Genomic DNA, 57671 nt, shown 5'->3' on the forward strand with positions numbered 1-57671 from the left:
TAGATAACGATTTGCGAGATGCGCTTGCCGATAATCAGTTGCAGTTGCACTATCAGCCCATTATCGAATTGGCAAGCGGAGTAATTTATAAGGCGGAGGCGCTGATCCGCTGGCGACATCCGCAGCAGGGATGGCTTAATCCGACGGATTTTATTGCGGTTGCCGAGAAAACAGGATTAATCGTTGAAATTAGCGATTGGGTATTTAAAGAAGCGGCACGACAAGTGAAGCTCTGGCGAAGATATTTTGATAAACGTTTTCAGATCAGCATCAACGGCTCTCCAATGTTATTCCATTACGGCAGCGAACATCAAAATAGTTGGTTCGAGCATTTGCAACAAAATGGACTTACGGTTGACAGTATTGGAGTCGAAATAGGCGAAGGTCTTCTATTGGACACTTCACATGCTATTTCAAGCACTTTGTCTTCGTTCTGTGAAATTGGCATGCCGATCAGTATCGACGATTTTGGCACCGGTTGCTCATCATTGTCCTGCTTGCAAAAATTTCATATTGCATATCTAAAAATAGATCGGTCGTTTGTCAGCCAGTTGCTGAATCAATCGAATAAAATAATGCTTTGTGAAGCGATGATTGCTATGGCGCACAAACTCAAGATAAAGGTGATCGCGGAAGGGGTGGAAACCCATGAACAGCGAGAGCAACTCGAAAAAATGGGCTGTGATTTTGCTCAAGGTTACCTACTTTCAAAACCCCTATCCGCCGAAGCCTTTGATACGTTGCTACAGAAACGCGAATGAACGGTCGACTGAAAAACAGGTTTGAGTCTTTTCTGAAATCATCACTACTTTTACCCTACCCGGACAAGCCGGAACCGAAAAGGACTGCCCAAAAATGCATAAGTTTCTGTTTGTATTGAAAATAGGGGGGGTCCTGTCAGAAAATGTTAAGACTTGGTCGATAAGTAGCTAATCAGTGTTTTAAAAAACCAGATATTGACGCAATTCGAGCGATCGTTGAGATCTCTTTGCTTGTAAAGAATATAGTGGACCCCAAAATCCAGACAATAGTTTAAGATGGTGTCTATCATAAAAAAGGTAGGCGAGAATGAGTGAAAAAAAGCGCACGTTGATGACCAGTACACAAAAGGCTAAAGTGGCACTGGAGGCTGTAAAAGGGAGTAAAACGGTTAATGAAATAGCACAAGACTATAGTGTTCATCCGACCCAAGTAGGTCTATGGAAGAAGGCTTTATTGGAAAATGCCAGTCAATTGTTTGACGTAAAGCGTGGCCCCAAGGCCATTGATCCGCAAAGCGATCCAGAGCGCTTGTACGCCAAGATTGGCCAGCTCAACATGGAGCTGGAATGGCTTAAAAAAAAGTCCGGGATCAACCTTTAAGCCTGCGTCAGGGCTGGATTAATTCAAGTGCTGGACTGTCGGTAGCCGCACAGTGCCGACTGGCTGGCATCGCACGATCGACAGTGTATACGGACAAGCACGAAGTAGATGAAGTCGAACTGATGTTGCTACGCTTACTGGATGAAGAATATACTCGGCATCCCTTTTATGGCAGCCGGAAAATGACGGTTTGGCTACGCATGCAAGGTCATGCCGTGAACCGAAAGCGTGTGCAACGCTTGATGCGGATATTGGGCCTGATTGCGATGGTTCCAGGCCCGAATACTAGCAAAAAACATCCTGAACATACGGTTTATCCGTATTTGCTCAGAGGGCTCAGTGTGATTCGCCCGAATCAGGTCTGGAGTACGGACATCACCTACATCCGGCTCGCACATGGTTTTGTATACCTGGTGGCGATTATGGATTGGTACAGCCACAAAATCTTGGCTTGGCGGGTGTCGAACACGATGGATGTTGGGTTTTGTGTGGACTGTTTAACGGCTGCTCTCAAGCAATACGGAGCACCGGAGATTTTCAACACCGACCAGGGTTCGCAATTCACCAGTGACAAATGGGTCGCTGTGTTACAAGAAAACAGCATCAAAATCAGCATGGATGGACGGGGGCGAGCATTGGACAATATCTTTGTTGAACGTCTCTGGCGGAGTGTTAAGTACGAGGATATTTATCCGAAAAACTATGTTTATATGCCTGAGCTATTGTTGGGGTTGACCGAGTATTTTGCCTTCTACAACGGTGAGCGATATCACCAGGCATTAGGCTATAAAACACCTGATCAAATCTATCAGACAGCGGAAGGCGGTGGGGCAATGATTGTGGATAAATTTAACGAACGGACAGATAAAGAGACTACCGGCGGACTCCATGTGGACAAAGCGTGAATTTCCTTCGGAACGTGTGGATAAGCTGATAGAAAACTGCTTAGGCAGTTTACCACGAGCTTACCCACACTAATTCACCCTTTGACCACATTCCGCCGCAGCAAGCATGATGGAATATCAAAATGCCTGCGGCGCAATAATAACAATTTAATAAAATGAAAAAGGAAATGACTTAATTTTTGAGTCATTGGTTTAGACAATAGAGAAGAATTGGGGCAGCGCCAGTCAGCTGTAACAAAGACAACACCCTCTTAAACTCGGTGATAAATTGTCTGGACAATGGGGTCCACTATAGAATGAGAGCTTATTGACAGTAGATGAGAGAAAGAATATCAATTTGTTAGGCAAACACAATTTATGTAGCTCGACCCAAAATTGACACTCGTCAATAAACATTGAATATCAGAGCCGATGACCGACGCGCGATGTAAAATCCAAACAATTTTCTTTGATTTAGGCGATCAACCTGCCGTGTTGCGATACGGACTGGCGGTACTGGTCGTCGTCGCCACGACATTCGCGACCATTTATTTTCCAGTGATAGGTGATCGCGCTGCATTTTTGTTATTTGCTTTCGGGATTAATCTGGTCTCTTTCTGGTTAGGGAAGAACCCCGGCTTTCTTGCGGCGGCATTATCCTTGATCGCAGTCAATGCACTGATATTGTTTCCGGCCGAGACCGAATTCGACGACCTATTGATATTAAACGCAGCCTTTTGCTTTGTCTCAGTGGTTATGGTCGCGACAACCAGCTTTCATAGGCGAATCACCCATGCGTTATGGGAAAGTCGACAGGATTTGGATCGTGCGCAAACGGTCGGGCAAATCGGTAGCTGGCGGCTGGATATCAAGCGTGACGAATTAATTTGGTCCGACGAGAATCACCGTATTTTCGGTATTCCGATAGGCACGCCGAAGACCTATCAGACTTTTCTAGCCATCGTGCATCCGGAAGACCGGGACTATGTCGACCGGATGTGGCGAGCGGGTCTGCGCGGCGAGCCCTATGATATCGAGCACCGTTTGTTGGTAGATGGCGCAGTGAAATGGGTTCGAGAAAAGGCTTGGCTGGAATACGATAAAAAGGGCAACTTGCTAGGCGGGTTCGGGACCACGCAAGATATTACCGATCACAAACGCAACGAATTGGAGCTGCGGGACAGTCGGCAGCGCTATGCTGACATAGTCGAGTCGGCTAGCGATGCGATTATTACTATCGACGTCGATCAACGTATTTTGCTATTCAACTCAGCAGCGGAAAAAATGTTCGGTTGCAGTACGGATGAAGCCATCGGCGGGACTATCGAACGTTTTATGCCCGAGCGGTTCCGCGCTGCACATGGCTCATCTATTCGTGGATTCGATGATGCAGGAGTTGCTCATCGAATAAAAAATGGACTGTCGTCCATTAGGGGAATACGAGCCGATGGCGAAGAGTTCCCGATCGAGGCGTCCATTTCCAAGTGCGAGATAAACGGCGAGAAAACCTTTACCGTGATCATGCGCGACGTGACCGACCGCACGAATGCGGAATTGGCCATGAAGGAGCAGATAAGATTACAGGACCAATTAACCAAGGTTGCCGCAACAGTGCCTGGGGTCATTTGTTCGTTCCGATTACGCCCTGACGGCACGGCATGCATGCCTTATGCCAGTCCGCTGTTCGAATCGGTATATGGGTTCAGCCCCGAGCTTGTGGTCGAGGATTTTAGCCCTGTTTTCGCTCGCACCCATCCCGACGATCTCGTTCATATCCATGCAACCATTGCCGAATCGGCTCGTACCCTCCAGGCTTGGCGAGATGCGTTCCGCTACAATCATCCGACCAAAGGCGAGATTTGGATCGAAGGTCATTCGATGCCGCGGAGCGAGACGGATGGCGGCATTCTCTGGCATGGTTATATCCAAGACATTACCGACCGTAAGCTGGCCGAATTGACATTACGCGACCGGGAAAACGAATTACGTTTGATCATGGACGCGACGCCCGCGCTGATCTCTTATTTGGATACCGAGTTTAAGTATTTGCGAGTCAATGCGACCTATGAAAAATGGTTCGGTATCACAGCGGATCGGATCCTTGGTCGAAAAGCACCGGAAATCATCGGTCAAGAAGCCTGGCGTACCGTTAAACCCTATTTCGAACGTGCCCTTGCAGGGGAGCAGGTAAATTTTGATCAACAAATACCCTACGGGCATGGAGAGCCTCGCTGGGTCCAGGCCACTTATATTCCTAATACGGATACGACCGGAAAGATCAAGGGTGTCGTCGTGCATGTCGTCGATGTTACGGATAGAAAGCTGACCGAGAAAAAAATTGATTTACTAAACCGGAGCTTGGAGCGCAGAGTAGAAGAGATGCAAGTCATTTTCAATACTGCACCGATCGGACTGTGCATTGCCGATGGCTCGGACGTCTACGATATTCGCGGTAATCCGGCGCTTGAGGTGATGCTCGGCATACCGATGAGGGTCGGTCTTTCCAACCGTAGTGAAGTTATGAACGCCATTCGTGTCATGCAAAACGGGCTCGAGCTGGCAAATGAGGATTTACCGATGCGGCGCGCCGTTCGCGGAGAAGTAGTCAAAAACCAAGTCATCGATATTATTCGTCCCGACAGCCAACAGATAACAATACTCGGCAATGCTTCGCCCTTATTTAACGAACAAGGCGAGCCGCGTGGTGCCGTGGGGGCTTTTCTAGATATCACGGCGCTCAAACAGGCCGAGCAAGAGCTGCGCAACTCCGAAGCTCGACTCGCCCTGGTCGTCGAAGAAGTCAATGCCGGATATTGGGACTGGGATTTGATTACCCGTCAGTTATTTTTATCGCCCGAATTAAAACGGCAAATCGGCCTTGACGATAGCGAATCACTTAACCGGAGCGAGGATTGGGAAAGCCGCTTGCATTCGGACGATCGAGCATATGTCATGGCGACGATAGAAAACTTCATTGCCGATCACAAGCCGAATTTTGAATTGGAGTTTCGCTTGCGCCACAAAGACGGGTCTTACCGTTGGATTCATTCACGCGGTGTTTTGTTGAGCGATCAAAATAATCGAGCCTACCGTATCCTGGGCATCAATTTAGACATTACCGACTACATGAAGCAAAAGAAGCTCAACGAGCGGCGCGACAAAATGGAACAGTCGTCCCGATTATATGTTGCGGTCCAGACGGCCGCTGCGTTTGCCCACGAATTGAACCAGCCGCTGTCGGCTATCTCCTCTTATGCCGATGTGGCGCTGCATTTGTGTCAAACGGATAATCCTAATCCGCAAAAACTTTGTCAAGTCATGGAAAAATGTTCACAGCAAGCGCAACGCGCCGGCGAAGTGATACGGCAATTAGTGAGCCTATTGCAAAAAGGGGAAACCGTTAGCGAACCGGTAGATATCAATGCCGCGATCCATGAAGTGTTCGATTTAATGAAAACCGATGGGCTCTCTGATGAATTTAAAATTGAGCTGGATCTTGCCGTTGACTTGCCTCCGGTTAAGGCCAATGCTCTGCAGATACAGAAGGTATTGATCAATCTGCTACGTAATGGCCTGGAGTCTATGTTGGAACAGAGAGAAAAAGCCGAAGCGATCATCGTGACAACGCAACGCGATGAGGCCGATCCAACCATGATTCGGGTGACAGTGCGCGATAGCGGAATAGGTGTCGAGAATCCTGCTGCGCTTAGAAATATCTTTCAACCTTTTCATAGCACTAAACCGGCCGGTTTAGGAATGGGTCTTGCGATAAGCCGTTCTTTGATTGCGGCCCACGGCGGAAAAATGTGGGCCGAGCCAAATGCGGGCAACGGCCTTAGCATCCACTTTACCTTGCCATGCGCGATATAAGCACTCAAACCTTCTACGTCTTCATCGTCGATGACGATGATGCGGTGCGTGACGGCCTCGGGCAGGTTATGGAAGTTGCCGGCTTTAATTATCAAGCTTTCGAGAGTGCCGAGCATTTTCTGCAAGCTTATTGTCCGGGTAAGAGAGGATGCTTGGTTCTCGATCTCAACATGCCGGATATGACCGGCGACGAGTTGCAAACCGAATTGACCCGCCGGGATATTCATTTGCCTATCATTTTCCTGACCGGTTATGGAGACATACCCACGACCGTTCGCGTGATCAAAGCCGGAGCGGTTGATTTTCTGACGAAGCCCGTTTCCAGTAAGTTATTGATCGAACGGATTCGGGGAGTCCTAGAGCAAGAAGCCCGGAGGTACGAAGACTCGCTACTGGCAGAGCAAGCGCTCTGTAGGCGTTTAAACGGTCTTACCACCCGCGAATCGGAAGTGATGTCGCTGGTGGTGGCGGGCCATGCCAATAAGGAAATCGCAAGACAGCTCGGCATCAGCCACCGTACCGTCGAGGTGCACCGTGCTCGAGTCATGGAAAAAACGGGTGCAACCAGCCTTCTGGAATTAGCCCGTTTGTGTGAAACTTGTCGACTGCCGCCGGAGGCATCTTCTTCTGAATCGGAATAAATTGATATCGGTATAAGTTTTAACCGAGCCCTCCTTATCAACAATCTGTTCGATATTGAAAAAAGGGACGTTCCTGCTCATTCCTAAGATGTGTAACTGTTTATGTTCGCGTTAACCTATACCCATCGCACTTCAAATTTCGGCATTGACGCATGGAGGTGCCGGGGTGCTAGGTCGATTTTTGCTCCTGCAAAATCGACATTCACGCCATCCATGGCGCTCGCAAAGGCTTTGCCAGCATGGAGCTGGCATAGAGCCTACACGGACGTATTTACGGTGTCCTTTGACGGGCACCCCGAGGCCGAATTTTCATCTACGATGAGTATAAACAAATAACAAGCCCAGCTTTAACATTTTGTGGTCTTTAGGTCATGATGGGCGCTTAACTTGTTAGGGCTGGGCAAGTCATTGAACTAACTTATTATTCTTCATGATGAAATGCTTTTTCCAGGTTTATCTTTCCAATATCTCGGGAGATGGCTGAAAGTCTTTGTTGTTGTGTTGAGGGCAAGCATAAAATCTGTATTTTTTGCCGTCGATCGTTCTTTCTATGACTTTTAAACCTGTTGAGCGTCGGCAGCGTTTACCTCTAGAGGTCGTAGCATGGCATTGCTCGCCGTTAACGGTAAGGTCGATAATTTTATCGCTTGGCGCTGTTTTAACTTCAGGTTCTTTTTTGACCGACGCGGACGGTTTGCTTGCTTTCTTTTCGGCGGGTTTGTCAGGCTGGGCTTGCTTGCTAACAGGCACTGTCTCTGGCTGTTTTGCTTGGGTCTCGACGGGTTTCGCTACAGCTTTCGTTTCTTTTGCAGCAGGTTTAGCCGGTGCCGCTACCGTTTTAGCAGATGTATTTTCTATCCGACTCGACAAATAGCGCTCGACTCGAGTCGGTGCGACTTCTTTCGGTGTGTTGTTTACGGGTGTTTGGTTTAGGGGTGCTACTGTTTTGCCTTCCAGTCTGGCGAGATAGCGTTCGACTCCACTCATGTTGGCCAAAGCAGCAGCTTCAGCCTCGGCTTTTTCTCGCGCTTCTTGTTCCAGTTTTGCTACATATCTTGCGACACCGGATAATTGTGCCGTTTTAGGTCCGCCTTTGGCTGATTGCGCTTCCTGAGCGGTTTGCGGTTGCTGCTTCGCCATGTATTTAGCAACCCCGGTTAATGTTGAAGTTGCTTGTTCCTTTTGCGATGTTTTATTTATTCGTGCAGGTTCCGCATTAGCGGTCGAAGGTTTGGTCGCAGCAGGTTTGATATCTTCTTGTATATACACGGATGGATCATAACGTTCTTTAGCTTCAGGCAATTTAAGCCCTGCTAGGTTAAGTAGTTGATCCAAAAAATTCATTGCCATCTCGAGAACCTCTGTTTTTATTTTAGTTGTTATAGCAAAAGACCAATATATTTATAGTCTTTCGCTCCGGAAACTTATGATTACCGGTTGCTAAGGATAACCTAGTCGCTTTGGGTGAGCAATTAGGACTTGGTAGTGTTTTTATATTTATACATCCGAAATCAGCGATGCTTGTCTATATTGAGTATCCAAATTGGTAATGGATAGTTAAACTCTCACCTTATTAACAAGATGTTTCAGCTTGCCGAAGCAAGTGTCCCAGCAGGGGCCAGCGGAATGTGTCAATGACATTGAGACACCAAGTTGTTTTAATTAGTGTCTAATTGTTGTGTATTTATGAGTCGAGGTTCTCCTTTGTGTTAATAGGCGGATTAATCCAAACGGCGTTAGGCAAGCTGGGTGGCAAAGGGCACTTTCCTTTGAATCGCTTTGGATTGGCGAGGAAGGCAATCTCCAGGGTTTTTGCGCGTGCTTGGTATACCGTAGCCGCTTGGTCGAAATGGACGGTGGCCGGGGTCATGTAACCGATGCCCGAGTGGCAATGGGACTGGTTGTACCACGGGAAGAAGCGTTGGCAATGGCTGCGGGCATCCTCAATGCAGCCGAAGCGGACGGGGAAATCAGGCCGATATTTCAGGGTTTTGAACTGGGCCTCGGAATAGGGATTGTCATCCGAGACATAAGGCCGGCTATGAGTCTTGGCGACATCCAGATCGACCAGTAAGGCAGCCACGGGCTTGCTGCGCATGCTGGAACCGCGATCGGCATGCAGCGTCAGGGTATGCGGCGGGATGTTGTGCTTGGTCACCGTCTCGGCGATCAGCTGCTCGGCCAGTTCGGCGGTTTCCCGCGGGGCGACCATCCAGCCAACGACATAGCGACTGAAAATATCCAGGATCACATAGAGGTGGAAACAGGTCCATTTAGCCGGGCCTTTGAGTTTCGTAATATCCCAGCTCCAGACTTGATTGGGCGCGGTGGCCAGGAGTTCAGGCTTGGTATAGACCGGGTGCATCCGTTGGCGCCTGCGCTCCGCTGACTGGCCGTCCGCTTCCAGAGCACGGTACAGGGTGCGCACCGAGCCGATGTAGCGCCCCTCGTCCAGCAGAGTGACATAGACAAAATACGGCGAGCAGTCGGCGAAGCGTTCGCTGTTAAGCACCGCCAGCATTTGCTGCCGCTCATTAGTCGAGAAAGCCAGCGGGGCGGATGGACGAGGCACCCGCGTTACCGGCACAGGCGTCAGGAGGCGCCGACGGGCATCCTCGCGATAGACCGAACTGCGGTTCAAATTCAGGGCTGCACAAGCCGGAGCCAGGCCGACCTCCGGGGCCAGCTGGTTAAGGGCTTGCATCAGTTGGACTCGCTCGGCGTCTCGTCCGCCGGCAGTCCGAACAAGACGCAAAGTTTTTTTTGGACATCAATAATGGCATTGGCCTGAGCGAGTCTGCGACGCAGGCGCTCATTTTCCTGGGTAAGTTGGCGCACACGACGGTCCTCGGCCTGAGCCGAGTCGGCCTTGCGCCCGCGCTTTTGCGGCGCCAGCGCGGCACGCTGATCGGCAGCACGCTGTTTGCGCCAAGTGGCTAATTGGGAGGAGTAAATCCCTTCTTTGCGTAATAGGGCGCCAATCTCACCCGGCTGAGTACAGCGATCAGCGGCATCCAGGATGCGGCGCTTGTCGCTGCTGGTAAATTGTCGGCGCTGGGCGGTGGCAACCACCTCCGGATCGGGCCGCGCGCCGGAGGTCGCGTTTCCAGCCGCCCTACGGGCGTCTTCCAACGCGACCTCCGGCGCAGTTAATTGTGGTGATTCCATGGTCTCTGCTTTTGATTTGCTCATGATTCTGGCCTACCTTTATACTCTAATTTCCGAGGGGTAAGTGTCTCAGGTCATATTGGCACAGGGGGCAGTCGTAGTCGCAAAAACTAAAATATGCTGTTACCCAAGCTCCAGCTTGGGTAACCTGTTCAGGAAGCTCTAGCTTCCCGACAATCAAGAAAGAGTGAACGAGCGAGTCGGGGGTGACTGAGAATGTGCGGAGGTTGCGTCGGTCTCAGGAAGCTGGAGCTTCCGGGGTGTCTTTCCCAAGCTGGAGCTTGGGAAAGAGCGTGATGTGGGTTGGCCGTTTTTAGCTTGACGCGCATGGCTTACGAACCCGTCCTGCTAGGGATATGCTGATCTTTGGGCTTTAGCTGAAGAAACTTGCAAATCAGGAACTCCCACGCTCCCATTCCGCTTTAGACCTCAAGGATATTTCGATATTTTCGGTTTGGTAGAGAGGCACATGATTCAATCAAGTCGAATCTTGAAGCGAGATTAACCAGGGGGTGCGGGAGGGAGGATCGACATGGAAGGCCAATGCTTCCGGTTTGTGTAATAGGCCTTGTTCGCCTGACGCATTCGGATTGAGTTGCCGTTTATCGATAAAATCGATCATTCGCCGGCAGTTGTAAATGACTAATACTCGGTGATCGTGAAGTCTATTGTGAATTAAGTAAGCGACATTTTGCTCGTTGTACTCGGGATTTCGATCGATCATTCGCCTGAGGGTTGTTTTGTCGTTGCGTGCTAAATTTTTTAGTAACGAATCGTCATTGGTTTTACTCAGTGAGATGAGAGATTTAGCGAGCGAACCCGATAGTTGATGAGTTTTGAGTAATTTGACTTCGCGGTCGGGTAAATTGAAGCTTTCGGCGATCAAGTAATGCATGCCCGGTTCGCTGTCGTTAGCAAATAGAGAAATTTTATCCAGAGCCGGGTCTTCTAAAGCATCGAGAAACGACTCAGGGGAGCGAATGTGTTTATAAACCGTAATGACCCAGGGTAAGGCCCTGCCGGTTTTGTTGAAGCGTTGTTTGACGCTATCTATCACGGTGGAACGGATCAGCTCATGCTCGCGATTGCCGGGTTTGACGATAAAGGCATCGACAGCGGTGATTTGTGTATAAAATCCCGCTTGTTTGAATTCATCGATAATGCCTGAGTAGCGAGGCGAATAAGGAATTCCGGTGCCGTCGTAGAGTATATTTATCCGCTCGAGTTTGGCGCGATGGGCTACCGCGTCGCGCAATCGGTTAGCGAATGGTTCCACGTATACATAATCGTCGCTATGGTGGTTGGCAGCGGTCAGTACTTTATAAAGATCGCTTTGCTTTCTGAATTCATCGAGCGAGGCAATTACGAAATTGTCCCCGCAATGATTTGTCGCAATTTCCTCGACGACGCTTTTTCCGGAACCAGCCCCGCCCATCGACATAAATAGCCGCGGTTCTGCAACCGGCGTTTTTCCGAAGAAAATATCGTCTTCGGCGTGCTTGAGAATGCGCACGATTTTGGCTAGTCTGACATAGGCAATTTCAACGCTTCGTTGTAAACGTTCGTCGCCGTTCGCGGCAACTAGTAATTGTAGTTTTAGCGTTTCGTTACCGGCCAGATTAAAAATGCTTGCTTGATTGCCTGCGCACTGCTTGACCAATTCCAATAATTCGGCATGGCTGGGCGAGCGCAAGCCGGTCAACATGTTGACGTCAAGGCAAAATAGCGGCGCCTCTCCTTGTTTGCCGACGGTTATGCCGTCGATTTCGGTTTTTTCCGTTGTACGCAAGGGTTCGGTGCCGGGCAGGTAGCCGACAATGTTATCCGGTGAGCATAAGGGATAATCGGCAATGTGTTTGCCGGCGGTAAAGAGTTCTTCTTGTATGCTGTCCAACGGTACCAATCCGCCGTTGACCGATACCAGGCATTGGATGCCGTTATCGGTGACATAGGATAAGAAAGGGATCCCCGAGACGAAGGTTTTATTCTCGGGCCAAATTCCGTAGCCGTTGGCTTGGTTGATTAATGGCTGGTTGCGTAACGGGTCGAGAGCATGACGGAAGGCGCGCGTTAGCGCTTCAATATCGCTAGACGTATCGTGCAGCGCGATGGCGTCACTTTGATCGATACGGCGAAAATCGATGCCGTGTTCATAAACCGCTTTAAAGGCCGGCAGTCTGCCCAGGATGGTCATGAAAAAATCGAGTGTGATGCGATTACCGTAATCAAAAGGTCTAACGATACGCATTTTTAAGTAAAAATCGGCCAATCTTTCATCAATGTTGTCGGCGTTGATGACAAAGCCGTTATTGTCGAAAATAGCCGTATCTCTATTGGCTTCTTCGTCTAGTACCAAACGCCCGATGGTTTTACGAAATTTCAGGCGCTTATCGGCATCGGTCATCGTGCCGGGACGGTGCCGAATCGTGGCTTGGTCTTTCCAGTCTTGAAACAGTTCTCGATGAATCCTTGAGAACAGATTAGTCAGGTAAGTGACCCGTTTGGTTTGGTCATGCGAGATAGTTCCTTCGGCTTCGCGCTTTAAATCGGTAAGTAGGACGGTGCCTCTGGCTGTTGCTAATGCAGTGCGTAATTTTTTGAGGCGGTGATAACCGGAAAGCCGGACTTTGGTGTCATTCATCGTATACCTTTCGTTGGTCAAGTGTCGGTCCGGAAAAGGCTGGTGGCAGTCTTTTCAAGACGACATCCATTAGGGCATTTACAAGCTCAGGATTTTACAAGAACAAGAAAGGCATGGCCGACTTATTTCCAGCAATTCCCAATTTGAGAATAAAAAAGGGTGCGGAGTGTGCTTGGCTAGGATGTCGGCGGCAGGGAGCCGCCGCCAAGCCCCCATGGATGGGTTTACGGCGTTCCTCGACGGCATACCCCGCACCCTGAACACGAAGAAATTTCTCAAACTGGGAATTGCTGATTTATTTCAAAAGTGAAGGCTCGTCGCTGCCGTAACCTTGAACATAATCGATGCCCAAATCCAAAAGGATTTTCATTACCGAATCGTTTTCGACGAATTTGGCGATGGTTTTTTTATTCATGACATGGGCGATATCGTTAATCGACCTGACCATCGCTAGCGCCACCGAATCGGTTTCGATATCGCGGACGAAAACACCGTCGATTTTGAGAAAGTCGACCGGAAGATTTTTAAGATAAGCAAACGAAGACAGGCCGCTACCGAAATTATCCAGCGAAAATCGGCAGCCGAGTTCCTTGAGCGAAGTAATGAATTGTGTTGCGGCAGTCAAATTGGCGATGGTTGCCGTTTCGGTGATTTCGAAACAGAATTTTTCGGCAGGAAGCGCAGTTTGCTTGAATCGGTCGATAATAAATTCGATTAGTCCTTTGTCATTCAAGCCTGCTGTGGAAAGGTTAATCGAGCACATCGTTAGTGAACTTAACCGATCGGGATGTTCAAGCATCCAGTTGAACACTTTTTGAATAACCCATCGATCGATTGAAGCGGCCAATTGATAGCGTTCCGCCGCCGGTAAAAATGCGTTTGGCGCAATAATTTTGCCGGAGTCTTCATGCAGGCGCAACAGCACTTCGTAATGATCCCCTTCGATGCTTTTCAGTGCGACGATTCGCTGCCGATAAAGTCGGAAGCGGTTATGCGACAAGGCTTGTTCGATTTTTTCGGGCCACGCGGCTTCGTTGCGGTAATCAATGCAAGCCTGGTCGGATTCGGTGAAGACATGGGAGCGATTTCGGCCGTCTTGCTTGGCTATATAGCAAGCGATGTCGGCGCGTTTTAATAATTCATCGAAACCGCCGTTTTCGGCATTGATCATGACCATGCCGATACTGACGCCGATTCGGAAGCTTTTGTCTTCCCAGCGGAATTGGTAGCGTTCGATGTGTTGCCGAATGCGTTCGGCTGTTGCTTGGGCTTGTTCCAGCGTACAGTGCTCCATTAGTATCGCGAATTCATCGCCGCCGAGTCGGGCCAGGGAATCGCGATTGCGGATCAATGTCGATAATTGTCGGCTGATTTGGCGAAGCAATTCGTCGCCAGCCGTATGACTGCAGGTGTCGTTGACGATTTTGAAGTTATCGAGATCCAGATAGCACAAAACATGTCCGGAGCCATTGGTTTTAGCTGTGCTGATAATCCGTTTCAAACGGCGGTCGAACTCGGTGCGGTTAATCAAGTCGGTCAATGGGTCGTGAGTCGCTTGATAGGTAATCATATCGCGCTGAGCGAGCGTTTCGGTCACGTCCTCTTGAATAGCAACATAATTCGTTACCCGGTTGTCCGAATCCAGCATCGGTGCGATCGATTGTTGGGCCCAATACAGTTGCCCGGTTTTTTTTCGGTTTTTGAGAATGCCGCGCCAAATTTTGCCGGAGGAGATGGTGCTCCAAAGCTCTTGATATTCGTGCGGCGGTGTTTCTCCGGAACTAAAAATATGCGGTGTTTTGCCGATGATTTCTTCGGCGGTGTAACCGGAGATTTCAAAAATTTTCGGATTGGCATATTCGATCGTGCCTTTACTGTCGGTGATATAGATCAAATTAGGACTGTTTTCGACCGCTAAATTGAGTTTGCGCAAGGTGTTTTCGGATAGTTTGCGGTCGTTGATATCGCGGATGACGCCATAGGTGCCGACAAATTCCTTATTTTCTTTTTTCTTCTTATAAACGCCTTTGGAACTCAGTACGATTGTAATGGAATTGGTTTCGACATATTTCGGCTGATCGCTGTTTTTACACCGTAAACGAAGTTCGATGGCCTTGGTGGAGCGATCGCCGGTCCTGCGTTCATTAAAAGCGTATTTCGCTTTGTTGAGATCGGCTTGGTAAACCAACGAGGAATAATGTTTTCCGATAATTTCGCTCTTATCGTAGCCTAGGATGGTAGCGATGGCATTGTTCAGAAACACGAATTCGCCTCGCTCGTTCAGCATGTAAATGATGTCGGGCGAACTGTCGACGAAAAAGCGGTGTAATTGTTCGGATTTCGATAATTGCGCCTGAACTTTATTATTGATTTCTTTCAGGCGGATTTTTTCGGAGGCAATTTTAACCGAATGCAGCAAGGCTTCGACCGCATAGGGTTTTTTAATGAATTCATGGACAAAGTTAAAACGCAATGAGCGTGCGGCCTGGGCGAAAGTCGCTTCGCCGCTGATGATCAGGACTTGCGTGTCGATATCGTGATGGGCTAAATAGTCCAAAAAATGATGACCGTTCAGAACAGGCATATTCAGGTCGAGCAAAATCAAAGGAAAATTTTGCTCGTTGATCAATTCGATGGCCGATTCGACGTTTTCCGCCATAGCGACGCGATAGCCGGACAATTTGAGAATATCGTGTAAACTTGCGCGTGCCTTGGGTTCATCATCAATAATCAGTATCTCGATGTCTGAATTAGAATGTAAGCTAGCTATGGCGCCCATGATTAATACCGTGATCCTAAGTTTTAATTATAGGCAGGGTTATAGTGTTCTGGGTAAAAAAATTTGAAAGGTCGTTCCTTCGTCCGGCGTCGAGTTGCAGCCGATAGTGCCGGCTAGTTCGTCGACCAGGTTTTTGACAATAGTGAGCCCGAGTCCGGAGTGGCCTTCGCCTTTCGTGCTGGTAACCGGTCGGAATAGCTGTTCGCTGATCGTATCGGGTAAACCTGGACCGTCATCGTGGATTTGAATTTCCACGTAACAGTGATTGCCTAAATAAACGCGGTCGCGGGTTGATATCGTGACATGACCGCCGTCAGGCAATGCTTCGGCGGCGTTTTTGATTAAATTAGTTAGGATCTGTTTCAGCTTGGATTTGCTGATGGCGATTTTCGGGAGCCGATCATCGAGTTTCAAGCAGGCCTCTATTCGACGAGGGGCGAAGAGTCCGCCCTCGAAAAGCGCGATCAAATCGCTTAGGGTTTGGTTGATATCGATCGGGCCGGAATCGCCGCCGGCACTCTCTTGTGTCGACGTGTCGGAAAGGCGCAGGATGATCTCGCCGACCCGGTTGATTTCCTCTTGAATGAGCCCGATTTCTTGCGGGCTGTCGCTACCGAGTTTAAGGTTGAGCAAATAAAGGTAGTTATTGATGATGCTCAGCGGATTGTTGGCTTCATGAATTATTTTTTTTACCTGTAATTGAAAGTCCGATTGCATCGTGTCGATGTTTTCTCTGATGCGCTCGCCTGCTACACGATGATTAGAGAGGATACGGGTTGCTTCGCCGGCAAATAACGAGATCAAACCCCGTTTAGCCTTGATTTGGAGTAGGTCGGTCGGCGCCAATCCAGCAACGATGACTCCCCAATGTCGATTATTCGCGCTAAGAGGAATCGCGATCATGCCTTCGCTTTCGAGCAACCGGCAAATTTGCCGGTCGATAACCGGAATGGGATCGGGCAGGGTGGTTTGATAAGAATCTAGCAAGCGTTGGTTCAATAACGCATTCGCGACCAGACTGCGATTAGGTTTGAGTTCGATCGACAAATTCGATAATAGGTTGGCGTTGTTTTGCTCGGGTAATGGATAACCTTCGAGGATGGGCTTTTCGGGATTTACTAGAAACACGGCTGTCGAACGTAACCCGAATAATATATTCAAGTTTCGAAGTAGCACCGATAGGATTTTATCGAATTGCTCGGATAAATCGTTGTTGCGTGCAATGGCGCCGAGGAAAGCCAAGTCCTTGGCGTGCTTGCCGAGACGCTTCTGAATCGCGTTACGTTCTTCGAGTTTTGCTCTGATGATCGTCGTGCCGTCTTCAGGCTTCGCAACGGCAATTCCAAGGCTTCCTGCGGTTTGTTCGACCTGTTTTTTTACATCGATCGCTATTTCGTCGAGAATCGCTTGTCCGAGACCGAATAGCGCATGGGCTTGGGCATAAACAACGGCGCTGTTTTGTCTGTCGAATCGGCTTAATCGCGCTGCCAAGTTGATCAGTTTGACCAAGGCGGGGCTATCGAGAATTGCGGATGAAGCACTGTTTTGATACAAAACGGCGTCGGCGAGGAAACCGGGAATATTCCAGGTGTCAATGATATAAGCGCCGATTTCGGGATGGGATATCCCCAGTGTTTTTTTTTCGAACGATTCGGGGAGGTCTTCGGAATGATCGTTTAGCAATGTGCCGTATTCTTTAGGGAAGCATTGCAAAAGAGCTAGTTGTCCGATGCGATGCAGTAGGCCGGTCAAGTAAGCCTGGTCGGGCGACTCAAAACCGATGAGTTTCGCCAAACGTCTTGCAAAATGAGCGCATGCTAAGGACCTGAACCAAATGACTTCGAGATAATTCTGTTGAGACGGCGAGATTTGGTTAAAAAATTGTTGAGCCACGCTGGTCATTGTGATGGTCTTTAACGGCTCGAGACCTAGGATAATCAACACACGATTTAAGTTTTTTAATTCTCCGAATTGCTGATAGAAAGGCGAATTTGCCGCGGACAATATTTTCGAACTGAGCCCGGCGTCTTGCGAGATGATTCGAGTCAAATCCTCGAACCCGGTATCTTGATTTTGAAAGGCTTCGATCAGATTCAATAAGACTTTAGGAATAGCCGGCAATTGCTGCGGGTCTATTTCTGAGAGAATTTTTGACATGGCGGTTTCCATGAGCTTTACCGATCGGCGAATTTATAGTATCGATAACATTATCATAATCGATAATTCGGTGTTTGGCGTCCGTTTCTTGTTAGACTCATAAGCGTTGATTCATCGGAACGGTTCGAGCTTGTGAGCTCGTGCTGAATCTATACCTATCGCACTTCAAATTTCGGCATTAGCGTATGGAGGCGCCAGGGTGTTCGGCAAAGGCTTTGGCAGCATGGATGCTGTCATAGAGTCTACATGGACGTATTCACGGCGTCCTTTGACGGGCACCACGACGCCGAAATTTGACGAGCAAAGGGCATAACAATCATGCACAACAACATATTGACTAAAGCTTATTCGGATGCCGGCATTTGATATGAAAAAAATTTACATTGCGATCTGTTTGCTGGGGTTATTGAACCTAGCATTATCAGGATGTGCCGGTGTTGACCTGGCGCATTCGGAAGATGCTCGTATTAACAATGTCATTTTAGTGATCGGCGACGGCATGGGGCCGCAGCAGGTCGGGTTGTTATTGTCTTATGCTAGGCAAGCGCCAAGCAGTGTGATCGAATCGCGCAAAACCGCTTTCGACCGCATGATTGAACAAGGCGATTCCAAAATAACTATTTCGACGACGCACGCGGCCGGCACGTTAGTCACCGATTCCGCAGCTTCGGCGTCTCAATTGGCGACCGGATATTTTGCCGGTTCGGAAATGCTCGGATTGGATAAAGACGGCAACCGCCGCGAAACGATTGTCGAAAAAGCCAAGCGTATCGGTAAGGCTACAGGGCTGGTATCCGATACGCGCATCACGCATGCGACGCCGGCGGCATTTGCCGCGCATCAGACACATCGAAGTCTCGAAAATGAAATTGCCGAAGATTTGCTGGCAATCGGTCCGGATGTGATGTTGTCGGCGGGATGGAGTTATTGGTTGCCCGAAACCGTCAACGACAAACAATCGCAAGATTACCGATCGGCAGCGCAATTACTGGGCCGGGCCGACTCGATCGCTTCGAAACGGAACGATCGAAAAAATCTGTTGGCACAAGCACGGCAACAGGGCTATGAGTTGGTTTTCGATAAATCGCAATTGCAGCAAGCCCGAGACAAAACCTTAGGGTTGTTTGCCGCGTCCGAATTACCGAATGGCATTGCCGAGACCCTAGCCAAACAAGACCCGGCACGCACCGTTCCGACATTGAAGGAAATGTCGCGGCAGGCGCTGGACATCTTGTCGAAAAACGAACAAGGTTTTTTTCTGATGATCGAGGCCGGGCAGATCGATTGGGCTTCGCACGGCAACGATACCGGCACCTTATTGCACGAAATGCTTCGGATGAATGAAACGCTCGAAGCAGTGCTTGACTGGATGCAGGGGCGAGACGATACCTTATTGATCGTCACGGCCGATCATGAAACCGGCGGCTTCGGCTTTAGTTATTCGGCGGCCGATTTACCCGAGCCCCGCTCGCTTCCTGGCGCGTATTTTCAAGAAGACAGACAGTTTCAACCGTCCTTCAACTACGGCAATCCTGAAGTGTTGGACAGGCTGTATGCGCAGCAGTTGAGTTACTATGAGCTGTTCAAGCGCTTCGAGTCCTTGCCGAAGGCGCAACAGACGCCGGCTAGGTTGGTCGAGATGGTTAATCTTTATACCGAATTCAAAATCGATGAAAGACAAGCCGAGCGTATTTTGGCGACTGAAAAAAACCGCTATTACCGGCCAAACCACAAATCATTGAGTTTGAAGCGCGTGCCTATGATGGGCTTTAACAGCGCGTTTTTTGCTTATCCGGCAGGCAATCGTCAAAATCTGCTTGCGCGAGAAGTTGCCGAACATCAGCACGCGGTCTGGGCCACCGGCACGCACACCTCGACTCCGGTGTATGTATTTATGCAAGGGCCTAGGCAGGTTTTACAACCTTTTGAAAAAATTCTGCATCATACTGAGATAGGCCGCCTTGCCGCCGATGCTTTACAATAAACGGCTTTAATTCATTTCTAAGGCCGATAATGTCTATTTCTACAAGCGATCTTGAGCGGGTTATCCGCGAAGCCGGCGTCATTGCATTGGATTATTTCAAAGCTTTGAAGCATATAGAAATTACTAAAAAAGCGCCCCGCGATTTCGTTACCGAAGCCGATGTCGCGGTCGAAGCGTTTTTGAAGAAGGAGTTGACCGGGCGCTATCCGCAATTCGGTTTTTGGGGCGAGGAAAGCGGTAAGACCGAAAACCAAAGCAGTCGCTGGGTTGTCGATCCGATCGACGGAACGCATTCGTTTTCGAAAGGCCAGTATTTTTGGTCGCTCAGCGTGGCGCTCGAAATTGAGGGTGAAATGGAATTCGGCGCGGTCTATGCGCCGGCGTTCGACGATTATTATTGGGCGCAAAAAGGGCAAGGCGCATACAAGAATGGCGAGCGTATTCATGTGTCTTCGGAAACCAACTTGGCCGATGCGATGGTCAGCACGGGTTTTGCGTGTTTGCGAAGTTATTTGACAGACAATAACTTGGCGCGCTTTTGCCGGATAGCGCAAGTGACGGCCGGGCAGCGTCGACTGGGCTCGGCGGCGCTGGATTTGTGTTTGGTTGCGGATGCTCAGGTCGATGCGTTCTGGGAGCAAGAATTGAACCTTTATGATGTGGCGGCGGGGGCATTGATCGCGAAGGAAGCGGGCGCAACCGTGACCGACTTCAAGGGTAATCCCGGTATTTTTCCGAAACAGATTTTGGTCACGAACGGCAAGGTTTTGGATCAGATTTTGCCGTTGATGTAAGGTATCGGCAATTCCCCTGGTTAGGACTGTCGGGGGCGATATACCCGTCGTAGATCAAAATTCGGCGCCGGGGTGTCCGCCAAAGGACGCCGTGAATACATTTTTGCGGGACAGGTTATTTAACCCGTCCCCAACGTTTCGGTTTGACCTAAACATTTCGGCTTACTTCGGCCAAAGTCGAAATGTTTAGGACGGGGTTGCAAACCCCGTCCTGCTAGGGCATAGGTATCTACACAAGTTTTCAGCTTTATAAAACAATTGGTTAAGTTGATTTTTCTGTAATCTAGGATAAAAAAGTAGCCTAAAAAATCCAATTTTTAGTCCCTATCTTCATAAAAAACCAGAAGAAACTTTATAACAGCATGATTTTAAAAGATAAAGATGTGTAGATACTTATGCCTGCTAGGGGCAGGCAAAGCCGGACACCCCTGCGCCTCCTCGTGCACTGCCGAAATTTGAAGTGCGAAAGATATAATCAAGCATCGAGCTGCGGCTTGGTTTCGCGTTTAAGACAATGTCTGTTCGCTTATTTCTAAAGTATAATAACCGGCCTGCATCGTTGCGTTCCGGTATTCCGTTTGGTTGCACGAGCAATCGAGTCGAATGGTGGAGCAATCCTGTTGATAATCCCGAAAGTATTTGCCAGGTCTTTTTTGCTGAATCTGGTGCTGACATTTCGTGTTGTTGCCGAAGATTTTACGGCAGCGCTCGACGAAAAAATATTGTTTGAAGACATTCCTTCGGTCTATAGCGCATCGCGATACGAGCAGCCGGTCACGCAGGCGCCTTCGTCTGTCAGTATCGTGACATCAGAGGATATCAAAAAATTCGGTTATCGCAATCTAGGCGATATTGTCGGCAGCATGCGCGGCATGTATACCAGCAATGATCGGATTTATCAGCGTATCGGTATTCGCGGTTTCAATCGGAGCGGCGATTACAATACCCGTGTTTTGGTATTGATCGACGGTCATCGCAGCAACGACAACCTGGTCGATTTTAGCGCGATCGGATCCGAGTTCATGGTCGATGTCGACGATATCAGTCGCGTCGAGCTGGTTCGCGGGCCGGCATCTTCTCTCTATGGCAGCAATGCTTTTCTCGGCATACTCAATATCATTACCAAGCGCGGCCGCGATCTTGAAGGTCCGTCCGTGACCGGTGTATTCGGCAGTCAGGAGACCTATAAGGGGAAATTCACTTACGGGCAACGCTTCGACAACGGATCGGAGCTCTATTTGTCCGGTTCGCATTTTCAGAGCGAGGGCGAGGATAATTTGTCCGTGGCCGGTCTCGGGACCGCTCGCGATGTGGATAAGGACCGTTCCGAGCGCGGTTTTGCCAAATACACGATGGGCGATTTTACCTTGAGCGGCGCTTACGTCAGCCGCAGCAAGCGGCCGCCGGTGCCGATTGTCGACACGATTTTCAACGACTCCCGTAATAGTCTGGATGACGATCGCGCTTATGCCGATTTGCTCTACGAACATTATTTCGATAACGGTCTCGAAGTCATGGCGCGTACCTATTACGACTTCAATGCTTTCGACGGTTATTATGCCTTCGTGCCGGACGATTTAAGCCGCGACGTGTTTCGCGGTCAGTTATGGGGTAACGAGCTGAAATTGTCGAAATCATTCGGCGACCATCACGTCATTGTCGGCGGCGAATACCGGTATAATTTTCAGCAGGCGATGCGCAGTTTCGAGCGGGGATCCGGCGAACAATTTGCGGATGTGGCTATCAAACGCACGATTTGGGGTGTTTATATTCAGGACGATTACCGTATTTTAGATAATCTCACCTTGAATGCCGGCGTGCGGTATGACCGTTATGAAGGTATCGCCGATGCAGTAAATCCCCGGGCTGCGCTCATTTACCAACCGTTTACCGATACGACCTTAAAGCTGTTATACGGCCAGTCGTTTCGCGTGCCGAGCGCTTTCGAGGAAAATTACCGTTTCGGCAATATTTGGGTCGGGAGTTCGGATTTAGAGCCTGAGACGATGCGCTCTTATGAAGTGAATCTCATTCAGCGTATTCAACGCAATTATCTGCTTACGCTCGCGCCTTATTTCAACCAGGAATTCGATATGATTCGCTTGACCGGAGGCGGGACGGTTGAGAATCCTTATATTTATAAAAACGTCAATTCGATCGAAACTTACGGCATCGAAACCGAGCTGCAAGGGCAGTGGGAAAACGGTTGGCGCGCGGCTTTCAGTTATGCCTACCAGCAATCGAAGGTACAGGGCGACCCCAGAAAACCCGAAAACTCGCCCGAACACCTAACCAAACTCAATATTACCGGTCCTTTGTGGCAAGATCTTGTCTTTGCCGGTTTTAACTTGAGTTATACCAGCCGGCGCAACACATTTTCATCAAACGTGCCCGGCTATTTTCTGGCTAATATGACCGTTTTTTCCAGCAATTTGATTCCGGGGCTGGAGCTGAGCGGCAGTATTTATAATCTCTTCGATAGTCGTTATCACGATCCTTCTACGACCGACTTGCGCGCCGAAACCATCGAACAAAACGGGCGTTTGTTTTTGGTTAAGTTCAATTATGAGTTTTAACCGATGAGCCGATTGATCGTAATCGGCTGCTGGTTGTCAAGCCTGCTGATTTGCGTGCCCCAGTGTCTCGCCGATACGCAGAGTATTACGATTACCGCGATTTTGAGTCGGGATGCGGAACCTTATCAGGAGGTTCTAGAGGGTGTTCGACAAGCTTTTTCGGTCAGCGGGTTCCGTATTGAGCTCGATGTGCATGTTTATAAAGACGCCAGCAATAATGCCCCGATTAAAGCAGCCGTTTCGGCCAGTCGGTCCCGAGCCGTTTTATCGCTGGGTAGTCAGGCGACTGCATTTGCCGTATCTGAGTTTAGCGAATTGCCCATATGCGCGGGGCTGATCGTTGACGAAAAAGCCTTGGGCGATAGCGAGAATGTCACTGGGTTAGTGCTGAAGTTTCCGTTGGAAATCGAACTGCAATGGCTCAAGATGTTTATCGGTTCCGATAAGTCGATTGCCGTGTTGTATCATGAAGAAAAAAGCGGTGCCGAATTAGGTAGGGCTCAGCAACTTGCCGAGCAAATCGGGCTCAGGCTTCATGCGCAAGCCGTCAACGATCACTCGGATTTGCCGTCCGTATTGAAACGTTTGCCGCAGAATACCGGAGCGTTATGGAGTTTCGCCGAATCCGGTATTTTAAATGCGCAAACCGCCAAGCATGTGTTGCTTTATTCGTTTCGAAACCGAATTCCTTTGGTCGGTTTGTCGAATCAGTGGACCAAGGCAGGGGCGCTTTATTCGCTCGATCGAGACTATTTCGATATTGGAGTTCAGTGCGGCGAAAAAATCGTGAAAATTTTGAACGGCATTCCTCCCGAACAAATTCCGGTGGAGCCGCCCCGGAAAGTGTTTTACTCGATCAATATGAAAACGCTACGGCATATGAAGTTGGAATTGCCGGAAAGTTTGATTCAAGATGCCCATGAAGTTTTTTAACGTAAAGTCGCAAAGGAGCCTGACTCAGGAGTTCAATGCGTTCGTGATTTTGCTGATTCTCAGTACGTCGCTGATTATTACGGGCGTCAATGCCTATCAGTCTATTGCCGATAATTACAGCCGTCTGCTGACCCATGCCCGGGTTTTGGTTGAAATGATTGCGATCAACAGCGAATATGCGCTCTATACCCGTAATGTCCGCGAATTGCATGAGATTGCACGTAAACTGGATCAAATAGGCGAGATCGCTTATATCCGTTTTTACGATGCCGATAACCAGCTGATGTATCGGCATAGCACTATCTCCGGCGATTATGAGCCTATGCCCCCAATTGAGCAAGCGCGACCCCGGTTGTTGACGTTATTGATGCATAGAAGCCGTTATGCAAGCTTGGCATTCGGCAAAGAGATTTATGGCTACAGTCAGGCGCCCGACGATTCCATGTTGCTGGAATTGAACGATAGCTCTCAAACGCCCGAATATATCGGGCGCATTGAATACGGTTTGTTATTGGGGCCTTTTTTTCGGACGGCAGGAATCGCGATCGTTAATGCGCTATTGGTGAGCTTGGCGATTTCGATAGTCGCGATTTTGTTGACGGTCAGGATGACGAGGAAAATTACTTTGCCCGCCCGGCGTTTGGCCGATGCGGCGATCGATATTTCCAACGGGCACTTCGATCAGCAGTTAAAAATCAAGGGCGGCAGGGAAATTAATGAGTTGACCGAAGCGTTCAATAAGATGCTCAGAAGATTGAGCATTTACCGTTCCCGCATCATGGCTCAGCGTGAAGATTTGCGTGAAAAGGTTCGGCAGCGCACCAAAGATTTGGAAGTCGCTACCGATAAAGCCGTCATGCTGGCCGAAGAAGCGCAAGCCGCAAATCGGGCTAAATCGCAATTTTTGGCCAACATGAGCCATGAAATCAGGACGCCGATGAATGCGATCATCGGCTTTAGCGAATTATTGCTGAAAGAAAGCTTGAATAAACAAGAGCGGCATTATGTGCAATTGATCGCCAATTCATCGCAGTCGTTATTATCGTTAATCAACGATATTCTGGATTTTTCAAAGATCGAAGCCGGTAAATTTGATTTACATTCGGATAATTTCGATCTTTATGTCACCTTGAATCAAATCGCCGATTTATTTTCGGCGCAAGCGGCGGCTAAAAATGTCGATTTGTGTTTCGACGTGATGCCGGGATTATCGACATGGGTCTGCGGCGATCAGGCGCATTTGCATCAAGTTTTGGTGAATTTGGTCGGTAACGCACTTAAATTCACGCATCGAGGCCAAGTGATTATTAGGGTGCGGGTGCTGGATGAAAATGCTTTGTCGGTTCGCTATCGCATCGAAATCCAAGATACCGGTATCGGCATCGAGCCGGACAAGCTCAAATTCATTTTCGAGCCCTTCACTCAGGCCGATGAGTCGTCGAGCCGCTTATACGGCGGTTCCGGACTAGGTTTGAGTATTACTCGGCAATTGGTCGAATTAATGGGAGGCTCTATCGATTGCAGCAGCGAACCGGGTGTGGGATCGCAATTTACCGTGGAGTTGTCGCTGGAGAAGCCGGCGCCGATGCACAGTGAGCCTGCGATGTCTTTGCAAGGTTGCAAGGTTTTAATTGCGGCTCAGCCGGGTGCACAGGTTGATATTATGGCGAGACAGATACAGGCATGGTCGGGGGGCGCGGTAACTTCGGCAACAACGTATGAGGCATTAGCGAAGATGCGCGAGGCTGCCGATAACGCGGAGGCGTTCGATACGATTGTGATTGATGATTGTTTGTCGGGACTCGGCGCCTTGTTGACGGAAATCGGCAAGACGTCAGGATTAACCGGGTTACGGACAGTGCTGTGGGGTAATGCGGAGTTGTCCGAACAGGCGGATGCCTATTTGAATCAACCCTATCATCTACTCGATTTGCAAAAATGCATCAAGCCTTCCGTTCTTGCCACGGATAATTGTCCCGGGGCTGGTGAGAATTCTTCTCGATGCGATTTAGTTAAACTTCCGGAAGCGGCTATTTTAGTGGTTGAAGATAACCTTGTTAATCAAGAGCTCGCGAAGGCCATTCTTGCAGGCCTCGAATGCCGCACGACTCTTTGCGCCGATGGTGCCGAAGCCGTCGAGCAATTTACCGAGCATGATTTCGATTTGATCTTGATGGATTGCCAGATGCCGGTCATGGATGGTTATACGGCCACCGAAAAAATTCGTGCGCTCGAATGCGAACAGCAGCGAATTAAAACGCCCATCATTGCGTTGACGGCTGCAACAATTTCCGGCGATCGGGAGCGTTGCGCGACAGTTGGTATGGACGATTTTTTGAGTAAGCCTTTTATCGTCGAAGACTTAATCGATAAGCTGAAGCATTGGTTGCCGCATAAAGTTCAAAGCGTTTCAATAAGATCAATTGAAAGTTCCGATCATTCGGTGTTGGATATGGATGCACTCGCCAGAATTCGAGACTTAGATCCCGGTGGTTCGACCGCTATTTTAGCGAAAATCATAACGATTTATTTAGAGACATCGCCGGAACAAATTCGAACAATCAAGCAGGCTTACGCGCAAGAGAATAGGGATGTCGTGAGAAAAGCCGCGCACAGCTTAAAATCGTCTAGCGCCAATCTCGGTGCCGATACCTTATCCGCAGTTTGTAAACGTTTAGAGATCCAGGCGATCGATGCACAGTGGCAAGATCTATCGGATTTAATAACCACTATTGAAAATGAATTCGATTGCGTCGCCGATGCCTTGCGCGCGCAACTCGATTCTTTATCGTGAACGCTACTATGTCGCCAACAGACCGAACAGCCGAACAACCGCTTTTGTTAATCATCGATGACGATCCCGCGATTCGGATCTTGGTTAGCGAGGCATTGGCACCCCATGGGTTTACCGTTGAATCGGCGGAAAGCGGAGAGCGCGGCCTGGTTGTTTATGAGCAAGTTCATCCCGATATTATTTTGCTCGATATCAATATGCCCGGAATCGACGGCATCGAAGTTTGCCGGATAATCAGAGCATTACCCCAAGGGCAGCATGTCCCGATTCTGATCTTGACGGGCTCCGACGACACTCGGTCGATTGAAGAGGCATATCAGGCTGGAGCCAGCGATTTTATTACGAAACCGATCAATTGGCCGGTGCTGATCCACCATGTTCGTTATATGTTGCGCGCCGCACAAGCGCTTAGCGATCAATATAACGACATTCGCTTGCAGGCCTTGTTGTCATCGTTGATGGCATTGAAGTGCGGAACGTTCGATTCGCTCGAAGAAATGGCAAGGCAAACCCTAAATTTGATTGCGCCGGAGCCTTTAGTTCAGTCGTTCAGCCGTTCCTGTGCGCTTTATCTAATGAATGATGAAGGATTGAAGTTCGTTGGTCAAACCGATCCCGGATTAACGCATTATCCTGAGCGAATCGAGGGGTTGTCGACGCAATCATTAGTTGCCGGTAACGGCTTTCCGCCGTGGCAAGCATTGTCATTGATCGAAGCGGACCGGTTATTGGGCGTTTTACTCTATACGCCGGCGACTGATAATGGCGCCGGAGCCCGTATTTTTAAAAGTATTGCGGAAAAATTGACTCACTTGTTGGTACGCATACGGTCGGAGTTGGAAGTTCGGCTAACCGCCTCCGTATTCGCGAATACGTTGGACGGTATTGCAATTACCGATGCTCGTGGCGTGCTGTTGCGAGTCAATAGCGCTTTTGAAGCGATTACCGGATATGCGGCGAAGGATGTGCTTGGCAAAAATATCGGCATTCTTAAATCCGGAAAGCAAGATAAGCTGTTTTATCGCTCGTTATGGAATGGCTTGCAAAAAACCGGGAAGTGGCAAGGCGAGATATGGAATCGGCGTAAAAATGGTGAGATTTATCCGGAGTGGTTGAGTATCACCGCTATTGCCGATGCTCAAGGGAACGTCGCCCAATACATTGCTGTATTTGCCGATATTTCCAACCAAAAGGCACAGGAACAAGAAATCCGCAAGTTAGCCTATTTTGACGATTTGACGGGGCTCGCAAATAGAACCTTATTGAGCGATCGACTGCGGATAGCCTTGGCTCAGTCCGAACGAACGGATGACAGCGTGGCATTATTGTTCATCGATTTGGATCGCTTTAAAAATATCAACGATACATTGGGGCATTCGGTCGGCGATCAGTTATTGATGACGATTGCCGAAAGGCTAAAAGACATGTTCAGAGAAGCCGATACCGTGGCCAGACAAGGCGGCGATGAATTTATTGTTTTGTTGACCAACTTGGGAGGTGATAAGTCCGTTGCCGAACTGCATACGGCCCAGGTAGCAGAGCAGGTGCGTAAGGTATTGGCGTTCCCAATCCATTTGGCGCATCATGAATTGACGGTGACGGGAAGTATCGGTATCGCGTTTTATCCGCACGATGCCGCAACCGGTAACGACCTAATCAAGCATGCCGATACCGCGATGTATGTCGCGAAGGAAAAAGGCCGTAATCGCTTTAAATTATTTCACCCCAGTATGGCGGAAAGAGAGCGGCAACGCTTTACATTGGAAACGCTGTTGAAGAAAGCGATCGAAAACGCCGAGTTCGAGCTTCATTATCAACCGCAAGTCGACATCAGTCTGAAATCGGTCATCGGCGCCGAGTGTTTGATTCGTTGGAACAACGACCAATTAGGATGGGTTTCACCGATGGATTTTATCCCATTGGCAGAGGAAACCGGGTTGATACATGATATTGGTGATTGGGTGTTGGCGACAGCCTGCGAGCGGCTCAGGCACTGGGAGGAAACTCAGGCGCCTTTCAATAAAACCTGCAGCTATTTGGCTGTGAATGTTTCGCCGCGTCAATTTGCTAAAAAAGACTTCGCGCAACGTTTACGGCATATTATTTTGTCTAGTGGGCTTCAGGATTTGTCGATGTTGGAATTGGAATTAACCGAGGGATGCTTGATGCACCATTCTTACGAATCGATCAAAACGCTGGCCCAGTTGCGGAATATCGGGGTTCGAATATCAATCGATGATTTCGGTACCGGTTATTCCAATTTGAGCTATCTCAGAAACTTCCCATTGGATACGCTGAAGGTTGACCAGTCTTTTGTCCGGGACTGTATTGCCGATAGTAAAAGCCGAGCGATTGTTAAAGCCATTATTTCGATGGCCGATGGTCTTGGGTTAAGTACCATCGCGGAAGGTGTTGAAAACCATGAACAGCTAACATTTTTACAAAATCTGGGGTGTCGGGTTTTTCAAGGCTATTTGTTTTCAAAGCCAGTGGCGATCGATGAATTTGAAGCTTTTTTGAACGAGTCAATTTCGGTATTGGCGAATGAGTAGTCAGGTTTTTACCGTGATCGCCGCGGCTATCTTTTAAAGCGAAAGTGCTTGGTTAGGGGCAAGGATATTGCCCCGGTTAGGGTTTAGAATTACAGAAAGAAAAATGCTTGTTTGTTGACTGCCACGAGCGCAATATAAATAAAGCACAGTAAGGCGCCCGCAAATGCCAGCCAGCGTTGATTGCCTTGACTGCGCATCGCCACGATACCTAGGCCGATATAACCAAGCAATGCCACGATTTTGGCAAGGATCCAGCCGAAATCGGCCGAAAGCCAGCCGCCGATAAAAACCAATGAAATTCCGCTAATTAGCAGCACCGTATCGATGACATGCGGGGCAATTTTTAACCATTTTTGCGACAGTAATGCAGAGTGGGTTTCCGACAAGAATATGCGCCCGGTAAAGCTGATGATGGAGAGCGCGACAAAAAGCATGTGGATATGTTTGATCATAGTGATTTTAATTTTCTAGAAAAGGTGATGGCCAAATAGGATGAATGTTCTGCGTATTACTTGAAATCAGGGCATTGTGCACGGAAAGCATGGTAGACACAAAACTAATGACTCTCTAGAGGTGCGGTTTGACTTCTCCTCATTCATTGATCAACAACCAATGTGTTATTTCGTCGAATAATTGTGTTTATTAGCTATACCTTTCGCACTTGAAATTTCGGCATTGCCTAAGGAGGCGCCGGGGTGTCCGACGAAGGCTTTGCCAGCATGGAGCTGGCATAGAGCCTACATGGACGTATTCACGGCGTCCTTTGATGGCACCCCGGTGCCGAATTTTGATCTACGATGGGTATATTTTAGTGGACCCAATGCTTATTCTAGGGTTAGCCGTTGTTTTTTGGCGCCGGTTTACCTGTTTATAACCGCGCGTTAATTTATAACATGCTATGCATTAACGCGCTACTCTCAAGAAAACAGCAGCAATTCCTAGTTTGAGCAGTTTCGCCGATTTTAGGGTATGGGGTATGCCTGTCGAGGAACGCCGTAAACCCATCCATGGGGGCTTGGCGGCAGCTAAGCGCCAAGGATGGTGTGAATGCAGATTTTGCATTACGCCAAGGATGGCGTGTAGTAGGGCAATGCAGGAGCAATTGCCGAGGAGCAAAAATCGACCGAACACCCCGGTACCTCCATACGCTAATGCCGAAATTTGAAGTGAGGTAAGTGTACAGTCATGTTTACCAATTCAAGCCCAGGAGTAAAAATAATACGATAATGGCCGGTGCGACGATATTCGGTAGCCGGCCTTCGTTCCATGGGAAGGTTTGGTTTTCGCCCATCAGATCTTTGATACGGTCATGGACTTGATCCTGCATGTGATAACGTGGGGTCATGATTTTTCTCCGGTTAAGTGGCGGGATGGGTTTTTGTGCCGATAACTGCGCATTTGCCCGATCAATACGCCTTGAATTTCAACTTGATGAGGTTTATAGCGCATTGGTTTTAAACCCGGATTCGCCGAAATCAGTACCGTTTCATGCGGGTACTGTTCGATGATTTTGAGCGTGACTTCCATCTTGTCGATCAATGCTACGACGATTTCGCCGTTAAGGGCGTGGCTGCGTTGTTCGATGACGACCCAGTCGCCGTCGAAAATGCCCTCGTCGATCATCGATTCGCCTTTAACCTGTAAGATATAGCAAGGCTTTTCGGATTTTAGTTGATCTGGGACGTGCATGTAGTTGATATTTTCAATGGCTTCGATCGGTTTGCCGGCGGCGATTGCGCCGACTAACGGTAGCGTATTGCGTTGATCGTTAGCCGAAGGTTCTTTCAGTGCCAAGGCGTGGGCTGTTAAACGGATGCCTCGTTGTTTACGGTTAGGAGCTTCAACTAGGCCGGCACTAATGAGTCCTTGAATATGTTTGTGCAGCGAGCCTCTCGATTTTAGTCCGATAGCGGCGCATAATTCGTCGAGTGTCGGTGGATGTGTAAAGTCTTGTTGATCGAGTAAAAAATCAAACACTTCTTGTTGTTTACGGGTTAAGTTGAAAGGATGCATAGTTTGTTCTCTATCTGTTTTGAAAAATAGTATACAAAGAACAAATAGAAAACAATATCTATTTTTATTATGTTTTTCGAATGGCTATGACGACAGAAAAAAAATTATCGGAATGGCATGAGCCGATGCGGCAGTGGCGGCGGCATTTGCATCAATTTCCTGAAACCGCATTCGAGGAAAACGAAACGGCGCGTTTTATTGCCGCAAGATTAAGGGAGTTCGGGCTTGATGTGCATGAAGGATTGGGGGAAACCGGTGTTGTGGCGAGTTTGGAAGCTGGCACGAGCTCTCGAAAAATTGCGCTAAGAGCGGACATGGATGCGTTGTTTATTCAAGAGCAAAATACGTTTGCGCATCGTTCGAAGCATGATGGAAAAATGCATGCATGCGGGCACGATGGTCATAGTGCGATGCTACTCGGTGCGGCAGGATATTTAAGTCGGCATCCTCAATTCGATGGAACCGTATATTTTATTTTTCAACCGGCCGAAGAAGGCAGGGCCGGTGCGAAACGGATGATCGATGACGGTTTGTTTAAGTTGTTTCCAGTCGATTTCGTGTTCGGTATGCATAATTATCACGATATTCCGGAAGGACAATTTGCCGTCAAATCCGGCCCGATGATGGCTTCGTTCGATTGTTTCGAGATTGTTGTCACAGGGCGTGCCACACATGCCGCAATGCCGCATTTAGGCAACGATGCTATTGTCGCCGCGGCGCAAGTGATCGGTGCTTTACAAACCATTGTTAGCCGTACGGTCGACCCGCTCAATTCGGCGGTAGTCAGCATTACGCAGATTCATGGGGGTGATACTTGGAATGCCTTACCCGAGTCGGTCGTGTTGCGCGGTACGTTTCGATGCTTTACACCAGCGGTGCAGGAATTGATTGTCGATAAGATTAGAAAGACGGTCGAAGGAATTTGTGCGGGATTGGGCGTTAGCGGGTCGATTGCGTTCAATCCCGAGAATCCGGGGTATCCGGTGTTGGTCAACGCGCCGAATGCGACCGAATTGGCATTGCTGGCGGCAGCAAAGGTAGCGGGAAGCGAAGGAGTCGATTTGTGCCCGGTACCGAGCATGGGCTCGGAGGACTTTGCTTTTATGCTGCAGCAGGTGCCTGGGTGTTATGTATGGATCGGTAATGGCCCCTCGGAAGGCAGTTGTTTATTGCATAATCCGCATTACGATTTTAACGATGCAATTTTACCGATGGGAGCCGCCTATTGGGTTAGCTTGGTGGAAACGGTTTTGCCGGCGGAAGTTTAACGGGACGATTAGTTTTTGTCTTCATTCGGCAGGGTTAACAAGTGACTCATTTTTTCGACTTTGGTGGTCAAGTAAGCGCGGTTGTCGTTATGGAAAACCGATTCGATCGGGATGCGATCCTCGACTTTGATGCCGAGTTGAGTCAATGCATCGATTTTTCTCGGGTTATTGGTAATCAATTGGATCGAATCGACGCCTAAGTCTTGTAGCATTAACGCGGCGAAAGTATAGTCGCGCTCGTCGTCCAAATGACCTAAATGAATGTTGGCATCGACCGTATCCATGCCTTGGTCTTGTAAGTTATAAGCCTGCAGTTTTTTCAATAACCCGATACCGCGCCCCTCTTGGCGTAAATAAATCAACACGCCTTGCCCCGCGTTGCTGATAATCTGCAGTGCCTTGTCGAGCTGTTCGCCGCAGTCGCAACGTCGCGAACCGAGAACGTCGCCGGTAAAGCATTCGGAATGGATGCGAACCGGAATTCGGCTTTGGTTTGCGATTGAGCCCTTTACGAAGGCTACATGCTCCTTAGTGTCGATGTTGTTGCTGTAGTAATGTAGAACAAATTCGCCGTAACGGGTTGGAATGCGGGTTTGAACAAGATTTTTTATCTGAGGCTTCACGTCGTTTAATCGAAATAATGTAATGGGCTGTATTTTAACAGCAATTCCCAGTTTGAGCAGTTTCGCCGATTTTAGGGTGTGGGGTATGCCTGTCGAGGAACGCCGTAAACCCATCCATGGGGGCTTGGCGGCAGCTCCCTGCTGCCGACATCCTCGCCAAGCATACCCCACACCCTTTTTGATCTCCAAATTGGGAATTGCGGGTATTTTAACTAATTCGTCCAGTTCGTAGCGAAAAACTTTAGAATTTTTCAGCAATTCTCGGTTTATGCATTTTCGGCGGTTTAGGGTGTTTGTGATGATTATGATATTCTTTTATTGAAGTCGGACTTTGCGCGGATGTGGCGGCAAGTTTAGATATACTCATCGTAGATCAAAATTCGGCACCGGGGCCCGTCAAAGGACGCCGTGAATACATCCATGCTGGCAAAGCCTTTGCCGAGCACCCCGGCGGCGCTTTAGGGACTGCCAAAATTTGAAGTGCGAAAGGTTTATAAGAGCTGCTTGGCTTGAAGAGACGGGTTATGAAAGAAGCAAAATATTTTTTAGGGCAGATCGTTCATCATAAATTGTTTAATTACCGTGGGGTTATCTACGATGTCGATTTCGAGTTTCGCGGCGGCGAAGAATGGTACGAAAAAGTCGCGCGCAGTCGACCCGCAAAGAATCAACCTTGGTATCATGTCTTGGTCGATAATGCCAGTCACCAAACCTATGTCGCGGAATGCAATTTGATGGTCAGTCAGAACAAGCAGCGCATTCATAATCCGATGGTAGATTACTATTTTGACGATTTTGACAACGGGGTTTATTCGTTGCATGTCATGAAGAACTGATCGGGCAAACGAGAGTTGTTCGTCGATCGAGTTTATTTTCGCGCTTGTATTAGTTTAATAATGTCGCCGCTGCTTGAGTCGACATGAATCGAACTGAAGCCGGAGGCTTGTACGTTTTTGATCGTTTGCCGATTGATGTTTGCGCCGAGCAATGAAACCGTCAACGGGTTCAATAGATTCATCAAGCGAGCAAGCAAAGGTCTTGAGCTTAAAACGTGTTCGAGCAGCACGATTTGTCCGCCCGGTTTTAAGACTCGATGCAATTCTTTGAGCCCTTTTCTGGGCGAGGGTACCGAGCAAAATACGAAAGAGGCAATCACGGTATCGAAACAATTGTCGGCAAATTCAAGCGATTCGACATCCATTACATGAAGATCGACATCGATCTGTTTTCGGTTTTTTTTGTGTCTTGCGATATCTAGCATTTTGCCGCTGAAGTCGATTGCGGTTATCCGAGCGCCATGCGGATAATAATCGAAGTTTTTACCGGTGCCGACGCCAATTTCAAGAATATGCTCGCCTTCGGCTTTGGCCCATAAGCGTTTGCGCCATTTTTTGAAAAATAAGCCTTCCATGACGGCTTCAAGGCTGTCGAAATAAGGCGCTAGTCGGTCATAGCGTTTTTTGATCGAGAGGCTGTCCGGTTTCATATCATCTCCTTGTCATCGCGCATTAAAGAACTCGAATTGGTTGATCCTAATTAAAGCATTTCACCATGAAGGTGATGAAGAATAGCTTCTTACCCGTTTGTGTAAAACTTTCGTTCACCCGAAAAATTAGTGGGGTGCTAAAGCAACCTATTGAATTTAACTAATATACTGCATGTGCTTTATGGTTAAACTACCGACTTTACTGTGAAAGTTCGTAGATTCGGACTCCTTATCTAATTTTTCGATATACAAAACTCCGTTCTGGCAATGCCGGTTCCTGAGAGGGTGCGGTTGCTCGACCGACAGGCGTCGGCGGCAAGGCAGATTTTTGCTCCTCGGCAATTGCTCCTGCATTGCCCTAATACACGCCATCCATGGCGTAATGCAAAATCTGCATTCATGCCATCCCTGGCAATCTGACAGCCGCCGTCGAGCCTACATGGACGTATTTACGGCGTACTGTCGGGCGAGTGATCGCACCCTCCACCAACGCCACGCGCTTTCATTTGCCGGGCCTTCATGAACGTTAGGTTTATAGTACACACGCATCAAGTTTCAGCTTTTTATCTCCCTCATCCTAACCTTCTCCCAAAGGGAGAAGGTATTGACGTGCCGAAATTTGATCTACGATGAACGATGGGCTTAATCCGCGTGTTTATAAAGTCTTGAACACTTTTGCCGCGATATCCAGCGTTTCATCGATGATCTCGTCACTATGCGCGGCTGAAACGAAACCGGCTTCGAAGGCCGACGGAGCCAGATAAACACCATTGTCGAGCATTGAGTGGAAAAAGCGTTTGAAACGGTCTTGATCGCATTGAGCGACTTGTGCAAACGAAGTGATTTGCTTGTCTTCGCTGAAAAACAAGCCGAACATGCCTCCGACGACATTGCTTGAAAGGGGTATTCCTGCTTGGCTGGCGCGGTCTTTCATGCCATTGACGAAACGGGTCGTTTTCTCGGTTAAAATTTCGTAGAAGTCCGGTTTCGCAATCAGCTCGAGTGTTTTCAGTCCCGCGGCCATGGCGACCGGGTTGCCCGAGAGTGTACCGGCTTGGTAAACCGGACCGATCGGTGCGAGATATTCCATGACTTGTCGTTTGCCGCCAAAAGCGCCGACCGGCATGCCACCGCCGATGACTTTACCGAGCGTGGTCAGGTCGGGCGTGATGTTGTAAACCCCTTGTGCGCCATGCAATCCTACACGGAATCCGGTCATTACTTCATCGAAAATCAATAGCGCGCCGGATTCGTCGCAGACTTGGCGTAGCGTTTCGAGAAAACCGGAAACCGGCGGGATGCAATTCATATTGCCGGCGACCGGTTCGACGATGATGCAAGCGATGCTGTCGCCGATTTTTTTGAATAACTCGACGACAGATTCGTTATCGTTGTAGGTTAACGTGATCGTATTTTCCGCCAGGGCCGCAGGAACGCCCGGCGAACTCGGTACTCCGAATGTTAGTGCTCCCGAGCCGGCCTTGACCAAGAGCGAGTCGGAATGGCCGTGATAACAACCTTCGAATTTAACGATTTTGTCGCGTCCGGTGAAGCCGCGGGCTAAGCGAATCGCGCTCATTGTCGCTTCGGTGCCGGAGCTAACCATTCTAACCAACTCGATCGACGGCATCAGTTCGCAAACGGCTTGAGCAATGCGGGTTTCAATTTCGGTCGGCGCACCGAAGCTAAGACCTTTTTGGGCGGTTTCAGTGACGGCAGCGATCACTTCAGGATGGGCGTGTCCTAGAATCAGTGGTCCCCAGGAGCCGACATAATCGATGTAACGCTTGTTTTCGCTATCGAAAATATAAGGGCCGGAAGCATGGTCGATGAAAACCGGTGTGCCGCCGACGCCGCCGAATGATCTAACCGGCGAATTGACGCCGCCGGGAATGACTTGTTTTGCTGCGGAGAATAGATCGTTTGAATGGGTCATGATTTTTTTTGAATTAGAGCGGGTCAAAGTATAACCATCGTAGATGAAAATTCGGCCTTGGGGTACCCGTCAAAGGACGCCGTAAATACTTCCATGTAGGCTCTATGCCAGCTCCATGCTGGCAAAGCCTTTACCTAGCACCCCAAGGCCTCCTCCGACAATGCCGAAATTTGAAGTGCGAAATATATACTTGTAAAGGACTGATGGTTTCGACTCCTATTGTACTAGGGTATACAAAGACATGAAATCATCATATTATTGTTTCGTTTGGCCTTAAGTATCTAAACTTTAAAACTATTATCAAAACAATGCATTATATAAAAAATATTAGTCTAGTGTGGGGCGTCTTGTTGACGGGCTTTTTTTTGATCGCCGGATGCTCGGACGATAAGTCTTCTTCGAGGCCTTCGGAGCCCGTCAAAACCAAAGCTCATGTCAAGTTTGATCACGCGCATGGGAGCGAAGTCAGCGATTTGGTCAAGCATCAATTCGAACACCAATTTGCCGATCAATGTGTGGAAAGGGAAGTTAAGAATTCAGTCAATAAAGAACTCGACAGAAAACGTTTTGCCGAACCTTGCATGTGTATCGCGACTTATCTGCTCAAGGATTTGACGGCTAAGGAAGCCGAGCTATTCGTCAAAGAAAATAAAAATACGCAGTCTCTTAGGATTAAATTCGAAAGCGCCGCATACCATTGTCTGCAAAAAAAAGCCCAACCGAAAAGTCCTAATCTATTCGGTAAGCGCTAACTAGTTCTAGCGCTTACGTTTAAAATTCGGCGCTTGGCGGTGAAGGTTCATGCAACATCCGCCGGCGCTGAATTCTGATTTAAAGCAAGTTAAAAACCTCAGGCAAAAAAAACTCGTTTACCAGTAGCGGTTTTTGGCGGATGGCGTATACGGTTCTTCTTGCCCAAAGCGGTTGTTCGATATGGGCTTCGTTGACGGCAAAGGGCGTCCAAAGCGGGGGGGCGATAAGCGCGAAATCCATTTCCAGTCTGGCTAACTTAGGATAAGAAAAAATCACTTCTCCCAATGGTTTAGTGCCAAGGTGGGCTAGGTTCCGCCGAGCGGCTTTGATTGTTTTTTCTGGAATCAGCGTACGAGCTAAGACTAGCGGCCTGCCGTCGGCATGTAATAACACCTCGCGGGTTAAGGTGTAACGTCCCGGATTGAGATTGAGCCGTTCGCGCTCGCTCAAAAAAGGCAGGCGCCGGCAATTGAGTAGTATTTTTACTTTGACGGCATCGCCGTAGTAGCTGCGCAATCGTTGCGTGATCGATCCGGGCTCGTAGATCCAGGATTGCGCTGACAGCGGAATCGTATGGTGCTCTCCGGGGCGACTGACGATCCAGTTCGGTTCTTGTGTTAATAAAAGGCTTTTAATCGGCAAGCGTATCATACCTCGGCATAATTGACGGTTTCTCCGAGCCAGCGTTTGATTAACGGTTGAACGGCATCGGGGGAATGGTGTAGCAGCGATTCGGCAATCGTTGGGATATTATCCAGTAGATCCGTGTCTCGATCCAAATCGGCGATTTTAAATTGCATTTGCCCGGTTTGCCGGGTGCCCATGACTTCGCCCGGTCCGCGTAGTTCCAGGTCTTTTTCGGCAATCATAAAGCCGTCGTTTGTGTCTCTTAGAATACCGAGCCGATGTCTCGCCGTGTCGGAGAGAGGGGATTGATAGAGTAGCAAACAATAACTATCGTCTTTGCCCCGGCCGACCCGTCCTCGTAGCTGGTGAAGTTGAGATAGGCCCAAGCGTTCCGGATTTTCGATGATCATGAGTCCGGCGTTAGGAACATCCACGCCAACTTCGATGACGGTGGTCGCGACTAAAAGATCGATTCGGTGGCTCTTAAAGTCTTGCATCACGGCATCCTTGTCGGCGGCTTTCATGCGTCCGTGTACTAGTCCAATGCGAATGTCCGGTAATACTTGGGTGAGTAGTTCAGCGGTTTTTTCGGCGGCTTCGCATTGTAAGGCCTCGGATTCTTCGATCAAGGTGCAGACCCAGTAGGCTTGCCGTTTGTGAGCGACCCAGTGGCCGATACGGGCGATGACCTCTTCGCGGCGTTCGGAGGGGATGACGCTGGTGACGATGGGCTTTCTGCCGGGCGGTAATTCGTCGATGATCGAGATATCGAGGTCCGAGTATTGTAGCATAGCCAAGGTTCGCGGGATCGGCGTGGCGGTCATGACCAGCTGATGCGGACGAATGCCGGCGTTACGCCCCTTGTCTCTGAGCGCCATACGTTGATGCACGCCGAAGCGGTGCTGTTCGTCGATGACGATCAGTCCCAGCTTTTTAAAGGTGACGGATTCTTGAAACAGTGCGTGTGTGCCTATCACGATGCCGGCAGAGCCATCTTCGAGCGTTTCGAGCGTGGTCTTTCGGGTATTGCCTTTGATTTGCCCGGTCAAGAAGATGATTTGAGTCTGAAATCGCTCGAACCAGGCGCTAAAATTTCGAAAATGTTGTTCGGCCAACAATTCGGTCGGTGCCATGACCGCGACTTGATATCCCGCTGCCAACGCGAGTAAGGCGGCGTATGCCGAAACGACGGTTTTACCGGAGCCGACATCGCCTTGTACCAGGCGTAACATGGGTTGTTGTCGACTACAATCGGCTTCGATTTCAGTGATGACGCGTTGTTGCGCACCGGTCAATTGGAATGGCAGCGATTTCAGAAAATGCCGCCGGGTCGTCTCGTCAATAGAAAAAGGAGGAGCGAGTTGTTCGCGGGCTTGTTCACGGACGACTCTCAAGCTGAGGTGATGACTGAGAAGTTCTTCAAAGGCTAAGCGTTTTCGCGCCGGATTATCGTTTTGGAGTAATGTCTCGGCGGTCGTCTGTTCGCTTGGGGCATGCAGGAAGTTGATTGCCTCGATCAGCGTAGGATAATTGAAACGCTGTAAAAGCGATTCCGGTAACCAATCGGTCAAGTTTTTAAGGTGCAGGTTTAGCGCTTGTTTGATTGCTTTCCTAAGTAAGGATTGGCTTAAACCTTCGGTCAGCGGATAAACCGGCCTCAAGGTGTCTTCGGTGACGGATTGTTTCGGGTTGCTAAGGATTTTATAGTCGGGATGGATCATTTCCAAGCCCGCATAGCCGTGCCGGACTTCCGCGAAACAACTGATGCAGGTTCCCGGGCTCAACTGTGTCAGTTGTGCGGCGCTAAAATGAAAAAAACGCAGATTAATGAAGCCTGTACCGTCGCCGATTCGGCAAATCAGACTTTTACGGCCGCGCAGCAGCGTGTCGGTTAATTCAATCTTGCCTTTGATCAAGGCGGTCACCCCCGGTTTTAGGGCGCCAATTGCTTGGATTCGAGTTCTATCCTCATAGCGGTGGGGGAGGTGGAAGATAAGATCCTGACAGGTTCGGATGCCCAGCTTTTCTAGCTTGCTTGCCGTTTGCTTGCCGATGCCGCCCAATGAAGCGACCGATTGATCAAGCGGATCGGTACGGTCCATCGTAGAGTGTCGGTTTTATGCCGGATAGAGTTCGTTACGTAAATGCATGACCGCGTCAATTTCTACGCCAACACCTTTCGGTAATGCAGCGACTCCGATCGCGGCACGGGCCGGGTAGGGTTCGCTGATGAATTCGCCCATGACTTCGTTGACAATTGGGAAATTGGAGAGGTCGGTTAAATAAACATTCAATTTGACGATATCCGTTAAATCGCCGCCAGCCGCTAATGCGACCGCTTTCAAGTTATGGAACACTTGGGTGATTTGGTTACGAATGTCTTCCGAGACAACGTCCATGGTTTTAGGGTTCAAGGGGATTTGACCGGATAAGTAAACGGTATTGTCGACCTTAACGGCCTGTGAATAAGTGCCGATGGCTTGTGGCGCGTCCTGGGTATGGATGATTTTTTTGTTCATGAGTAGGATTTTAGTTTGAGTTTTTATCTAGGCCTTGACTCGCGTAATCTTTAGAACGATCGTCAATTTTTTCAGGCGCCTCATAATATTGGCTAAATGAACTCGATCTTTAACGGTGAGTGTGATCAAATCGACCGAGACTCGGTCGTCCTGATCGACTACCGTGACGTTTTCGATATTCGAATCCATTTCTGAAATGGTTGCAGCGATAGTCGCGAGCGTTCCTCGTTGATTGAGTATCTCGATGCGAATTTCAGCCGGAAATTCTCCACTGGTATCCTTGCTCCATTCGACATCCAGCCAACCGGTTTGTTTTTTTCTTGAATCGCTGCTGTTTCTGCATTCATGATGATGAACGACGATGCCGCGTCCGGGGTTGAAAAAACCGACGATCGAATCGCCCGGTATCGGGCGACAACATTTGGCCAGTGTGACGACCATGCCTTCTGTGCCTTTGATAATTAGCGGGCTGTTGACGCCTTGTTCGTTATCGTCGAGTCTAACCGCCGACGAGATGTCGTCTTGACTCAAGCGTTTGGCGACCAAAAACGGCATTTTATTACCGAGTCCAATGTCTTCGAGTAAGGCGTCCATCGAGTTGACCGACAACACCTCCAAAAGTTTGTTCACGCGTTCCGATGGAATGGTGTCCAATTGTAAGTTCATGCCTTGTAATTCCTTTTCCAGGAGGCGGCGTCCGAGGTTGATCGCTTCTTGTTGTTTAAAGTTCTTCAGATAGGCGCGGATGCTGCTGCGAGCCTTCGCGGTGACGACATAGTTTAACCAGAGCGGATTGGGGCGAGCCCAAGATGTGGTGATGACTTCGACGGTTAAGCCGTTTTCGAGTTGCGTTTGCAACGGCACCAGTTGTTTATCGACCCGAGCCGAGACGCAGGAATTGCCGATATCGGTATGTACCGCATAAGCGAAGTCGACGATCGTTGCTCCGCGTGGCAATTTGATAATACCGCCTTGAGGCGTGAATACGAAGACTTCTTGGGGGTAAAGATCGATTTTGAGATTGTCGATAAACTCCATGGAGTTACCGGCCGACTTGTGAATCTCCAGTAATTCGCGCAGCCATTCATTAGCTCGGGCTTGGGCATGCTCGGTTTTTTCGCTATCCGCTTTATCGCTATCGGATTTATAAAGCCAATGCGCGGCAATGCCCGATTCCGACATTCGGTGCATTTCATGAGTTCTGATTTGAATTTCAATAGGGACGCCGTAAGGGCCGATCAATATGGTATGCAGAGACTGGTAGCCATTGGCCTTGGATAGTGCGATATAATCCTTGAATCGTCCGGGGACCGGATTATACAGATTATGTACGATGCCCAGTGCGCGATAGCAGGTGTCGGGCTGATCGCAAAGAATTCTAAAGGCATAAACGTCGAACACGTCGGCAAAGGATATTTTTTTGTTCAGCATTTTTTGATAAATGCTATAAAGATTCTTTTCACGCCCTTCGACTTCGCATTCCAAGCCGGCTTCGCGTAGGCGGTTTTTAATCGAATTCTGGATGATTTCGACGATTTCTCTTCGATTCCCTCGAGCTTTTTTGACGGCATTTTTTAAGACCGCATGTCGACCGGGGTATAAGGCTTTAAATCCGAGGGATTCCAGTTGATGGCGGATATGATTCATGCCCAGCCGGTTAGCGATGGGGGCATAAATATCGAGTGTTTCGCGCGCGATGCGGCGTTTTTTTTCGGGTGGCATCGAGCCTAAGGTTTGCATGTTATGCAGACGGTCGGCTAGTTTGACCATGATGACACGCAAATCTTTAGTCATGGCCAAAAACATTTTTCGGACATTTTCCGCTTGAGCTTCAGCGCGCGATTTACTGTCGATTTTGCTCAGCTTTGTAACGCCGTCTACCAGTTCGGCCACTTCCATGCTAAACAAGCGGCCGAGGTCTTCCTTGCTGACGTGCGTGTCTTCGATGACATCATGCAGTAGCGCTGCCATGATACCTTTCGCATCCATGCGCATTTCCGCCAGGCTAATGGCCACGGCGATAGGGTGGCAAATGTAAGCTTCTCCGCTCTTTCGGAATTGGCCGGCATGCGCCTCCGCGCCATACTGATAGGCCCTACAGATATCGTTGATTTGGGCTTGATCCATATAGCTTTCCAGAGTCGAGCATAAACGCCGGATCAGTTTATCCTGAGGGCGTTCGAGTTCGAGACTGTCAGCTAGTTGTAACATGGCTTTATTTAGAATGTTAAATCGGCTTCGGTGTCGTCACCGGTACGATGCAGCAGATTGATGTTGTCGGCATTGACATGACCTGCAGCAATTTCGCGTAAAGCAAGTACTGTGTCTTTGTCCTTGCCGCGCGGGACAAATTCTTCCGCATTCTTGCTTAATTGGCGGGCGCGTTTACTTGCTAACAACACCAGTTTAAAACGGTTTTCGACGTGCTCAAGACAGTCTTCGATAGTGACTCTGGCCATAGTGATCCTGTGAAACAATAAATATCGGCCCTTTGGGCCGGATGAAAAGGGCATCCATTATAAAAGGAAACGCTGATTAAATCAGCGTTTCAATAAAAGACTCTAATAACTCTTTTGCAGTTCAAATTACGAACGGTTTGTAACAGTCGCGAGTGCCTGAGGCAATGGTGTTAAGCTTAAGCGGGCGGTAATTCCGAAGATGCGATAAGCTTTTTACCGGGCTCGTTGCCTCGTAGTGTTATCGGATGATACGGATTTTCTCAGGCGCGTTGTTTTAAAACGGCTACGGCCGGTAATTCTTTGCCCTCCAAAAATTCAAGAAAAGCGCCGCCGCCGGTCGAAGCATAGGATACTTTTTCTTCGATGCCATATTTGTCGATTGCCGCTAGCGTATCACCACCGCCGGCAATTGAAAAGCCACTGCTGTCGGCAATGGCTTTGGATAGGGCTTCGGTGCCGCCACCGAATTGATCGAATTCGAAAACCCCGACCGGACCGTTCCACACGATTGTGCCGGCCGATTTTAAAATGTCGGCATAAAGCGCGGCAGTTTCAGGGCCGATATCCATAATCAAATCGTCGTCTTGAACATCGGCGACTTTTTTGACTGTTGCGGCGGCGTTTTCCGAAAACTCTTTTGCGCAAACCACATCGACCGGCACCGGGATTTCAGCTCCGTTACGTTTGGCTTGATCCATCAATCGGTTTGCTTCATCGATTAAATCGGCTTCATAAAGGGATTTTCCTACCGGAAATCCGGCGGCAGCAATAAAGGTATTGGCAATACCGCCACCGACGATGAGTCGGTCGACTTTTTGCGATAGGGATTCGAGTACGGTGAGCTTGGTCGAAACCTTCGAGCCGCCTACGATTGCGACCAGAGGCCGGTCTGGGCTTTCCAATGCTTTGCCTAAGGCGTCCAATTCTTTAGCTAATAAGGGGCCGGCGCAAGCGATCGGTGCAAATTGCGCAACGCTGTGCGTGGACGCTTGGGCTCGATGTGCGGTGCCGAATGCGTCCATTACAAAAATATCGCATAGGGCAGCCATTTTTTTGCCAAGCTCTTCGCTGTTTTTCCCTTCGCCTTTATTGAAGCGTACGTTTTCGCATAAAACCACTTCACCCGGCTGTATTTCGATACCGTCGATCCAGTCTTTTTCTAGGCGTACGGGGCTGCCAAGTAAGCCTTGCAAATGTTCGGCAACCGGTTTCATCGAGGCTTCTTCGCTGTAAACGCCTTCTTCGGGACGGCCTAAGTGCGACATCAGAATGACTGCGGCACCGGCTGATAAGGCGTGTTTAATAGTGGGCAGGCTGGCTTGTATGCGGATGTCGCTAGCCACTTTCCCGTTTTTGATGGGGACATTTAAGTCTTCACGAATCAATACGCGTTTACTTGATAAGTCCAGATCGACCATTTTTTTTATCGACATATGTTTGGCTCCTGATGCTGAGTTGAGATAGGGTTTAAAATGTAGCTAAGGAACGAGCATGAAATAACTTAGACAACTGTTGGAGGGGGTTTGGTGGCTCGATTGACAGGTGTCGGCGGCAGGGATAGCCGCCGTCAAGCCTACATGGACGTATTCACGGCGCCCTGTCAAGCGAGTCACCAAACCGCCACAAAGCCTACTACTTGTATAAGTTACTTTGTGCATATTCCTAATCAAATTTATGCGCTGTAAGCTCGTCAAAGGACGCCGAGGCCTTCGCGCCTAAATTATGGATGATTTCGATTCATAGCTAATGACCTATGGAGTTTAGTTGCAAGGTGAATGCGGATATTGCACGGAGCAAAAATCCACACTGCTCCGAGATGAATATGGCAAATTAGTCGCGTGATCTAAAGTTGTATTATTGTAGCAAAATAGCAGCGCCTATCATTGCCGCGCCGATCAAAATCGTAGTCAATGTGGTATTTTGGTTACGTTCGATTTGTTTGCGTAATAAATGCAATTCGCGGTTTTGTTGATCCATTTGCGCGCGGGCATGACCTGCGTCGTTCAATGCCTTGATAACCAGTGCCGGGATTTCCGGGAATTGCTCTGCGAGTTCGGGAAACTGTTGCAAGGCTTTTTGTATTTTGGCTTTCGGGCCTAGACGTTCGTGAAACCATTTTTCCAGAAATGGTTTCGCGGTTTGCCATAAATCTAGTTCAGGATAAAGTTGGCGGCCGAGTCCTTCAATATTAAGCAGGGTTTTTTGCAGTAGCACCAGTTGTGGTTGAACATGCATGTCGAAGCGCCGGGCGGTTTGAAACAAACGCAGCAATAAGTGTCCGAAAGAGATATCCTTGAGCGGTTTTTCGAAAATCGGTTCGCAAACACTTCGGATTGCCGATTCAAAGTCTTCGACACGCGTCGTTCCGGGAACCCAGCCTGATTCGACATGCATTTGCGCAACGCGGCGGTAATCCCGATTGAAAAAGGCTAGAAAGTTTTCAGCCAAGTAGCGCTGATCGGATTCCGACAGCGTGCCGACGATGCCGAAATCGACAGCGAGATATTTGGCAGGGAGTTCGACGAAAATATTGCCGGGATGCATGTCGGCATGAAAAAAATTATCGCGAAAGACTTGCGTGAAAAAAATTTCGACGCCGCGTTCGGCAAGCAGTTTGAAGTCGGCATTGCCGGCTCGCAATTGTTCGATGTTGCCGACCGGTATGCCTTTGATGCGTTCCATGACCATGACTTTTTGGCGAGTCAACGGCCAATGTACTTCCGGCACATAAATCATTTCCGAGTGTTCGAAATTACGGCGCAGCTTAGCGGCGTTGGCGGCTTCTCTGACTAAGTCGAGTTCATCTAGTGTCGATTTCTCGAATTCCATAACAACTTCCCGAGGCCTTAATCGTCGGGCATCGCTCCAAAAGCGTTCGGCAAAGCGAGCTAATTCGTATAGCAAGCCGACATCGGACCGGATGCGCTGTTCGATGTCGGGTCGTAATACCTTGACGATGACCTGTTCACCGTTATTTAACACGGCAGTATGCACTTGTGCGACCGAGGCCGACGCTAGCGGTTCGTCGTCGAATTCGGCGAAAGCCTCGCTGATCGGTATTCCCAATTCTTTTTCGATAATTGCACGGGCAATACTACTGGAAAACGGAGGAACCTTGTCTTGCAACTTGACCAGTTCATCCGCGATATCTTCAGGGAGTAGGTCCTTACGGGTGGATAAGGCTTGTCCGAATTTTACATAGATGGGGCCTAAATCTTCGAGTGCACGACGAATTCTGACGCCGCGTGATTCTGTTCCGCGCCGTAGCCAAAAGGTAGGCGATAAAAAGACTAAATACCGAATTGGCCGGAATAAATGCGTTTTTAGGACAATTTCATCAAGGCCGTGGAAGACCAGGACCCAGTTGATATGAATCAGGCGCAGCAATATTTTTGGGCGGATCACTGAGTTACCTTGTAGTAATATTGTCGTGGATGGATCAAAGGGGTTGGTTTGTATATAGGGTTAAGGCTGTTCGGTATGGGTAATCTCAAGATTTTCTAGACGGCTTTGTAATCGGTCAAGATCGGTTTGCAGGTCGCTGATTTTACGGTAGAAAATATCGGTCTCTGGTTTTGCGGGTAAGTCTCGAGCTTCCTCCTGAAGAAATTCCGTTAGGTTGAGCCGGAAGCTTTCGAGTATGTCGCCGGTCCAACTTTGGCCGGTACGAAAGAATCGGCCTATGCGATGAGCAATGATATCGCCGGTATAACGCGATAGTATTTCTTCGAGGTCGATATCTATCTTTTCGAAAAGGTTAATGAATGCATTCCCGACTTCATTATCACCGCTGATTTCGATCAAGTCGTTGAATAATGTGCTTCCCAAGCCTTTTGCGCCGAATGCTAGTGCTGTGCCGGTCAATAACGTGTCGGCCGGGGTCGGGTAGTCGTCTAAGACCTGAATAGCGGTTTCCGAAGGGCAAAGATAGAGTGTTTCATTGAATGGCCGGAGGGTAATGCCGATCACTTTGCCGGTTAGCGGAGCCAGTAAATAACTAGCATCGCGGTCAAGTGCGACGAAGCGATTCAAGGCGGCTTCGAATACGCTAAGCAGTAGGGGTTTTACGGTCATGAGCGAGTCGTCGGTAAATTGGGGAGGCATTATTAGATTTTATAGCCTCTATGTACCGCCACGATGCCTTGCGTTAAATTAAAATATTCGCAGCGTTCAAGGCCTGCGTTTTCCATCATTTTTTTGAGGTCGTCTTGTTTCGGATGCATGCGGATCGATTCGGCTAAATACCGGTAGCTCTCTTCGTCCTTTGCAACGAACTTTCCGATTTTAGGCATCAAGTTGAATGAATAAAAGTCGTAAACCTTTTCGGTCAATTTGTCGGTCGGGTGGGAAAATTCCAGCACGATGACCCTTCCGCCCGGTTTTAACACGCGATACATCGATCTTAATGCAGCGTCTTTGTCGGTAACGTTGCGGAGCCCAAAGCCGATACAAACACAGTCGAAGGAGTTGTCCTCGAAAGGTAGGCATTCCGCATTGACTTGCGCGAAGCGAATGTTGCCGATGATGCCGTGGTCGATCAGGCGATCGCGACCATTACGCAGCATTTCTGCGTTGATGTCTGCGAGGACTACCTGCCCTTTTTTGCCGACGCGTTTTTCGAAGAGCATTGTCAGGTCGCCGGTGCCGCCGGCCAGGTCAAGTACACTTTCACCGCTACGGACGTTGCTGAGTTGTACGGCTATGCGTTTCCAAACGCGATGAATGCCGAACGACATTAAATCGTTCATGATATCGTATTTGCCGGCCACGGAGTCAAATACACCCCGGACCATTTGAACTTTTTCTTCCTTAGCGACTTGTTTAAAGCCGAAATGAGTTGTGTTTTCGTTTGTCATGATTGTATCCGGTTAGGCGCTAATTAGTGATCGAATTTAGCCGAAAGCAAGGCTGTTGTTCCGAAGACGAGGAGTTTAGTCGACAAAAGCTACAGCCGAATTGCCGCCTTGTCATCGAGCATGACTCGCACGATATAGAGTGGGTTACTGATGATGGGGTTGTCCCGCCGTTTCGAGTTTATCCAAGTATGCAGCCCATAGCTCCTTGTATTCCGAGCCTAATTTATAAAGTAGCGGCCAAGTGTAAATGCCACTGTTATGACCGTCGCTAAAAAACGGGGTTACCGCGTAATTGCCGACCGGTTTAAGTTCGTTGATGGTGACGTTTTCTTTGCCTATTTGTAATATTTCTTGTCCGGGTCCATGGCCTATCGCTTCCGCCGAAGGGGTGTAGACGCGAAGGTATTCATAAGGCAACGAAAAGGTTTGTCCGTCGTCGAAACTAATTTCCAAAATTCGTGAATTCTGGTGTAGCTTGATTTCGGTTGGTGTTGTGTCGATTTCTTGTACGATCAGGCGCATAAGTTTAGAGTATGTATCGGCTTAAGTCTTCATCCTGAGCTAACTCGGCTAGATGTGCGTCGACATAGCCGGCGTCAATCGTGATCGATTGCTCGGTTAAATCCGGTGCGTTAAACGATATTTCCTCCAGTAAGCGCTCCAATAGGGTATGCAATCTTCTTGCGCCAATGTTTTCCGTTGTTTCATTGACTTGCCAGCCAAGTTCGGCAATGCGTTGAATGCCGTCTTGAGAGAAATTTAACAATACACCTTCGGTAGCTAATAAGGCTTGATATTGCTCGGTCAATGAGGCGTCCGGTTCTGTTAGGATACGAACAAAGTCATCGGCGGTTAGGGCGTCGAGCTCAACTCGGATAGGAAAGCGGCCCTGCAGTTCTGGGATGAGGTCCGATGGTTTGGTTAAATGAAAGGCGCCTGAGGCAATGAATAAAATATGATCGGTTTTGATTGTGCCATATTTTGTGCTGACCGTGCTGCCTTCGACCAGTGGCAACAAATCGCGTTGAACACCCTCGCGGGAAACCTCTCCGCCACCGCTACTCATTTCGGAACGTTTACAAATTTTATCGATTTCGTCTAAGAAAACTATACCGTTTTGTTCCACTGCGTCAACCGCGCGTAGCTTGATATCTTCTTCATTAACCAGTTTGGCGGCTTCTTCTTCTTGCAGGGCTTTCAAGGCATCCTTGATTTTCAATTTACGAGTGCTTTTTCGGCTGCTACTGAGATTTTGAAACATCCCTTGTAATTGACTGGTCATTTCTTCCATGCCGGGAGGAGCCATGATTTCAACGCCGAGCGGGGCTATGCGGACATCGATTTCAATTTCCTTATCGTCCAGCTCTCCTTCACGTAGCTTTTTGCGCATTTTTTGACGCGTGGACGACTCAGTTTCGGAAAGCATGCCACCACTAGCGCTCGGTAATAAGATGTCGAGTACTGATTCTTCAGCAGCATCGGCTGCCCTGTTTTGAACCTTATCCATCTCTTCTTGGCGAGTCATTTTTACCGCGGTATCGACGAGATCGCGAATGATCGATTCAACGTCGCGACCCACATAGCCCACTTCGGTAAATTTAGTGGCTTCTATCTTTATGAATGGCGCGTTCGCAAGTTTGGCTAAGCGTCTGGCGATTTCGGTTTTGCCGACGCCGGTGGGGCCAATCATCAGGATGTTTTTCGGAGTGATTTCATCGCGTAGAATGCCGCTAACTAGACTGCGACGCCAGCGATTACGTAGCGCGATTGCGACAGCTCGCTTAGCATTAGCTTGTCCTATGATGTGTTTATCCAGTTCGTGGACAATTTCTCTTGGTGTCATTTGGCTCATTCGGTCTGCTCTTTAGGTTCGGCGTCGAGTTCTTCAATACGCAAGTTATGGTTCGTATAAATGCATATGTCTGCAGCTATATTGAGAGAGCGTTCAACAATTTCACGCGCACTAAGTTGAGTGTTTTCTAACAAAGCCCGGGCCGCTGATTGAGCATAAGGTCCTCCTGAGCCGATAGCAATGAGGTCGTGTTCCGGTTCAATGACATCTCCGGTGCCTGATATGATCAAAGAGGACTTCGCGTCCGCAATAGTAAGCAAGGCTTCAAGCCTGCGCAAAGCGCGATCGGTACGCCAATCCTTAGCCATTTCCACGGCTGCGCGAGTTAAATTGCCTCGATGTTTTTCCAGCTTGCCTTCAAAATGCTCAAATAAGGTAAATGCATCGGCCGTGGCTCCGGCGAAACCCGCAATAACTTTATCGTGATATAAGCGTCGAACTTTGCGTGCGTTGCCTTTCATCACAGTGTTGCCAAGCGTGACCTGGCCGTCACCGCCAATGACAACTTTATCGCCGCGTCGGACGGAAAGAATGGTTGTTCCTCTGAAGTTCACTTCTAATTTCCAGTCTATAGTTATTAAAGTATGGCAATTCTACCTGTCTTATTCCATATAAGGAAAAGAATCTGAATCGTTGTCATGGATATAATACAAAATATGGGTTGCACTCTTGAAATTTCAATAGGCGTAAAGCGAAAGTATAAGTTAATTAGATTCCTGCGGGTTTGATTTGAGAGCTAAAATTTGGATATTCATATAATAAAGTATAAATGGATTGTGTCTGTTTGGTTTTGCTCGACGCTTGGGATGATGTTGTATGCTTCTTGTCAGGATTTGGTGCGTTTTTTATTAAGAGCAAAAAGCAGGCTGGGTGCAGTGGTTGTGGTTTGTCTCTATTGTTGGTTTTTGCTAATCAATTCCCGCGCGTATACGCAGAGTGTGTTAGGTGGAGTTTGCTTCGGAAAACTTTCAGAGGTCATCAGGTTGATTTAAAGGGAAAAATTAGTCATCGGAGAAAAAAGATCAAAACAAGCTTGACTCAAAATTAAGAATCCTGTTTAATACGCGCTCTTTCACGGTGCGCCTAGGTAGCTCAGTCGGTAGAGCAGAGGACTGAAAATCCTCGTGTCGGCAGTTCGATTCTGCCCCTGGGCACCAATGAAAGATTTATTTAACTAAACAGTTAAATAAAAAAATAAAGTTTGACATTGAGTTTTGCCTCTGTATAATAGGCGGGCTCAACGGGAGAGAAAGTCTTCCAGCTCTTTAACAAGCAGATCAAAATAATTTGTGTGGGTGCTTGTGGCGGGTAGCTTAGCGGTTAAAGCTATTCGACGCAAGAACAACACGTTAATTCAAGTAGATTACGTTTAATTCTTAGTCGAGCCAAGATTGGTGACTGATCTTATTTAGTCACAAACCATATTAAACTGAAGAGTTTGATCATGGCTCAGATTGAACGCTGGCGGTATGCTTAACACATGCAAGTCGAACGGTAACGGTCCTTCGGGAGCCGACGAGTGGCGGACGGGTGAGTAACGCGTAGGAATCTGCCTGGTAGTGGGGGACAACGTGGGGAAACTCACGCTAATACCGCATACGCCCTGAGGGGGAAAGCGGGGGATCTTCGGACCTCGCGCTATCAGATGAGCCTGCGTTGGATTAGCTAGTTGGTAGGGTAAAGGCCTACCAAGGCGACGATCCATAGCTGGTCTGAGAGGACGATCAGCCACACTGGGACTGAGACACGGCCCAGACTCCTACGGGAGGCAGCAGTGGGGAATATTGGACAATGGGCGCAAGCCTGATCCAGCAATACCGCGTGTGTGAAGAAGGCCTGAGGGTTGTAAAGCACTTTCAATAGGGAGGAAAAAGCGTTGGCGAATACCCGATGCCTTGACATTACCTATAGAAGAAGCACCGGCTAACTCCGTGCCAGCAGCCGCGGTAATACGGAGGGTGCGAGCGTTAATCGGAATTACTGGGCGTAAAGCGTGCGTAGGCGGCTGTTTAAGTCAGATGTGAAAGCCCCGGGCTTAACCTGGGAACGGCATTTGATACTGGGCAGCTAGAGTTTAGGAGAGGAGAGTGGAATTTCCGGTGTAGCGGTGAAATGCGTAGAGATCGGAAGGAACACCAGTGGCGAAGGCGGCTCTCTGGCCTAAAACTGACGCTGAGGTACGAAAGCGTGGGTAGCAAACAGGATTAGATACCCTGGTAGTCCACGCCGTAAACGATGTCAACTAGCCGTTGGGTCTTTATTGAGACTTAGTGGTGCAGCTAACGCATTAAGTTGACCGCCTGGGGAGTACGGCCGCAAGGTTAAAACTCAAATGAATTGACGGGGGCCCGCACAAGCGGTGGAGCATGTGGTTTAATTCGATGCAACGCGAAGAACCTTACCTACCCTTGACATCCAGAGAATCTGTTAGAGATAGTGGAGTGCCTTCGGGAACTCTGAGACAGGTGCTGCATGGCTGTCGTCAGCTCGTGTCGTGAGATGTTGGGTTAAGTCCCGTAACGAGCGCAACCCTTATCCTTAGTTGCCAACAGGTCAAGCTGGGAACTCTAGGGAGACTGCCGGTGATAAACCGGAGGAAGGTGGGGACGACGTCAAGTCATCATGGCCCTTATGGGTAGGGCTACACACGTGCTACAATGGCCGGTACAGAGGGCAGCGAACTTGCGAGAGTAAGCAAATCCCAGAAAGCCGGTCCTAGTCCGGATTGCAGTCTGCAACTCGACTGCATGAAGTCGGAATCGCTAGTAATCGCGAATCAGAATGTCGCGGTGAATACGTTCCCGGGCCTTGTACACACCGCCCGTCACACCATGGGAGTGGGTTGCAAAAGAAGTAGGTAGTTTAACCTTCGGGAGGGCGCTTACCACTTTGTGATTCATGACTGGGGTGAAGTCGTAACAAGGTAGCCCTAGGGGAACCTGGGGCTGGATCACCTCCTTACAAAGACAGCAAGCGTTCGTCATAAGTACCCACAACAAATTATTTTGATCGAAGACGTCACGAGCCTGGGCCTGTAGCTCAGTTGGTTAGAGCGCACCCCTGATAAGGGTGAGGTCGGAGGTTCAAATCCTCCCAGGCCCACCAACGCGGCGCAAGCCTGGAAGCGGAAGGACCACCCGTCAAGCTAGCACTGCCTGGTTTGCACGACCCCCCAAGGGGCCATAGCTCAGCTGGGAGAGCGCCTGCCTTGCACGCAGGAGGTCGGGAGTTCGATCCTCCCTGGCTCCACCAATGCTATACAGTTTTAACGGCGAACACCCGAAAAGACTGTATAGCATTGGTGACGAAACAACAACGTCAGTAATAGCTCTTTAACAATTTGGAAATCTGTACACTGTAAATTCAGCGTTTAAAGCAATTTAAACTAAGAAGATACAAATAACAAGTTCATGTACACAGACGGAGAAGTCGAGTTTAGAAGCGCCCGTGTCGAAAGGCAAGGGGAGCGATTAAAATAGGCGGAACCGAACGTGAACTGAATGAGTTCTCAAGCAGAAAGCGAAAATGTCAGCTGATCCGTATAACGTCAGACTTATTGGGGTTATATGGTCAAGTGAATAAGCGCATACGGTGGATGCCTAGGCGATAAGAGGCGAGGAAGGACGTAGTAGCATGCGATAAGCCGCGGGGAGTTTGCAAACTAACTTTGATCCGCGGATTTCCGAATGGGGCAACCCAATCAGGACAACCTGATTATCCTTAAGTGAATACATAGCTTAAGGAGGCGAACCCGGGGAACTGAAACATCTAAGTACCCGGAGGAAAAGAAATCAACCGAGATTCCCTTAGTAGCGGCGAGCGAACGGGGAGCAGCCCTTAAGCATTGAGCAAATTAGTAGAACAGTCTGGAAAGTCTGGCGATACAGCGTGATAGCCGCGTATACGAAAATTTGCTGAGTGTGAAAACGAGTAGGACGGGGCACGTGAAACCTTGTCTGAATATGGGGGGACCATCCTCCAAGGCTAAATACTCCTTATCGACCGATAGTGAACCAGTACCGTGAGGGAAAGGCGAAAAGAACCCCGGAGAGGGGAGTGAAATAGAACCTGAAACCGTATGCGTACAAGCAGTAGGAGCCTGTCTTCGGATGGGTGACTGCGTACCTTTTGTATAATGGGTCAGCGACTTAATCTCAGTGGCAAGCTTAACCGAATAGGGGAGGCGTAGCGAAAGCGAGTCTGAATAGGGCGTCATAGTCGCTGGGATTAGACCCGAAACCGGGCGATCTATCCATGACCAGGCTGAAGGTTGGGTAATACTAACTGGAGGGCCGAACCGGGATCCGTTGAAAAGGATTCGGATGAGTTGTGGATCGGAGTGAAAGGCTAATCAAGCTCGGAGATAGCTGGTTCTCCTCGAAAGCTATTTAGGTAGCGCCTCGTGTATCACTGTTGGGGGTAGAGCACTGTTTCGGCTAGGGGGTCATCTCGACTTACCAACCCGATGCAAACTCCGAATACCAACAAGTGCGAGCACGGGAGACACACGGCGGGTGATAAGGTCCGTCGTGAAAAGGGAAACAGCCCAGACCGTCAGCTAAGGTCCCCAAATCTATGCTCAGTGGGAAACGATGTGAGAAGGCCCAGACAGCCAGGAGGTTGGCTTAGAAGCAGCCATCCTTTAAAGAAAGCGTAATAGCTCACTGGTCGAGTCGGCTTGCGCGGAAGATTCACCGGGGCTAAGCATAGTACCGAAGCTACGGATCTTACGTAAGTAAGGTGGTAGAGGAGCGTTCTGTACGCCTGCGAAGGTCGATTGAGAAGTCGGCTGGAGGTATCAGAAGTGCGAATGCTGACATGAGTAACGATAATGGGGGTGAAAAACCCCCACGCCGAAAACCCAAGGTTTCCTGCGCAACGCTAATCGACGCAGGGTTAGTCGGCACCTAAGGCGAGGCCGAAAGGCGTAGTCGATGGAAAACAGGTTAATATTCCTGTACCGGAGGTAACTGCGATGGGGTGACGGAGAAGGCTAGGTCAGCTGTCTGTTGGAATAGGCAGTTTAAGCGAGTAGGGAGTGGAATTAGGCAAATCCGGTTCCATAATTCTGAGACGTGATGACGAGTGTCCCCTTGGGGAGACGAAGTGATTGATGCCCTGCTTCCAAGAAAAACCTCTAAGCTTCAGGTTATCTGCGGCCGTACCCTAAACCGACACAGGTGGGTGGGATGAGAATTCTAAGGCGCTTGAGAGAACTCGGGTGAAGGAACTAGGCAAAATGGTACCGTAACTTCGGGAGAAGGTACGCCCTTGGTAGGTGAAGTCCCTTGCGGATGGAGCCCAAGAGGGTAGCATTAAACTGGTGGCTGCGACTGTTTAGCAAAAACATAGCACTCTGCAAACACGAAAGTGGACGTATAGGGTGTGACGCCTGCCCGGTGCCGGAAGGTTAATTGATGGGGTTATCTTCGGAGAAGCTCTTGATCGAAGCCCCGGTAAACGGCGGCCGTAACTATAACGGTCCTAAGGTAGCGAAATTCCTTGTCGGGTAAGTTCCGACCTGCACGAATGGCGTAACGATGGCCACACTGTCTCCACCCGAGACTCAGTGAAATTGAAATCGCTGTGAAGATGCAGTGTACCCGCGGCTAGACGGAAAGACCCCGTGAACCTTTACTATAGCTTGACACTGGACTTTGAACCTATTTGTGTAGGATAGGTGGGAGGCTGTGAAGCATCAACGCCAGTTGGTGTGGAGCCAACCTTGAAATACCACCCTGGTATGTTTGAAGTTCTAACCTAGGTCCATAATCTGGATTGGGGACAGTGTCTGGTGGGTAGTTTGACTGGGGCGGTCTCCTCCCAAAGAGTAACGGAGGAGCACGAAGGTGTGCTCAGCATGGTCGGAAATCATGCGATGAGTGTAAAGGCAAAAGCACGCTTGACTGCGAGACGGACAAGTCGAGCAGGTACGAAAGTAGGTCTTAGTGATCCGGTGGTTCTGAATGGAAGGGCCATCGCTCAACGGATAAAAGGTACTCCGGGGATAACAGGCTGATACCGCCCAAGAGTTCATATCGACGGCGGTGTTTGGCACCTCGATGTCGGCTCATCACATCCTAGGGCTGAAGCAGGTCCTAAGGGTATGGCTGTTCGCCATTTAAAGTGGTACGCGAGCTGGGTTCAGAACGTCGTGAGACAGTTCGGTCCCTATCTGCCGTGGGCGTTTGAGATTTGAGGGAAGCTGCTCCTAGTACGAGAGGACCGGAGTGGACGAACCTCTGGTGTTCCGGTTGTCATGCCAATGGCATTGCCGGGTAGCTATGTTCGGACGGGATAACCGCTGAAAGCATCTAAGCGGGAAGCCTCTCCCAAGATGAGATCTCACTGGGACCATGAGTCCCCTGAAGGGCCCTGAGAGACGATCAGGTTGATAGGTCAGGTGTGGAAGTGTGGTAACACATGAAGCTAACTGATACTAATTGCCCGTGAGGCTTGACCATATAACACCCAATCGGTTTGAAAACCAGAGTGTTATACAACGGCCGACAATCGCTAAAGCGAGAGAGCGAAAAACGTGTACAGATTTCCAAAAAAACAGGTGAAAAGAGCAAGGTTCAAGGTAAAAGGCGCAAGGCGAAAGGCTAAGCGGCAGAGACCGAAAACCCTGATAAAACCGAAAACACCTGTTAGTAAAGAGTTTTGAGTAGGCGCAAAGCACAAAGCCGAGTAAGCATTAAAGAAGATAACCTTTAAGCTAACGGCTTAGCGTTGAACCTGCTGTAACCAGTTTGCCTGGTGACCATAGCGAGCGTGTCCCACCCGATCCCATCCCGAACTCGGCAGTGAAACCGCTTAGCGCCGATGATAGTGTGGCAGTTTGCCATGTGAAAGTAGGGAATTGCCAGGCTCTTATCCTAAAGCCCGTGTTGATCACTCAACACGGGCTTTTTTTTGCCTTAAGGTTTGTCATAGAATGGCATCGCCAATAAAGCACAATCATTGCCGTTTGATGTCATTTGATTTGCGAAGGAGTTCTTGATAAATATCGTTTTGAAACCATGCGCTTTGTCGACGGTGCGCTCACTCGCCCGACAGGACGCCATGGATACGTTCATGTAGGCTCGACGGCGGCACTCCCTGTTGCCGACATCCTCGCTAGCCACACCCTATACCTTCATAAAGCTAACCATTTTTTGAGTATACCTAACGCACTTCAAATTTCGGTATTAGCGTATGGAGGCGCCTGGGGGTTCGGCAAAGGCTTTGGCAGCATGGATGCTGTCATAGAGCCTACATGGGCGTATTCACGGCGTCCTTTGACGGGCACCCCGGCGCCGAAATTTGACTAGTAAAGGGTATATAAAGAAAAGGGTGTGGACATCGGTGTCTTTGTAAACGAAAATGACGATGAAGAAGAATTAAGCGCTCTTTGAGGCGATAAATGTCCAAAAAATGACTTCTCACTTTTTTAAAAGTGAGGCAAAAAATCAGCATCTATTTTTAAAGGACCTATAAGGAAGAACTATGCAACCATCGGCAACAAAAGTTTGCGTAATTGGACTTGGCTACATCGGATTGCCTACCGCGTCGTTATTAGGAACCAAGGGCTTTGATGTCTTTGGCGTCGATACTTCCGAGCATGTTGTCAATACCATTAACCAAGGTAAGATTCATATCGTCGAGCCCGATCTCGATATTTTGGTCAAATCGGCCGTACAATCGGGAAATCTGAAAGCCGGCTTGCATCCGCAAGAAGCCGATGTCTTTATTCTGGCGGTGCCGACACCTTTTAAAGACGACCACATACCCGACCTGTCCTATGTTGAAGCCGCTACGCGAGTTATCGCGCCTTTTGTAAAGCCTGGGAACATTGTTATTTTGGAATCGACCAGCCCGGTCGGTACTACCGACGATATCGTCGCAAAGATATTAAGCGAAGAAGGTCATGACGTCGGAAGAGACGTTTATGTCGCGCATTGTCCGGAGCGCGTGTTGCCGGGACGAATCTTGACTGAATTAGTGGAAAATGACCGCATCGTTGGCGGTATTAATGAAATATCGACTGAAAAAGTTATCGAATTTTATCAAGCTTTTGTGCGCGGAGAGATTTTGGCAACAGATGCCAAAACCGCCGAGCTCAGCAAGCTGAGCGAAAATTCATTCAGGGATGTCAATATCGC

Annotated in this window: 37 protein-coding genes, 3 tRNA genes and 3 rRNA genes (2 of these 43 only partly in view); 20 read left to right on the forward strand and 23 right to left on the reverse strand. The window is 48.9% G+C overall.

The genetic code is table 11. The annotated features are described in order from the left end of the window. From METBU_RS0118515 to METBU_RS0118535, 4 genes are all read left to right on the forward strand, one after another. Window positions 1–761: the 3' portion of a putative bifunctional diguanylate cyclase/phosphodiesterase gene (locus tag METBU_RS0118515; RefSeq protein ID WP_017842042.1), read on the forward strand. 1444 nt of this gene lie to the left of the window's left edge; 761 of the gene's 2205 nt are visible here — the last part of the coding sequence; its start codon lies beyond the left edge, outside the window; the stop codon is at window positions 759–761. Between the two features lie 307 nt (window positions 762–1068). Beyond that, a protein-coding gene (locus METBU_RS0118525) for an IS3 family transposase (RefSeq protein WP_085986407.1) occupies window positions 1069–2267 on the forward strand; the annotation gives its coding sequence in 2 pieces (ribosomal slippage) (window positions 1069–1345 and window positions 1345–2267; 1200 coding nt in all). Window positions 2268–2678: 411 nt separating this feature from the next. Then, window positions 2679–6116: a PAS domain S-box protein gene (locus tag METBU_RS25480; protein WP_017842044.1), complete on the forward strand. Its 3438-nt coding sequence runs from the start codon at window positions 2679–2681 to the stop codon at window positions 6114–6116. After that, a complete protein-coding gene (locus METBU_RS0118535) occupies window positions 6104–6757 on the forward strand; it encodes a response regulator transcription factor (RefSeq protein WP_017842045.1) in 654 nt (217 codons plus the stop codon). Before METBU_RS25480 ends, METBU_RS0118535 begins: the two co-directional genes overlap by 13 nt. A 453-nt stretch (window positions 6758–7210) precedes the next feature. Here the strand turns inward: METBU_RS0118535 and METBU_RS0118540 are convergent, their stop codons facing one another. The 5 genes from METBU_RS0118540 to METBU_RS0118570 all read right to left on the reverse strand — a co-directional run bounded on the left by METBU_RS0118540 (window position 7211) and on the right by METBU_RS0118570 (window position 17502). Beyond that, window positions 7211–8107 carry a hypothetical protein gene (locus METBU_RS0118540; protein ID WP_138767229.1) on the reverse strand — a complete coding sequence of 299 codons (897 nt, stop codon included), beginning with the start codon at window positions 8105–8107 and terminating at the stop codon, window positions 7211–7213. 334 nt (window positions 8108–8441) lie between these two features. Beyond that, window positions 8442–9925, reverse strand: a protein-coding gene (locus tag METBU_RS0118545; RefSeq protein WP_412768470.1) for an IS3 family transposase whose coding sequence is annotated in 2 segments (ribosomal slippage) — window positions 8442–9479 and window positions 9482–9925 — 1482 coding nt in all. Because the reading frame shifts where the segments join, the coding sequence is not laid out codon by codon here. A 478-nt stretch (window positions 9926–10403) separates the two neighbouring features. Beyond that, complete coding sequence (locus METBU_RS0118555) at window positions 10404–12566, reverse strand: zeta toxin family protein (RefSeq protein ID WP_017842048.1); 2163 nt, start codon at window positions 12564–12566, stop codon at window positions 10404–10406. Between the two features lie 295 nt (window positions 12567–12861). After that, window positions 12862–15345 (reverse strand): EAL domain-containing protein, encoded by a 2484-nt coding sequence (locus METBU_RS0118565; RefSeq protein ID WP_017842050.1) that lies wholly within the window; start codon window positions 15343–15345, stop codon window positions 12862–12864. A 39-nt stretch (window positions 15346–15384) separates the two neighbouring features. Beyond that, window positions 15385–17502, reverse strand: a complete 2118-nt coding sequence (locus METBU_RS0118570) for an HDOD domain-containing protein (RefSeq protein WP_175421706.1) — start codon at window positions 17500–17502, stop codon at window positions 15385–15387. Between the two features lie 367 nt (window positions 17503–17869). On the opposite strand from METBU_RS0118570, the gene METBU_RS0118580 reads away from it, so the two are divergent. The 6 genes from METBU_RS0118580 to METBU_RS24695 all read left to right on the forward strand — a co-directional run bounded on the left by METBU_RS0118580 (window position 17870) and on the right by METBU_RS24695 (window position 29135). After that, a complete protein-coding gene (locus METBU_RS0118580; protein ID WP_040575867.1) occupies window positions 17870–19486 on the forward strand; it encodes an alkaline phosphatase in 1617 nt (538 codons plus the stop codon). Between the two features lie 29 nt (window positions 19487–19515). Next, on the forward strand, window positions 19516–20280 hold the full coding sequence (locus tag METBU_RS0118585; RefSeq protein WP_017842054.1) for an inositol monophosphatase family protein: 765 nt from the start codon (window positions 19516–19518) through the stop codon (window positions 20278–20280). A gap of 620 nt (window positions 20281–20900) precedes the next feature. Continuing rightward, the gene (locus METBU_RS0118590; protein WP_017842055.1) at window positions 20901–22856 is read left to right on the forward strand and encodes a TonB-dependent receptor plug domain-containing protein; all 1956 of its coding nucleotides are present in this window, start codon (window positions 20901–20903) and stop codon (window positions 22854–22856) included. Between the two features lie 3 nt (window positions 22857–22859). Further along, the gene (locus tag METBU_RS0118595; RefSeq protein WP_014149980.1) at window positions 22860–23789 is read left to right on the forward strand and encodes an ABC transporter substrate-binding protein; all 930 of its coding nucleotides are present in this window, start codon (window positions 22860–22862) and stop codon (window positions 23787–23789) included. After that, a complete protein-coding gene (locus METBU_RS24690; protein WP_017842056.1) occupies window positions 23776–26583 on the forward strand; it encodes an ATP-binding protein in 2808 nt (935 codons plus the stop codon). The genes METBU_RS0118595 and METBU_RS24690 overlap by 14 nt, the downstream gene beginning before the upstream one ends. Window positions 26584–26591: 8 nt before the next feature. Then, a complete protein-coding gene (locus METBU_RS24695) occupies window positions 26592–29135 on the forward strand; it encodes a two-component system response regulator (protein WP_017842057.1) in 2544 nt (847 codons plus the stop codon). 89 nt (window positions 29136–29224) lie between these two features. On the opposite strand, the gene METBU_RS0118610 is transcribed toward METBU_RS24695, so the two are convergent. From METBU_RS0118610 to lexA, 3 genes are all read right to left on the reverse strand, one after another. Beyond that, window positions 29225–29587: a SirB2 family protein gene (locus METBU_RS0118610; protein WP_017842058.1), complete on the reverse strand. Its 363-nt coding sequence runs from the start codon at window positions 29585–29587 to the stop codon at window positions 29225–29227. A gap of 737 nt (window positions 29588–30324) precedes the next feature. After that, a complete protein-coding gene (locus tag METBU_RS28250; protein ID WP_014149976.1) occupies window positions 30325–30480 on the reverse strand; it encodes a hypothetical protein in 156 nt (51 codons plus the stop codon). Beyond that, window positions 30477–31148 (reverse strand): transcriptional repressor LexA, encoded by a 672-nt coding sequence (lexA, locus tag METBU_RS0118620; protein WP_017842059.1) that lies wholly within the window; start codon window positions 31146–31148, stop codon window positions 30477–30479. Before lexA ends, METBU_RS28250 begins: the two co-directional genes overlap by 4 nt. Window positions 31149–31234: 86 nt before the next feature. Here lexA and METBU_RS0118625 point away from each other — a divergent pair, with 86 nt between their 5' ends. Then, a complete protein-coding gene (locus METBU_RS0118625; RefSeq protein ID WP_017842060.1) occupies window positions 31235–32416 on the forward strand; it encodes a M20 aminoacylase family protein in 1182 nt (393 codons plus the stop codon). Between the two features lie 8 nt (window positions 32417–32424). Here METBU_RS0118625 and ribA read toward each other — a convergent pair whose 3' ends face one another. Further along, entirely contained in the window at window positions 32425–33039 is a 615-nt protein-coding gene (gene ribA, locus METBU_RS24700) for a GTP cyclohydrolase II (protein ID WP_083877788.1), read from the reverse strand. 524 nt (window positions 33040–33563) lie between these two features. Between ribA and hspQ the strand changes: the two genes are divergently transcribed. Next, window positions 33564–33875 (forward strand): heat shock protein HspQ, encoded by a 312-nt coding sequence (gene hspQ / locus METBU_RS0118635; RefSeq protein WP_017842062.1) that lies wholly within the window; start codon window positions 33564–33566, stop codon window positions 33873–33875. Window positions 33876–33907: 32 nt separating this feature from the next. On the opposite strand, the gene METBU_RS0118640 is transcribed toward hspQ, so the two are convergent. Together METBU_RS0118640 and hemL are read right to left on the reverse strand one after the other, a co-directional pair. Beyond that, the gene (locus tag METBU_RS0118640) at window positions 33908–34525 is read right to left on the reverse strand and encodes a class I SAM-dependent methyltransferase (RefSeq protein WP_017842063.1); all 618 of its coding nucleotides are present in this window, start codon (window positions 34523–34525) and stop codon (window positions 33908–33910) included. Window positions 34526–35180: 655 nt separating this feature from the next. Next, window positions 35181–36461, reverse strand: coding sequence for a glutamate-1-semialdehyde 2,1-aminomutase (hemL, locus tag METBU_RS0118645; RefSeq protein WP_017842064.1), 1281 nt, complete (start codon window positions 36459–36461; stop codon window positions 35181–35183). Between the two features lie 308 nt (window positions 36462–36769). Between hemL and METBU_RS0118650 the strand changes: the two genes are divergently transcribed. After that, window positions 36770–37213: a hypothetical protein gene (locus METBU_RS0118650; RefSeq protein ID WP_014149968.1), complete on the forward strand. Its 444-nt coding sequence runs from the start codon at window positions 36770–36772 to the stop codon at window positions 37211–37213. A gap of 79 nt (window positions 37214–37292) precedes the next feature. On the opposite strand, the gene METBU_RS0118655 is transcribed toward METBU_RS0118650, so the two are convergent. The 12 genes from METBU_RS0118655 to hslV all read right to left on the reverse strand — a co-directional run bounded on the left by METBU_RS0118655 (window position 37293) and on the right by hslV (window position 50081). Beyond that, window positions 37293–37865: a chorismate--pyruvate lyase family protein gene (locus METBU_RS0118655; protein WP_017842065.1), complete on the reverse strand. Its 573-nt coding sequence runs from the start codon at window positions 37863–37865 to the stop codon at window positions 37293–37295. Beyond that, a complete protein-coding gene (recG, locus tag METBU_RS0118660; protein WP_017842066.1) occupies window positions 37862–39943 on the reverse strand; it encodes an ATP-dependent DNA helicase RecG in 2082 nt (693 codons plus the stop codon). The genes METBU_RS0118655 and recG overlap by 4 nt, the downstream gene beginning before the upstream one ends. A 15-nt stretch (window positions 39944–39958) precedes the next feature. Next, window positions 39959–40360, reverse strand: coding sequence for a RidA family protein (locus METBU_RS0118665; RefSeq protein ID WP_017842067.1), 402 nt, complete (start codon window positions 40358–40360; stop codon window positions 39959–39961). Between the two features lie 27 nt (window positions 40361–40387). Continuing rightward, a complete protein-coding gene (locus METBU_RS0118670) occupies window positions 40388–42571 on the reverse strand; it encodes a RelA/SpoT family protein (RefSeq protein WP_017842068.1) in 2184 nt (727 codons plus the stop codon). Between the two features lie 8 nt (window positions 42572–42579). Next, window positions 42580–42819, reverse strand: a complete 240-nt coding sequence (rpoZ, locus tag METBU_RS0118675; RefSeq protein ID WP_017842069.1) for a DNA-directed RNA polymerase subunit omega — start codon at window positions 42817–42819, stop codon at window positions 42580–42582. 260 nt (window positions 42820–43079) lie between these two features. Further along, entirely contained in the window at window positions 43080–44252 is a 1173-nt protein-coding gene (locus tag METBU_RS0118680) for a phosphoglycerate kinase (RefSeq protein WP_017842070.1), read from the reverse strand. A gap of 421 nt (window positions 44253–44673) precedes the next feature. After that, window positions 44674–46224 carry a ubiquinone biosynthesis regulatory protein kinase UbiB gene (ubiB, locus tag METBU_RS0118685; protein WP_014149961.1) on the reverse strand — a complete coding sequence of 517 codons (1551 nt, stop codon included), beginning with the start codon at window positions 46222–46224 and terminating at the stop codon, window positions 44674–44676. Between the two features lie 60 nt (window positions 46225–46284). Next, window positions 46285–46893 carry a ubiquinone biosynthesis accessory factor UbiJ gene (locus METBU_RS0118690; protein WP_040575874.1) on the reverse strand — a complete coding sequence of 203 codons (609 nt, stop codon included), beginning with the start codon at window positions 46891–46893 and terminating at the stop codon, window positions 46285–46287. A 32-nt stretch (window positions 46894–46925) separates the two neighbouring features. Beyond that, a complete protein-coding gene (ubiE, locus tag METBU_RS0118695; RefSeq protein WP_017842072.1) occupies window positions 46926–47675 on the reverse strand; it encodes a bifunctional demethylmenaquinone methyltransferase/2-methoxy-6-polyprenyl-1,4-benzoquinol methylase UbiE in 750 nt (249 codons plus the stop codon). Between the two features lie 144 nt (window positions 47676–47819). Further along, window positions 47820–48197, reverse strand: coding sequence for a gamma-butyrobetaine hydroxylase family protein (locus METBU_RS0118700; RefSeq protein ID WP_017842073.1), 378 nt, complete (start codon window positions 48195–48197; stop codon window positions 47820–47822). 4 nt (window positions 48198–48201) lie between these two features. Next, window positions 48202–49527 (reverse strand): ATP-dependent protease ATPase subunit HslU, encoded by a 1326-nt coding sequence (gene hslU / locus METBU_RS0118705; protein ID WP_017842074.1) that lies wholly within the window; start codon window positions 49525–49527, stop codon window positions 48202–48204. After that, a complete protein-coding gene (gene hslV, locus METBU_RS0118710) occupies window positions 49524–50081 on the reverse strand; it encodes an ATP-dependent protease subunit HslV (protein ID WP_017842075.1) in 558 nt (185 codons plus the stop codon). Before hslV ends, hslU begins: the two co-directional genes overlap by 4 nt. Before the next feature lie 527 nt (window positions 50082–50608). Between hslV and METBU_RS0118715 the strand changes: the two genes are divergently transcribed. The 7 genes from METBU_RS0118715 to wecC form a co-directional block, all read left to right on the forward strand. After that, window positions 50609–50684, forward strand: a tRNA-Phe gene (locus METBU_RS0118715). 269 nt (window positions 50685–50953) lie between these two features. Then, window positions 50954–52488: ribosomal RNA gene (locus METBU_RS0118720) — 16S ribosomal RNA — on the forward strand. Between the two features lie 67 nt (window positions 52489–52555). Continuing rightward, a tRNA-Ile gene (locus METBU_RS0118725) sits at window positions 52556–52632 on the forward strand. Window positions 52633–52703: 71 nt separating this feature from the next. Further along, window positions 52704–52779: transfer RNA gene (locus tag METBU_RS0118730), tRNA-Ala, on the forward strand. A 316-nt stretch (window positions 52780–53095) separates the two neighbouring features. Then, window positions 53096–55991, forward strand: a 23S ribosomal RNA gene (locus tag METBU_RS0118735). 291 nt (window positions 55992–56282) lie between these two features. Continuing rightward, window positions 56283–56398, forward strand: a 5S ribosomal RNA gene (rrf, locus tag METBU_RS0118745). Together the 16S, 23S and 5S rRNA genes with 3 tRNA genes alongside form the textbook arrangement of a ribosomal RNA operon. Before the next feature lie 617 nt (window positions 56399–57015). Beyond that, window positions 57016–57671, forward strand: partial view of a UDP-N-acetyl-D-mannosamine dehydrogenase gene (gene wecC / locus METBU_RS0118755; protein ID WP_017842077.1) — the 5' portion only. The gene runs 553 nt beyond the window's last position; the window shows 656 of its 1209 coding nt (coding positions 1–656); it begins with the start codon at window positions 57016–57018; its stop codon lies off the right edge, out of view.

Origin of the sequence: Methylotuvimicrobium buryatense 5G, from assembly GCF_000341735.1 — a bacterium.
In the GTDB taxonomy this organism is placed as follows: domain Bacteria; phylum Pseudomonadota; class Gammaproteobacteria; order Methylococcales; family Methylomonadaceae; genus Methylotuvimicrobium; species Methylotuvimicrobium buryatense.

What these genes read in the sequence shown, in the direction of transcription:
- METBU_RS25480 (WP_017842044.1), top strand. Translation starts at nt 2,679, where the DNA reads ATGACCGACGCGCGATGTAAAATCCAAACAATTTTCTTTGATTTAGGC.
- METBU_RS0118535 (WP_017842045.1), top strand. Translation starts at nt 6,104, where the DNA reads ATGCGCGATATAAGCACTCAAACCTTCTACGTCTTCATCGTCGATGAC.
- METBU_RS0118540 (WP_138767229.1), bottom strand. Translation starts at nt 8,107, where the DNA reads ATGGCAATGAATTTTTTGGATCAACTACTTAACCTAGCAGGGCTTAAA.
- METBU_RS0118555 (WP_017842048.1), bottom strand. Translation starts at nt 12,566, where the DNA reads ATGAATGACACCAAAGTCCGGCTTTCCGGTTATCACCGCCTCAAAAAA.
- METBU_RS0118565 (WP_017842050.1), bottom strand. Translation starts at nt 15,345, where the DNA reads ATGGGCGCCATAGCTAGCTTACATTCTAATTCAGACATCGAGATACTG.
- METBU_RS0118570 (WP_175421706.1), bottom strand. Translation starts at nt 17,502, where the DNA reads ATGTCAAAAATTCTCTCAGAAATAGACCCGCAGCAATTGCCGGCTATT.
- METBU_RS0118580 (WP_040575867.1), top strand. Translation starts at nt 17,870, where the DNA reads ATGAAAAAAATTTACATTGCGATCTGTTTGCTGGGGTTATTGAACCTA.
- METBU_RS0118585 (WP_017842054.1), top strand. Translation starts at nt 19,516, where the DNA reads ATGTCTATTTCTACAAGCGATCTTGAGCGGGTTATCCGCGAAGCCGGC.
- METBU_RS0118595 (WP_014149980.1), top strand. Translation starts at nt 22,860, where the DNA reads ATGAGCCGATTGATCGTAATCGGCTGCTGGTTGTCAAGCCTGCTGATT.
- METBU_RS24690 (WP_017842056.1), top strand. Translation starts at nt 23,776, where the DNA reads ATGAAGTTTTTTAACGTAAAGTCGCAAAGGAGCCTGACTCAGGAGTTC.
- METBU_RS24695 (WP_017842057.1), top strand. Translation starts at nt 26,592, where the DNA reads ATGTCGCCAACAGACCGAACAGCCGAACAACCGCTTTTGTTAATCATC.
- METBU_RS0118610 (WP_017842058.1), bottom strand. Translation starts at nt 29,587, where the DNA reads ATGATCAAACATATCCACATGCTTTTTGTCGCGCTCTCCATCATCAGC.
- METBU_RS28250 (WP_014149976.1), bottom strand. Translation starts at nt 30,480, where the DNA reads ATGACCCCACGTTATCACATGCAGGATCAAGTCCATGACCGTATCAAA.
- lexA (WP_017842059.1), bottom strand. Translation starts at nt 31,148, where the DNA reads ATGCATCCTTTCAACTTAACCCGTAAACAACAAGAAGTGTTTGATTTT.
- METBU_RS0118625 (WP_017842060.1), top strand. Translation starts at nt 31,235, where the DNA reads ATGACGACAGAAAAAAAATTATCGGAATGGCATGAGCCGATGCGGCAG.
- hspQ (WP_017842062.1), top strand. Translation starts at nt 33,564, where the DNA reads ATGAAAGAAGCAAAATATTTTTTAGGGCAGATCGTTCATCATAAATTG.
- METBU_RS0118640 (WP_017842063.1), bottom strand. Translation starts at nt 34,525, where the DNA reads ATGAAACCGGACAGCCTCTCGATCAAAAAACGCTATGACCGACTAGCG.
- hemL (WP_017842064.1), bottom strand. Translation starts at nt 36,461, where the DNA reads ATGACCCATTCAAACGATCTATTCTCCGCAGCAAAACAAGTCATTCCC.
- METBU_RS0118650 (WP_014149968.1), top strand. Translation starts at nt 36,770, where the DNA reads ATGCATTATATAAAAAATATTAGTCTAGTGTGGGGCGTCTTGTTGACG.
- METBU_RS0118655 (WP_017842065.1), bottom strand. Translation starts at nt 37,865, where the DNA reads ATGATACGCTTGCCGATTAAAAGCCTTTTATTAACACAAGAACCGAAC.
- recG (WP_017842066.1), bottom strand. Translation starts at nt 39,943, where the DNA reads ATGGACCGTACCGATCCGCTTGATCAATCGGTCGCTTCATTGGGCGGC.
- METBU_RS0118665 (WP_017842067.1), bottom strand. Translation starts at nt 40,360, where the DNA reads ATGAACAAAAAAATCATCCATACCCAGGACGCGCCACAAGCCATCGGC.
- METBU_RS0118670 (WP_017842068.1), bottom strand. Translation starts at nt 42,571, where the DNA reads ATGTTACAACTAGCTGACAGTCTCGAACTCGAACGCCCTCAGGATAAA.
- rpoZ (WP_017842069.1), bottom strand. Translation starts at nt 42,819, where the DNA reads ATGGCCAGAGTCACTATCGAAGACTGTCTTGAGCACGTCGAAAACCGT.
- METBU_RS0118680 (WP_017842070.1), bottom strand. Translation starts at nt 44,252, where the DNA reads ATGTCGATAAAAAAAATGGTCGATCTGGACTTATCAAGTAAACGCGTA.
- METBU_RS0118690 (WP_040575874.1), bottom strand. Translation starts at nt 46,893, where the DNA reads ATGACCGTAAAACCCCTACTGCTTAGCGTATTCGAAGCCGCCTTGAAT.
- ubiE (WP_017842072.1), bottom strand. Translation starts at nt 47,675, where the DNA reads ATGACAAACGAAAACACAACTCATTTCGGCTTTAAACAAGTCGCTAAG.
- METBU_RS0118700 (WP_017842073.1), bottom strand. Translation starts at nt 48,197, where the DNA reads ATGCGCCTGATCGTACAAGAAATCGACACAACACCAACCGAAATCAAG.
- hslU (WP_017842074.1), bottom strand. Translation starts at nt 49,527, where the DNA reads ATGAGCCAAATGACACCAAGAGAAATTGTCCACGAACTGGATAAACAC.